The organism is Modestobacter altitudinis (assembly GCF_005930475.1).
Lineage (GTDB): Bacteria > Actinomycetota > Actinomycetes > Mycobacteriales > Geodermatophilaceae > Modestobacter > Modestobacter altitudinis.
The window spans coordinates 57,672-114,514 of record NZ_SJEW01000004.1 but is presented as its reverse complement, the minus strand read 5'-3'; the positions used below and the strand labels follow the sequence as shown (position 1 = coordinate 114,514).

53 protein-coding genes and 1 riboswitch (2 of these 54 cut by a window edge) are annotated in these 56,843 nt (G+C 74.2%); of the genes, 32 read left to right on the top strand and 21 right to left on the bottom strand.

What is annotated here, in order from left to right; all coding sequences use genetic code 11:
- The 3 genes from FHL79_RS03030 to FHL79_RS03020 all read right to left on the bottom strand — a co-directional run.
- Positions 1-146, bottom strand: partial view of a hypothetical protein gene (locus FHL79_RS03030; protein WP_138757146.1) — the 5' portion only. 634 nt of this gene lie to the left of the window's left edge; 146 of the gene's 780 nt are visible here — the first part of the coding sequence; it begins with the start codon at positions 144-146; its stop codon lies off the left edge, out of view.
- A gap of 70 nt (positions 147-216) precedes the next feature.
- A complete protein-coding gene (locus FHL79_RS03025) occupies positions 217-1,296 on the bottom strand; it encodes an inositol-3-phosphate synthase (RefSeq protein WP_138757145.1) in 1,080 nt (359 codons plus the stop codon).
- 50 nt (positions 1,297-1,346) lie between these two features.
- Positions 1,347-1,961, bottom strand: a complete 615-nt coding sequence (locus FHL79_RS03020; RefSeq protein ID WP_138757144.1) for a PadR family transcriptional regulator — start codon at positions 1,959-1,961, stop codon at positions 1,347-1,349.
- A gap of 168 nt (positions 1,962-2,129) precedes the next feature.
- Between FHL79_RS03020 and FHL79_RS03015 the strand changes: the two genes are divergently transcribed.
- The 3 genes from FHL79_RS03015 (at position 2,130) to FHL79_RS03005 (ending at position 6,693) form a co-directional block, all read left to right on the top strand.
- The gene (locus FHL79_RS03015) at positions 2,130-2,543 is read left to right on the top strand and encodes a DUF5318 family protein (protein WP_218938299.1); all 414 of its coding nucleotides are present in this window, start codon (positions 2,130-2,132) and stop codon (positions 2,541-2,543) included.
- A 436-nt stretch (positions 2,544-2,979) separates the two neighbouring features.
- Positions 2,980-5,124 carry a transglycosylase domain-containing protein gene (locus FHL79_RS03010; protein ID WP_246080282.1) on the top strand — a complete coding sequence of 715 codons (2,145 nt, stop codon included), beginning with the start codon at positions 2,980-2,982 and terminating at the stop codon, positions 5,122-5,124.
- A 24-nt stretch (positions 5,125-5,148) separates the two neighbouring features.
- A complete protein-coding gene (locus FHL79_RS03005; protein WP_246080280.1) occupies positions 5,149-6,693 on the top strand; it encodes a glycosyltransferase family 87 protein in 1,545 nt (514 codons plus the stop codon).
- Here FHL79_RS03005 and FHL79_RS03000 read toward each other — a convergent pair.
- Positions 6,648-7,463 (bottom strand): deoxyribonuclease IV, encoded by an 816-nt coding sequence (locus tag FHL79_RS03000; protein WP_138757142.1) that lies wholly within the window; start codon positions 7,461-7,463, stop codon positions 6,648-6,650. The genes FHL79_RS03005 and FHL79_RS03000 overlap by 46 nt on opposite strands.
- 155 nt (positions 7,464-7,618) lie before the next feature.
- Between FHL79_RS03000 and rpsF the strand changes: the two genes are divergently transcribed.
- From rpsF to FHL79_RS02965, 8 genes are all read left to right on the top strand, one after another.
- Positions 7,619-7,906 (top strand): 30S ribosomal protein S6, encoded by a 288-nt coding sequence (gene rpsF / locus FHL79_RS02995; protein WP_014743491.1) that lies wholly within the window; start codon positions 7,619-7,621, stop codon positions 7,904-7,906.
- A gap of 2 nt (positions 7,907-7,908) precedes the next feature.
- A complete protein-coding gene (locus tag FHL79_RS02990) occupies positions 7,909-8,406 on the top strand; it encodes a single-stranded DNA-binding protein (RefSeq protein WP_138757141.1) in 498 nt (165 codons plus the stop codon).
- Positions 8,407-8,427: 21 nt separating this feature from the next.
- Complete coding sequence (gene rpsR / locus FHL79_RS02985) at positions 8,428-8,664, top strand: 30S ribosomal protein S18 (RefSeq protein WP_014743489.1); 237 nt, start codon at positions 8,428-8,430, stop codon at positions 8,662-8,664.
- A gap of 2 nt (positions 8,665-8,666) precedes the next feature.
- On the top strand, positions 8,667-9,122 hold the full coding sequence (gene rplI / locus FHL79_RS02980) for a 50S ribosomal protein L9 (RefSeq protein WP_138757140.1): 456 nt from the start codon (positions 8,667-8,669) through the stop codon (positions 9,120-9,122).
- Positions 9,123-9,534: 412 nt separating this feature from the next.
- On the top strand, positions 9,535-12,141 hold the full coding sequence (gene dnaB, locus FHL79_RS02975) for a replicative DNA helicase (RefSeq protein ID WP_138757139.1): 2,607 nt from the start codon (positions 9,535-9,537) through the stop codon (positions 12,139-12,141).
- Between the two features lies 1 nt (position 12,142).
- On the top strand, positions 12,143-12,319 hold the full coding sequence (locus tag FHL79_RS26575) for a DUF7715 family protein (RefSeq protein WP_439331120.1): 177 nt from the start codon (positions 12,143-12,145) through the stop codon (positions 12,317-12,319).
- Positions 12,320-12,418: 99 nt separating this feature from the next.
- Complete coding sequence (locus tag FHL79_RS02970; protein ID WP_138757138.1) at positions 12,419-13,039, top strand: hypothetical protein; 621 nt, start codon at positions 12,419-12,421, stop codon at positions 13,037-13,039.
- 79 nt (positions 13,040-13,118) lie between these two features.
- A complete protein-coding gene (locus FHL79_RS02965) occupies positions 13,119-14,003 on the top strand; it encodes a GmrSD restriction endonuclease domain-containing protein (RefSeq protein ID WP_138757137.1) in 885 nt (294 codons plus the stop codon).
- A 1-nt stretch (position 14,004) separates the two neighbouring features.
- Here the strand turns inward: FHL79_RS02965 and FHL79_RS02960 are convergent, their stop codons facing one another.
- Positions 14,005-14,463, bottom strand: coding sequence for a cupin domain-containing protein (locus FHL79_RS02960; protein ID WP_138757136.1), 459 nt, complete (start codon positions 14,461-14,463; stop codon positions 14,005-14,007).
- Positions 14,464-14,544: 81 nt separating this feature from the next.
- Here FHL79_RS02960 and FHL79_RS02955 point away from each other — a divergent pair, with 81 nt between their 5' ends.
- Positions 14,545-16,467, top strand: a complete 1,923-nt coding sequence (locus tag FHL79_RS02955) for an Ig-like domain-containing protein (RefSeq protein ID WP_138757135.1) — start codon at positions 14,545-14,547, stop codon at positions 16,465-16,467.
- Here the strand turns inward: FHL79_RS02955 and FHL79_RS02950 are convergent.
- Positions 16,436-17,062: a class I SAM-dependent methyltransferase gene (locus FHL79_RS02950; RefSeq protein WP_171057979.1), complete on the bottom strand. Its 627-nt coding sequence runs from the start codon at positions 17,060-17,062 to the stop codon at positions 16,436-16,438. The two genes, FHL79_RS02955 and FHL79_RS02950, sit on opposite strands and share 32 nt — an antisense overlap.
- Positions 17,063-17,093: 31 nt before the next feature.
- Between FHL79_RS02950 and FHL79_RS02945 the strand changes: the two genes are divergently transcribed.
- Positions 17,094-18,449 (top strand): DNA polymerase IV, encoded by a 1,356-nt coding sequence (locus FHL79_RS02945; protein WP_138757133.1) that lies wholly within the window; start codon positions 17,094-17,096, stop codon positions 18,447-18,449.
- Positions 18,450-18,499: 50 nt separating this feature from the next.
- On the top strand, positions 18,500-19,441 hold the full coding sequence (locus FHL79_RS02940; protein WP_138757132.1) for a tetratricopeptide repeat protein: 942 nt from the start codon (positions 18,500-18,502) through the stop codon (positions 19,439-19,441).
- Between the two features lie 11 nt (positions 19,442-19,452).
- On the opposite strand, the gene thiD is transcribed toward FHL79_RS02940, so the two are convergent.
- The 3 genes from thiD to thiM all read right to left on the bottom strand — a co-directional run bounded on the left by thiD (position 19,453) and on the right by thiM (position 21,721).
- Positions 19,453-20,283 carry a bifunctional hydroxymethylpyrimidine kinase/phosphomethylpyrimidine kinase gene (gene thiD / locus FHL79_RS02935; protein WP_138757131.1) on the bottom strand — a complete coding sequence of 277 codons (831 nt, stop codon included), beginning with the start codon at positions 20,281-20,283 and terminating at the stop codon, positions 19,453-19,455.
- Positions 20,280-20,933 (bottom strand): thiamine phosphate synthase, encoded by a 654-nt coding sequence (gene thiE / locus FHL79_RS02930; protein ID WP_138757130.1) that lies wholly within the window; start codon positions 20,931-20,933, stop codon positions 20,280-20,282. The genes thiD and thiE overlap by 4 nt, the downstream gene beginning before the upstream one ends.
- Complete coding sequence (gene thiM / locus FHL79_RS02925; RefSeq protein ID WP_138757129.1) at positions 20,933-21,721, bottom strand: hydroxyethylthiazole kinase; 789 nt, start codon at positions 21,719-21,721, stop codon at positions 20,933-20,935. Before thiM ends, thiE begins: the two co-directional genes overlap by 1 nt.
- A riboswitch (TPP riboswitch) is annotated at positions 21,715-21,808 on the bottom strand. Its footprint overlaps the gene before it by 7 nt.
- A 136-nt stretch (positions 21,809-21,944) precedes the next feature.
- Here thiM and FHL79_RS24915 point away from each other — a divergent pair.
- The 4 genes from FHL79_RS24915 to FHL79_RS02905 are packed head-to-tail and all read left to right on the top strand — an operon-like array spanning position 21,945 to position 25,846.
- Positions 21,945-22,487 (top strand): NfeD C-terminal domain-containing protein, encoded by a 543-nt coding sequence (locus tag FHL79_RS24915; RefSeq protein ID WP_171057978.1) that lies wholly within the window; start codon positions 21,945-21,947, stop codon positions 22,485-22,487.
- Entirely contained in the window at positions 22,484-24,028 is a 1,545-nt protein-coding gene (locus tag FHL79_RS02915; RefSeq protein ID WP_138757128.1) for a flotillin family protein, read from the top strand. The genes FHL79_RS24915 and FHL79_RS02915 overlap by 4 nt, the downstream gene beginning before the upstream one ends.
- Positions 24,029-24,066: 38 nt before the next feature.
- On the top strand, positions 24,067-25,341 hold the full coding sequence (locus FHL79_RS02910) for an HNH endonuclease signature motif containing protein (protein ID WP_138757127.1): 1,275 nt from the start codon (positions 24,067-24,069) through the stop codon (positions 25,339-25,341).
- A gap of 58 nt (positions 25,342-25,399) precedes the next feature.
- Positions 25,400-25,846 (top strand): GNAT family N-acetyltransferase, encoded by a 447-nt coding sequence (locus FHL79_RS02905; protein WP_138757126.1) that lies wholly within the window; start codon positions 25,400-25,402, stop codon positions 25,844-25,846.
- A 73-nt stretch (positions 25,847-25,919) separates the two neighbouring features.
- Here the strand turns inward: FHL79_RS02905 and FHL79_RS02900 are convergent, their stop codons facing one another.
- Positions 25,920-27,710 (bottom strand): DEAD/DEAH box helicase family protein, encoded by a 1,791-nt coding sequence (locus tag FHL79_RS02900; RefSeq protein ID WP_138757125.1) that lies wholly within the window; start codon positions 27,708-27,710, stop codon positions 25,920-25,922.
- Positions 27,711-27,818: 108 nt separating this feature from the next.
- On the opposite strand from FHL79_RS02900, the gene FHL79_RS02895 reads away from it, so the two are divergent.
- Genes FHL79_RS02895 through FHL79_RS02875 form a run of 5 tightly spaced genes read left to right on the top strand, consistent with a single transcriptional unit; the run spans position 27,819 to position 32,091 of the window.
- On the top strand, positions 27,819-28,664 hold the full coding sequence (locus FHL79_RS02895; protein ID WP_138757124.1) for an alpha/beta fold hydrolase: 846 nt from the start codon (positions 27,819-27,821) through the stop codon (positions 28,662-28,664).
- Complete coding sequence (bluB, locus tag FHL79_RS02890) at positions 28,661-30,385, top strand: 5,6-dimethylbenzimidazole synthase (protein WP_138757123.1); 1,725 nt, start codon at positions 28,661-28,663, stop codon at positions 30,383-30,385. Before FHL79_RS02895 ends, bluB begins: the two co-directional genes overlap by 4 nt.
- A gap of 60 nt (positions 30,386-30,445) precedes the next feature.
- Positions 30,446-30,793 carry a DUF4190 domain-containing protein gene (locus FHL79_RS02885; protein ID WP_138757122.1) on the top strand — a complete coding sequence of 116 codons (348 nt, stop codon included), beginning with the start codon at positions 30,446-30,448 and terminating at the stop codon, positions 30,791-30,793.
- 28 nt (positions 30,794-30,821) lie between these two features.
- A complete protein-coding gene (locus FHL79_RS02880) occupies positions 30,822-31,685 on the top strand; it encodes an AraC family transcriptional regulator (protein ID WP_138757121.1) in 864 nt (287 codons plus the stop codon).
- Positions 31,672-32,091: a VOC family protein gene (locus FHL79_RS02875; RefSeq protein WP_138757120.1), complete on the top strand. Its 420-nt coding sequence runs from the start codon at positions 31,672-31,674 to the stop codon at positions 32,089-32,091. Before FHL79_RS02880 ends, FHL79_RS02875 begins: the two co-directional genes overlap by 14 nt.
- A 1-nt stretch (position 32,092) precedes the next feature.
- Here the strand turns inward: FHL79_RS02875 and FHL79_RS02870 are convergent, their stop codons facing one another.
- Positions 32,093-35,353 (bottom strand): DEAD/DEAH box helicase, encoded by a 3,261-nt coding sequence (locus FHL79_RS02870; protein ID WP_138757119.1) that lies wholly within the window; start codon positions 35,351-35,353, stop codon positions 32,093-32,095.
- 76 nt (positions 35,354-35,429) lie between these two features.
- Between FHL79_RS02870 and pgm the strand changes: the two genes are divergently transcribed.
- Positions 35,430-37,064 (top strand): phosphoglucomutase (alpha-D-glucose-1,6-bisphosphate-dependent), encoded by a 1,635-nt coding sequence (gene pgm / locus FHL79_RS02865; protein WP_138757118.1) that lies wholly within the window; start codon positions 35,430-35,432, stop codon positions 37,062-37,064.
- Positions 37,065-37,070: 6 nt separating this feature from the next.
- Here pgm and FHL79_RS02860 read toward each other — a convergent pair whose 3' ends face one another.
- The 6 genes from FHL79_RS02860 to FHL79_RS02835 all read right to left on the bottom strand — a co-directional run bounded on the left by FHL79_RS02860 (position 37,071) and on the right by FHL79_RS02835 (position 42,730).
- Positions 37,071-37,637, bottom strand: coding sequence for an HAAS signaling domain-containing protein (locus tag FHL79_RS02860; protein WP_138757117.1), 567 nt, complete (start codon positions 37,635-37,637; stop codon positions 37,071-37,073).
- 10 nt (positions 37,638-37,647) lie between these two features.
- Entirely contained in the window at positions 37,648-37,992 is a 345-nt protein-coding gene (locus FHL79_RS02855; protein WP_138757116.1) for a PadR family transcriptional regulator, read from the bottom strand.
- 74 nt (positions 37,993-38,066) lie between these two features.
- Positions 38,067-39,584: a glycerol kinase GlpK gene (gene glpK / locus FHL79_RS02850; protein WP_138757115.1), complete on the bottom strand. Its 1,518-nt coding sequence runs from the start codon at positions 39,582-39,584 to the stop codon at positions 38,067-38,069.
- Positions 39,585-39,609: 25 nt separating this feature from the next.
- Positions 39,610-40,347 carry an MIP/aquaporin family protein gene (locus tag FHL79_RS02845; protein WP_246080278.1) on the bottom strand — a complete coding sequence of 246 codons (738 nt, stop codon included), beginning with the start codon at positions 40,345-40,347 and terminating at the stop codon, positions 39,610-39,612.
- A 156-nt stretch (positions 40,348-40,503) separates the two neighbouring features.
- Complete coding sequence (gene glpK, locus FHL79_RS02840; RefSeq protein ID WP_138757114.1) at positions 40,504-42,006, bottom strand: glycerol kinase GlpK; 1,503 nt, start codon at positions 42,004-42,006, stop codon at positions 40,504-40,506.
- Positions 41,999-42,730 carry an IclR family transcriptional regulator gene (locus FHL79_RS02835; protein WP_171057976.1) on the bottom strand — a complete coding sequence of 244 codons (732 nt, stop codon included), beginning with the start codon at positions 42,728-42,730 and terminating at the stop codon, positions 41,999-42,001. The genes glpK (FHL79_RS02840) and FHL79_RS02835 overlap by 8 nt, the downstream gene beginning before the upstream one ends.
- A 153-nt stretch (positions 42,731-42,883) precedes the next feature.
- On the opposite strand from FHL79_RS02835, the gene FHL79_RS02830 reads away from it, so the two are divergent.
- From FHL79_RS02830 to FHL79_RS02815, 4 genes are read left to right on the top strand one after another with little or no spacing between them, the layout of a single operon-like run.
- The gene (locus FHL79_RS02830; RefSeq protein ID WP_138757112.1) at positions 42,884-44,614 is read left to right on the top strand and encodes a glycerol-3-phosphate dehydrogenase/oxidase; all 1,731 of its coding nucleotides are present in this window, start codon (positions 42,884-42,886) and stop codon (positions 44,612-44,614) included.
- A gap of 1 nt (position 44,615) precedes the next feature.
- Positions 44,616-45,689 carry a M20 family metallopeptidase gene (locus FHL79_RS02825; RefSeq protein ID WP_138757111.1) on the top strand — a complete coding sequence of 358 codons (1,074 nt, stop codon included), beginning with the start codon at positions 44,616-44,618 and terminating at the stop codon, positions 45,687-45,689.
- 37 nt (positions 45,690-45,726) lie between these two features.
- Positions 45,727-46,671: a hydroxymethylglutaryl-CoA lyase gene (locus tag FHL79_RS02820; RefSeq protein WP_138757110.1), complete on the top strand. Its 945-nt coding sequence runs from the start codon at positions 45,727-45,729 to the stop codon at positions 46,669-46,671.
- On the top strand, positions 46,668-47,180 hold the full coding sequence (locus FHL79_RS02815; protein WP_246080276.1) for a flavin reductase family protein: 513 nt from the start codon (positions 46,668-46,670) through the stop codon (positions 47,178-47,180). Before FHL79_RS02820 ends, FHL79_RS02815 begins: the two co-directional genes overlap by 4 nt.
- On the opposite strand, the gene FHL79_RS02810 is transcribed toward FHL79_RS02815, so the two are convergent.
- Entirely contained in the window at positions 47,177-49,507 is a 2,331-nt protein-coding gene (locus tag FHL79_RS02810) for a SpoIIE family protein phosphatase (RefSeq protein WP_138757109.1), read from the bottom strand. The genes FHL79_RS02815 and FHL79_RS02810 overlap by 4 nt on opposite strands.
- Positions 49,508-49,634: 127 nt before the next feature.
- On the opposite strand from FHL79_RS02810, the gene FHL79_RS24910 reads away from it, so the two are divergent.
- The gene (locus FHL79_RS24910; protein WP_171057975.1) at positions 49,635-50,453 is read left to right on the top strand and encodes a hypothetical protein; all 819 of its coding nucleotides are present in this window, start codon (positions 49,635-49,637) and stop codon (positions 50,451-50,453) included.
- On the opposite strand, the gene FHL79_RS02800 is transcribed toward FHL79_RS24910, so the two are convergent.
- From FHL79_RS02800 to FHL79_RS02790, 3 genes are read right to left on the bottom strand one after another with little or no spacing between them, the layout of a single operon-like run.
- Positions 50,450-50,860 (bottom strand): hypothetical protein, encoded by a 411-nt coding sequence (locus FHL79_RS02800; protein ID WP_138757108.1) that lies wholly within the window; start codon positions 50,858-50,860, stop codon positions 50,450-50,452. The two genes, FHL79_RS24910 and FHL79_RS02800, sit on opposite strands and share 4 nt — an antisense overlap.
- On the bottom strand, positions 50,853-51,218 hold the full coding sequence (locus tag FHL79_RS02795) for a hypothetical protein (RefSeq protein ID WP_138757107.1): 366 nt from the start codon (positions 51,216-51,218) through the stop codon (positions 50,853-50,855). Before FHL79_RS02795 ends, FHL79_RS02800 begins: the two co-directional genes overlap by 8 nt.
- A 22-nt stretch (positions 51,219-51,240) precedes the next feature.
- A complete protein-coding gene (locus FHL79_RS02790; protein WP_138757106.1) occupies positions 51,241-52,233 on the bottom strand; it encodes an aldo/keto reductase in 993 nt (330 codons plus the stop codon).
- A gap of 137 nt (positions 52,234-52,370) precedes the next feature.
- On the opposite strand from FHL79_RS02790, the gene FHL79_RS02785 reads away from it, so the two are divergent.
- The 3 genes from FHL79_RS02785 to FHL79_RS02775 form a co-directional block, all read left to right on the top strand.
- Positions 52,371-53,762 carry an alpha,alpha-trehalose-phosphate synthase (UDP-forming) gene (locus tag FHL79_RS02785; RefSeq protein ID WP_281283848.1) on the top strand — a complete coding sequence of 464 codons (1,392 nt, stop codon included), beginning with the start codon at positions 52,371-52,373 and terminating at the stop codon, positions 53,760-53,762.
- Positions 53,763-53,764: 2 nt separating this feature from the next.
- On the top strand, positions 53,765-54,511 hold the full coding sequence (gene otsB / locus FHL79_RS02780; RefSeq protein ID WP_138757104.1) for a trehalose-phosphatase: 747 nt from the start codon (positions 53,765-53,767) through the stop codon (positions 54,509-54,511).
- Positions 54,512-54,803: 292 nt separating this feature from the next.
- Positions 54,804-56,843 carry the 5' portion of a chemotaxis protein CheA gene (locus tag FHL79_RS02775; protein ID WP_138757103.1) on the top strand. 456 nt of this gene lie beyond the right edge of the window, so 2,040 of the gene's 2,496 nt are visible here — the first part of the coding sequence; the start codon lies at positions 54,804-54,806; its stop codon lies off the right edge, out of view.

Genomic DNA, 56,843 nt, shown 5'->3' with positions numbered 1-56,843 from the left:
ACGTCGGCCTCCGCGGCGGTGACCGGGTCGCCGGCGGCCCGGTCGGGCGCCTCGTCCTCGCTGCAACCGGTCAGCACCGCGACGAGCGCCGCGACGGCCGCCAGCACGACCAGCCGGACCGGACCGGGACGACGGGGAGAGCGCATGGCGGCCAGCCTAGGAGGAACAGCTGAGGGGCCTGGACCGATGCGGTCCAGGCCCCTCAGTGGTCCGCGATCAGCGCTCGATGTCGCCGCGGATGAAGGCCTCGACGGCGTCGCGGGCCTCGCTGTCGTCGTACTGCACCGGCGGGCTCTTCATGAAGTACGAGGACGCCGACAGGATCGGGCCGCCGATGCCGCGGTCCTTGGCGATCTTGGCCGCGCGGACGGCGTCGATGATGATGCCGGCCGAGTTCGGGGAGTCCCAGACCTCGAGCTTGTACTCCAGGCTCAGCGGGACGTCGCCGAACGCGCGGCCCTCGAGGCGGACGTAGGCCCACTTGCGGTCCGACAGCCACGGCACGTGGTCCGACGGGCCGATGTGCACGTTGTCCTTGCCCATGTCCCGGTCGACCTGGCTGGTCACCGACTGGGTCTTGGAGATCTTCTTGGACTCCAGGCGCTCGCGCTCGAGCATGTTCTTGAAGTCCATGTTGCCGCCCACGTTGAGCTGCATGGTGCGGTCCAGCTGCACGCCGCGGTCCTCGAACAGCTTGGCGAGGACGCGGTGGGTGATCGTGGCGCCGACCTGGCTCTTGATGTCGTCGCCGACGATCGGCACGCCGGCGTCGGTGAACTTCTGAGCCCACGCGGGGGTGCCGGCGATGAAGACCGGGAGGGCGTTGACGAAGGCCACCTGGGCGTCGATCGCGGCCTGAGCGTAGAACTCCGCCGCCTGCTGCGAACCGACCGGGAGGTAGCAGACCAGCACGTCGGCGCCGGACTCGCGCAGCGCGGTGACCATGTCCACCGGTTGCTCGTCGGACTCCTCGACGATCTCCCGGTAGTACTTGCCCAGCCCGTCCAGGGTGGTGCCGCGCTGGACGGTCACGCCCAGCGGCGGGACGTCGGAGATCTTGATGGTGTTGTTCTCGCTGGCGAAGACGGCCTCGGAGAGGTCGCGGCCGACCTTCTTGGCGTCGACGTCGAACGCGGCCACGAACTCCACGTCGGAGACGTGGTAGTCGCCGAACCGGACGTGCATGAGGCCCGGGACCGACGCGGACTCGTCCGCGTTGCGGTAGTACTCGACCCCCTGGACGAGCGAGGCGGCGCAGTTGCCGACGCCGACGATGGCGACCTTGACCGATGCCATGGACTGTCTCCCTCCGACGGGCCCTCCCGGGCCCGGACTGTGTGTGCCGATCACGTGCTGGTGGTGCTGGGTGGTGCCGTCTCGGGTGGTTGCTCGCGGGCGGCCTCGGCCCGGGCGTCGTCCTTCTCGCTGTCGATCAGCTCGGTGAGCCAGCGGACCTCGCGGTCGACGGAGTCCAGGCCGTGCCGCTGCAGCTCGAGGGTGTAGCGGTCGAGCTTCTCCTGGGTGCGCCGCAGCGAGTCCATGAGCCGGTCGCGCTGCCGCTCGACGGTGCGCCGCCGGCCCTCGAGGATCCGCAGCCGGACGTCGGCCGCGGTGTGCCGGAAGAACGCGAGGTGGACGCCGAAGCGCCCCTCGTCGTCGTAGGCCTCCGGGCCGGTGGAGCTGACCAGCTCGGCGAAGCGCTCCTTGCCCTCGGCGGTGATCGCATAGACGACCTTCCCGCGGCGTCCGGTCAGCGCCGGGGCGTCGGCCGGCAGCAGGGAGCGCGGGGTGGGGTCGTCGCTGGCGATCAGCCCGGCGGCCTGCATCCGCTTGAGCGCCGGGTAGAGCGACCCGTAGGAGATCGACCGGAGGCCACCGAGGACGGCGGCGAGCTCCTTGCGCAGCTCGTAGCCGTGCATGGGCGCCTGCTGAAGCAGCCCCAGGATGGCGAACTCGAGCACGGCGCCACCTCCTGGTCCCCCGGACGTCACCGGATCGATGTATCGGTACGATACATCCGGGCGCAACAGTGCCCGCACCGGGGGCGAGCAGCTCACGCTGGCCCCACGAGTCCCATGTCGACATCCGGAGAGGGTCCCCAGCAGGGCTCCGTTGCGTACATTGGCGCCGTGCCCGGACGACGGTCGGTGGTGGACTACGCGCTGCAGAGGCGCGCGCTGCTGGCCGAGGTGCACGCCGGACGGACCGGTCTGTTCGAGGTCTGCGACGCGAGCCCGTACCTGTCCCGGGCGGCGAGGTACCACGGTGAGGCGACCGACTCCCCGTGCCCGATCTGCCGCCGTGACCGGCTGACCCTGGTCAGCTACGTCTACGGCGACGGGCTCGGGCCGGTGTCCGGGCAGGCGAAGACCGGGCGCGAACTGGCCCGGATGGACGCCGCGCAGGACGAGTTCTCCGTGTACACGGTCGAGGTGTGCCGCGGTTGCGGCTGGAACCACCTCGTCACCTCCTACGTCCTGGGGGCCGAACCGGTCCCGGGACGCGCACCACGCAGGACCCGCCGCCGGGCGGCGACCGAGTAGTCGCTGCTGGCCGTGCACCGCCGCCCGCTCACCGCGGCACACAGCTGAAGACGTCACCCTGGGGCCACCGGCCTGCGACCACGTCGCGGCCCGGTCTCCCACGACTGCAGGAAGGGGCCACCGCGTGCCTCCCCACGACCAGACCGCCCGCGTCGGCTCCGCCGGCTCGGGTCGCCGCCCACCGCAGGCCCGCAGCGCCGGGTCCGGGAGCAGCGGGGCCGGCGCCGCACGCCGGCCGGCGTCCGGAGGTCGGCCCCGCACCTCGTCCCCGGTCCGCTCGAGCGGCAGCGGCGGCGGCGGTGGCCGTCCCCCGGCGAAGCCGCCCACGGGCGGCAGCCGGCCCGGCGGCAGCGGCCGGGGTCGCCCGCCGGGCGGCGGGAAGAGGAAGCGCACCGGGAAGCAGCGGCGGCGTCGCTGGCTGAAGGTCCTGGTCGGGATGTTCCTGAGCATGCTGGTGCTGCTCGGCGTCTTCGTCGGCGTGGTCTACGCCTCGACCGACGTGCCGACGCCGGAGTCGGTGACCAACCAGCAGACGACGATCGTCTACTACTCCGACGGCGTCACCGAGATGGCCCGGCTGGGCAGCGAGAACCGCATCGAGGTCGGTCTGGACCAGGTCTCCGAGCCCGCGCGGAACGCGATCCTGGCGGCGGAGAACCGGAACTTCTACAACGACCCGGGCATCTCGTTCACCGGCATCGTCCGGGCGGCCTGGAACAACCTCACCGGCGGCTCGACCCAGGGTGGCTCGACGATCACCCAGCAGTACGTGAAGAACGCGTTCCTGAGCTCGGACCAGACGTTCAGCCGCAAGTTCAAGGAGCTCTTCCTCTCCATCAAGCTGGACAACGAGTACTCCAAGGACGAGATCCTGGAGAACTACCTGAACACCATCTACTTCGGCCGCGGCGCCTACGGCATCGAGGCGGCAGCGGAGACCTACTTCGGCGTCAAGGCCGCCGACCTCACCGCCGAGCAGGGCGCCGTCCTCGCCGTCCTGGTGCGCAGCCCGAACTACTACGACCCCGAGTCCAACCCCGAGGAGGCGCAGGACCGCTGGGGCAAGGTGCTGGACGCCATGGTCGAGCAGACCTGGTTCGACTCCTCCGCCCGGGCGGCCGCGCAGTACCCGGTCGTGCTCCCGGACGACGGCGCCGGCCTGGGCATCCCCTCGGGCCCGGAGGGGCTCATCGTCGACCAGGTGCTGGCCGAGCTGGAGGGCTCGTCCTACGGCTACACCGACGTGGAGACGCAGGGGCTCCGGGTGACGACCACGGTCGACAAGCGCTACCAGGACGCCGCGGTCGCCTCGGTCAACGACGTCATGGAGGGCGAGGACGTCGGGCTGCTGCGCGAGGCGCTCGTCTCGGTCGACCCGCGGACCGGCGGCGTGCTGGCCTACTACGGCAACTCGGCGCGCACCAGCGAGGACCCGAACGCCGACACGACCGACTACGCCCAGGCCTACAAGCAGCCGGGATCGTCGTTCAAGCCCTACGCGCTGGCCACGGCGCTCCAGCAGGGGATCAGCGTCGAGGCCCGCCGGGACGGCAGCTCGCCGCAGACCTTCAAGGACCGCACCAAGCCGGTGGTCAACTCCGGCAACGCCCAGTGCGGGGCGTGCACCCTGCGGGAGGCGATCACCCGGTCGCTGAACACCACCTTCTACGGCCTGGCCTACGAGGTCGGACCGGCTGAGGTGGCCGAGACGGCCCGGGCGGCGATGGGGATCGGCGACCAGTGGCCCGACAGCACCTCGGTGCCGGCGGCGCTGCGCGGCAAGACGTCGCTGGCCAGCCCGGAGAACGGGCAGACCGGTGGTGCGATCGGGATCGGTGAGTACGAGGTGCGGCCGATCGACCAGGCCGTCGGCTTCGCCACCCTCGCCGCCGGTGGCGTCCACCACCAGCGGCACTTCGTGGCCCAGGTCGCCGACGGCGCGGGTGCGGTGCTCAAGACGGTCGACGGCAGCGAGACCGCCGACCAGGTGATCCCGGCCGACGTCGCCAACGACACCACCTACGCGCTGGAGGGCGTCGCCGCCTACTCCAAGCGCCCGCTGGACGGCAACCGGCCGGTGGCCAGCAAGACCGGCACGCAGGGGCTGAACGCCACCGACAACTCCGACGCCTGGATGGTCGGGTACACCCCCTCGATCTCCACCGCGGTGTGGATGGGCAGCCAGGGTCTCGCGCCCATCACCAACGTGCAGGGGAACATCATCTACGGCTCGGGCCTGCCGGGGCAGATCTGGCAGGAGTTCATGGACACCGTCCTCGACGGCACCCCCGAGGAGCCGCTGCCCACCAAGGCGATCATCAAGGGCGACACCGGCAAGGGCGTCGCAGTGCAGACCACCCGGGCACCGGCGGCCACCACCACGGCCCGGGCGCCGGCGACCTCGAGCCAGGCACCGCGGCAGACGTCGACCTCGACGCCGTCCTACAGCCGTCCGACGCCGACCACGACGACCCCGACGCAGGAGACCCAGCAGCCCGAGGAGACGGACACCACGACGCCGACGGTGGACCCCGGGCCGGCCACGTCGGGCGTGCCGATACCGACGTCGTCGAACCGGTGAGCTGCCGGCAGGCAGACTGACCAGGTGAGCGGAACACCGACGGGCCCGTCCGTCCCGGCCGACCAGCCGGGGGGCGGGCCCGAGGTGTCCGTGCCGCCGCAGGTGGCCGCACCGCCGTGGCCGGACCGCGTCGTCCCGACCTGGACCGACCCGGTCGCCGTCCAGGCCAGTGAGGCCGTGGGCGGCCCGTGGGGCCGGCACGCGGTCACCGGCCGGGCGCTGTTCTGGACGCCGCTGCGGGTCTGCCTGCTGTTCACCGTGCTCGTGCTGAGCATCGCCTGGGCCAAGCAGGCGCCGTGCGCGAACGGCGACTGGAGCGGGTCCAAGCAGTACACGCACCTCTGCTACAACGACGCCGTCCCGCTGTTCGGCATCCACGGCCTGTCCACCGGCGAGGTGCCCTACCTGGACTCCGCCGTGGAGTACCCGGTGCTCAGCGGCGGGCTGATGCAGCTGGCGGCGGTGATCGCCCGCGGCTACGACGGGCTGGCCGCCGGGGGCGGGCTGCTGCCGGAGTCGGTGCCGGTGCAGACCTACTACGTCGTCACCTGCCTGCTGCTGTCGCTGCTGGCGCTGCTCGTCACCCGCGGCGTGCTCGGGCTGAGCGGCCGCCGGCCGTGGGACGCCGCCATGATCGGCCTGTCCCCGGTGCTGCTCTTCTACGCCTTCACCAACTGGGACCTGCTCGCGGTCGCGCTGACCACGCTGGGCATGTGGGCCTGGGCGCGGCAGCGGCCGGTGGTCGCCGGGGTGCTCCTCGGGCTGGGGATCGCGGCGAAGCTCTACCCGGTGCTGGTCATCGGCGTGCTGCTGGTGCTGTGCCTGCGCGCCGGCCGGCTCCGGCCGTGGCTGACGACGGCGGTCGCCGCGGGGGTGGCCTGGCTGGCGGTCGACCTGCCGATCGCCGTCCTCGCGCCGGGGAAGTGGGCCCGCTTCTTCGAGCTGAACGGCACCCGCCCGGCGAACCCGGAGAGCATCTGGGCCATCGCGCTGCACTGGTTCCCGGGCTTCCTGGACGGGCCGCTGGCCGAGGGCGAGAGCCCCACGGTGCTCAACGCGACCGTCGCCGTCCTGCTGGTGCTGTGCGCGGCCGGGGTCGCCTGGCTGGCGCTGGCGGCGCCACTGCGCCCGCGACTGCCGCAGCTGGCGTTCCTGCTGGTCGCCGCGTTCCTGCTGGTGAACAAGGTCTACAGCCCGCAGTACGCGCTGTGGCTGCTCCCGCTGGCGGTGCTGGCGCGACCGCGGTGGCGCTCGCTGCTGCTGTGGCAGGCGACCGAGGCGCTGGTGTGGACGCTGACGATGCTCTACTACCTGGGCGCGGACGACCGGGGGGTGGACGTCGAGTGGTTCTACCTCGCCGTCGGCCTGCGGGACGTCGCCCTGCTGCTGCTGATGGCGCTGGTCGTGCGCGAGGTCTGGCACCCCGACACCGACCTGGTGCGCCGCAGCTGGCCCGGCACCGACGACCCCGCCGGTGGTGTCCTGGACGGAGCCCCCGATGTGTGGACCCTGCGGCGCAGGGTTCAGCCGGCGAGGGCCTCGCGCAGCAGCGTGATCTCCTCGGCGTGACCGGCCGCGTCGCCGGGGGTCTCCAGCACGACCGGGGCGCCGGCCGCGCGGGCGACGCCGAGCAGCAGCTCCAGCGGGATCTCCCCCGCGCCCAGCGGGGCGTGCCGGTCCCGGCCTGAGCCGGCGGGGTCACGGCTGTTGTTGAGGTGCACCAGGTCGATCCGCCCGGTGATCGCCCGGACGTCGTCCACCACCCGGGTCAGGTCCCAGCCGGCGCACCAGGCGTGGCAGGTGTCGAGCACGAAGCCGGCACCGAACTCGCCGACGGCCTCCCAGAGCCGGGCGACCGCGTCGAGTTCGCGGGCCATCGCGCCGTCCCCGCCGGCGGTGTTCTCGATGAGCACCGGGAGGCCGAAGCCGCCGTCCTCGGCCTGCCGGGCGAAGGTCTTGCGCCAGTTGTCGACGCCGGTGGCCGGGTCGTCCTTGCCCAGCACGTGCCCGCCGTGCACCACCATGCCCCGCGCGCCGACGGCGGCGGAGGCGGCCGCGTGCTGGCCGAGCAGCTTGCGGCTGGGTATGCGGATCCGGTTGTTGGTGGAGGCCACGTTGAGCACGTAGGGCGCGTGCACGAAGACGGCGACGTCGGAGGCGAGCAGCGCCTCGGCGTCCGGGCGGGGCTTCGGTGCCTTCCAGCCCTGCGGGTCGGCCAGGAACACCTGGACGGCGTCGGCGTCCATCTCCGCGGCCCGGGCCAGCGGACCGCCCGCGTCGAGCTCGTTGTCCTCGGTCAAGCCCGGTCCGACGTGCACGCCGATCAGCTGGTCAGCCACCCGCGCGACCCTACCCACCGCCGCTGGTAGCCTCGGGGGTGCGTGTCCCGTCCGACCCCGCTCCCGCGGGTCGTCGCCGGGGCGTGCGACGCGTGTACGACCCTCCTGCTGCAGATGTACTGCGGCCGCCGAGACCAGAGGAGGTGGGGTTCTCCGTGCGTCACTACGAACTGATGATCATCCTCGATCCCGAGCTCGAGGAGCGGACCATCGCTCCCAGCCTGGACCGTTTCCTGACCGTCGTCACCAACTCCGGTGGCACCGTCAAGACCGAGATCTGGGGCCGCCGCCGGCTGTCCTACGAGATCAAGAAGAACGTCGAGGGCATCTACGCCATCGTCGACATCAGCGCCGAGCCCGCCGCGGTGGCCGAGCTGGACCGTCAGCTCAACCTCAACGAGTCGGTCCTGCGCACCAAGCTGATGCGGCCCGAGGCGCACTGACCATGGCCGGCGAGACCGTCATCACCGTCATCGGCAACCTGACGGCCGACCCGGAGCTGCGGTTCACGCCGTCCGGCGCCGCCGTCGCCAACTTCACCGTGGCCTCGACGCCCCGCACCTTCGACCGTCAGTCGCAGGAGTGGAAGGACGGCGAGGCACTGTTCCTCCGGTGCAACGTGTGGCGTCAGGCGGCGGAGAACGTCGCTGAGTCGCTCACCCGCGGGTCGCGGGTCATCGTCTCCGGTCGCCTCAAGCAGCGTTCCTTCGACACGAAGGAAGGCGAGAAGCGCACCGTCATCGAGCTCGAGGTCGACGAGATCGGCCCCTCGCTCCGCTACGCCACGGCCAAGGTCACCCGCGCTGCCCGCAGCGAGGGTGGCGGCGGCGGCGGTGGGTTCGGCGGCGGCAACGGCGGTGGCGGCGGTGGCGGCTTCTCCGGTGGCGGTGCCAGCGACCCCTGGTCGACCCCGCCGGCGTCCTCCGACGAACCCCCTTTCTGATACCTGTTACTGGAGATCCCGGTGCCCAAGCCCCCCATCCGCAAGGTCAAGAAGAAGGTCTGCCAGTTCTGCAAGGACAAGGCGACCTACATCGACTACAAGGACACGACCCTGCTGCGGAAGTTCATCTCCGACCGCGGCAAGATCCGTGCCCGCCGCGTCAGCGGCAACTGCAGCCAGCACCAGCGTGACGTCGCCGTGGCCGTGAAGAACAGCCGCGAGATGGCACTGCTGCCCTACACCTCGACGGCGCGCTGATCATGAGTGCATCGAAGCTGATCCTGACCCAGGAGGTCACCGGCCTCGGTTCCGCCGGGGACACCGTCGAGGTGAAGGGCGGGTACGCCCGCAACTACCTCCTGCCCCGCGGGCTGGCCATCGTGGCCACCCGGGGTGCCGAGAAGCAGGTCACCGCCCTGCGCCGGGCCCGTGCGGCCCGCGACGTGCGCTCCCTCGAGGAGGCGCAGTCGATCGCCGCCCGCCTGTCCGGTCTCACCGTGACGCTGCCCGCCCGCTCGGGTGACGGTGGCCGCCTCTTCGGGCGGATCACCACCGCCGACGTCGCCGCTGCGGTCACCGCCGCCGGCGGCCCGGAGCTCGACCGTCGCCGGATCGAGCTGCCCAGCAGCATCAAGAGCGTCGGCACCCACACCGTCACGGTGCGGGTCCACCCGGAGGTCTCCGTCCCGGTCACCCTGGACGTCGTCGCCGGCTGAACCACAGCAGGTCCCCACGAGGGGCGTCGGACTCCGGTCCGGCGCCCCTCGTGGCGTTGCGTGACGCGTGTGACCTGCGGGGACTGCGCGACACGCCCGGGCGTGCGGATCGTCGACGACGGGCCGACTTTCTCCTGTCCACACCCTGGGACTGGCCTGATCGCAGGTGACGGGCGGGTGGCGGCGACACGACGGGCGTGCGTCCCCCGCCGTCTCCACACGGTGACCCGCTCTGTCCACCGACTTGTCCACAAGTTGTGCAGATCGGCGTGCACAGCGGTGTTGGACGGACCCCCTCCCCGGTTCCTACCGTCATCCCCAGCCACCGCCGGGCGCGAACTGTCAGCGCCCGGTGGTAGCTGTTGTGCGAACAGTTGTTCGAACTGTGCGCGAAGAGCAAGGGGACATCAGCGTGGCGGTCGTCGACGACATCAGCAGGCCGAGGGCCGCAGCTCCGGAGTACGACCGGCAGCCCCCTCAGGACGTCGCTGCCGAGCAGTCCGTCCTCGGCGGCATGCTGATGAGCAAGGACGCCATCGCCGACGTGGTGGAGGTCCTGGCCGGTCCCGACTTCTACCGGCCGGCGCACCAGGTGGTCTTCGACGTCATCCTCGACCTCTACGGGCGCGGCGAGCCCGCCGACGCGATCACCGTCGCCGCCGAGCTGAACCGCACCGACCAGCTGTCCAAGATGGGCGGCGCGGTCTACCTGCACACGCTGATCGCCTCCACACCCACCGCGGCGAACGCCGGCTACTACGCCGCGATCGTCGCTGAGCAGGCCGTGCTGCGGCGGCTGGTCGAGGCCGGCACCCGGGTGGTCCAGCTCGGCTACGGCGCCGCGGGCGGCAAGGGCGACGTCGACGACATCGTCGACCGGGCCCAGCAGGAGATCTACGACGTCACCGAGAAGCGGATGAGCGAGGACTACTCCCGCCTCGCCGACGTCCTGCAGCCCACCATGGACGAGCTGGACGCGATCGCCTCCCGCGGCGGCACCGCCCGCGGCGTCCCGACCGGCATCCGCGACCTCGACGAGCTCACCAACGGCCTGCAGTCCGGTCAGATGGTCGTCATCGCGGCGCGCCCTGGCGTGGGCAAGGCGTTGGCGCTCGACACCCCGGTGGCCACGCCGTCGGGCTGGACGACGATGGGCGAGGTCGTGGTCGGCGACCAGGTCATCGGCGCCGACGGCCGGCCCACCACCGTGGTCGCCGCGACCGAGGTGATGACCGGCCGGCCCTGCTACGAGGTGCACTTCTCCGACGGCTCGGTGATCGTCGCCGACGCCCAGCACCAGTGGCTCACCGACACCCGGGCCAGCCGCCGCGCCGCCCAGGAGGCGCGGGTGCGTGGTGGGGCTCCCCGGGTCACCGCCGCCGTGCACACCACAAAGGAGCTGGCCCGGACGGTCCGCTGCGAGACCGCGGACGCCCGGCTCAACCACTCGGTCACCAACGCCGCCCCGCTCGACCTCCCGGACGCGACGCTGCCGCTGCCGCCGTACGCGCTGGGTGTCTGGCTCGGCGACGGCACGTCCGCCACCGCCTACTTCACCAGCGCCGACCCGGAGATCGCGGCCTACATCGAGGCCGAGGGCCTGGTCGTGGAGCACACGTCGGCCGAGCTCCGCTACGTGCTGCGGCTGCCCGCCCGGGAGTCGGTCACCGCCCGGCCCTGCCCGATGTGCGGCGAGCTCTTCGTGCCGCAGACCTCGCAGGTGCAGACCTGCGGCAGGACGTGCGGTGCGAAGCTCCGCGCCGCCGGCGGGATCGGCCGCAGCGCCACGTGCCCCGACTGCGGTGGGCCCTCCGCCGGCCTGGCGCAGTGCGCCACCTGCCGGGCCGACCACGGCACCGTCACCGGCCTGCTGCGCTCGCTCGGCGTGCTCGGTGACAAGCACATCCCCACCAGCTACCTGCGCGCCTCGGTCGTCCAGCGGCGGGCGCTGCTGGCCGGCCTGCTCGACACCGACGGCACGGTGGCGCCCAACGGCGTCGTGCAGTTCGCCGTCACCAACCAGCGGCTCGCCGAGGACGTCCGCGAGCTGATCGCCGGCCTGGGCCACCGCGTGCGGATGAGCCGCAAGCGGGTGCCCGGCCGCAGCGAGGCGTCCTCGACCTGCTTCACCCTGACCTTCAGCACCGACGACGAGGTCTTCCGGCTCGAGCGCAAGAAGCTGCTGCACAAGGAGCGCGGTGCCCGCACGTTCACCGCGCGGGGAGTCCGCTTCGTCACCCAGGTCCGGCCCATCGCCAGCGTGCCGGTGCGGTGCATCCAGGTCGAGGCCGCGGACCACCTCTTCCTCGCCGGTCGCAGCTTCATCCCGACCCACAACTCGACGCTCGGCCTGGACATCGCACGATCCGCGTCCGTGAGGCACCACATGCCGGCGGCGATCTTCTCGCTCGAGATGAGCAAGCACGAGATCACCATGCGTCTGCTGTCGGCCGAGGCGAAGGTGCCGCTGCACCACATGCGCGCCGGCTCGCTGTCGGACGAGGACTGGTCCAAGCTGGCCCGCCGGATGGGCGAGATCGCCGACGCCCCGCTCTACATCGACGACTCACCGAACATGACGATGATGGAGATCCGGGCCAAGGCGCGGCGGCTCAAGCAGCGCAACGACCTCAAGCTGATCGTCATCGACTACCTCCAGCTGATGACCTCGGGCAAGAAGGTCGAGAGCCGCCAGCAGGAGGTCTCGGAGTTCTCCCGTGCGCTGAAGCTGCTGGCCAAGGAACTGGAACTGCCTGTCATCGCGATGAGTCAGCTGAATCGCGGTTCAGAACAACGGCAGGACAAGAAGCCGATGCTCTCCGACCTCCGCGAATCGGGCTCGATCGAACAGGACGCGGACATGGTGATGATGATCCACCGCGAGGACATGTACGAGAAGGAATCGCCTCGCGCAGGTGAGGCCGACATCATGTTGGTGAAGCACCGTAATGGTCCGACTGCCAATGTGACGGTCGCTTTCCAGGGCCACTACTCACGTTTCGTGGACATGGCGAGCTGATCTGTCACACCCCGGTACCGCCAGCGAAGGGGAGTTCGTCTTCCTGGAGGACGTCTGCCGGGTCGACCGGCAGGACCCGGACGGTGGGTGCGGCTGCGGTCGGGCGTTCGCCGGCATGAACTCTCACCGAGCGACGACGGCGATCGTCCGGGACGTCCGCCTCCGCGCCCGGGCTTGACGCCCCGCGGCGTCGCCTGATCGGGCGACACGGCTCAAGGACGGCCTGCGGGCGACCGACGGATACGAGACCGCACTGTTCCTACCTGGGAGTCGCCTCGTGCCCGCTCTGTTCTCCGCTCTGCTCAGCAAGGCCGTCTCCGCCGGCGTCACGGCCAAGGTGGCCGCAGTCGCCACGGCCGTCGTCGTGGCCGGTGGTGGCGCGGCCGTCACGGCCGCAGCGGCCGAGTCGGCGCCGCAGACCCCTGAGGTCGTCGAGTCCACCGAGGTGGAGGCCACCCCCACCGAGCCGGCGCCCACCGAGGAGCCGGTCGAGGTCCCGGCCCCGGTCGAGACCGAGGAGCCCGTCGAGGTCCCGGTCACGAAGCCTGTCGAGGCCCCCGTCGAGCAGTCGGTCGAGGAGCCCGTCGAGGCGCCCGGCGAGCAGCCCACCGAGGAGCGGGTCGAGGTCCCGGTCCGGGTCCCGGTCGAGGAGACCCCGCCGGTCACCGAGGAGCCTGCGGCCGAGAACCACGGCGACGCCGTCTCCGAGGTCGCGCACCGGCGCTTCGAGACCGGCCGGGAGCACGGCGAGGCCGTCTCCGCGGCCGCTCACCAGCACAGCGACTCCGAGACCGAGACCGAGACCGAGACCGAGACCGAGGACGGCGACGACTCCGGCTCGCACGGCAACGGTCACAGCAACGGCGGCTCGGGCAAGGGCAACTCCGGCAAGGGCTGAGCGACACGTCCGGTGAGGTCCCCGGGGAGGGGCGGTCCCGCGCCTAGCGTCGGGGCACCGACGTCCCCGGGGGCTCCACGTGAAACACCGCTTCGCTGCACTGGCCGTGCTGGCCGTGCTCGGCACCGCGGCCTGCGAGCCCGGCCAGCTGGGCACCACCACGCCCGCCGACGCCCCGGCCGACGCCGTCTCGGAGGCCGCGCAGCAGGCAGAGACCAGCGCACCGGCCGACGGGCAGACCGCAGCCGACGTGCTCGCCACCCTGGCGGTCAAGGGCCGGGCGCCGAAGACCGGGTACGACCGCGACCAGTTCGGCCCGCAGTGGGCCGACGTCGACCGCAACGGCTGCGACACCCGCAACGACGTCCTCGCCCGTGACCTGACCGGCGAGGCCTTCAGGTCCGGCACCCGCGACTGCGTCGTCGTCAGCGGCACCCTGGCCGACCCCTACACCGGGCAGACCATCGCCTTCGTCAAGGGCGACGGAAGCAGCGTCGACATCGACCACGTGGTCGCGCTCAGCGACGCGTGGCAGACCGGTGCTGACCGCTGGGACGAGGCCCGGCGCACCGCGCTGGCCAACGACCCGCTCAACCTGCTCGCCGTCGACTACTCCGCCAACCGGCAGAAGGGCGACGGCGACGCGGCCACCTGGCTGCCCCCCGAGCGCGGCTACCGCTGCGCCTACGTGGCGCGTCAGGTGGCGGTGAAGGCCAGCTACGGGCTCTGGGTCACCGAGGCCGAGCACGACGCGATCGCCGGCGTCCTCGACGGCTGCCCCGGTGAGCGCGTCCCGACTCCGGTGGCCGCGACCCCCGCCGACGTCCCCGCGGGAACGCCGGCCCCGGCCGGCTACGCCGACTGCGCCGCCGCGAGGACCGCCGGCGCCGCACCACTGCACCGCGGCGACCCCGGGTGGTCCGACAGCATGGACGGCGACGGGGACGGCGTCGCCTGCGAGTGATTCAATCGCGCAGGTTCAGCTGGTCGTGGTGCAGGGCGAAGGCGTCGATCTCCTCGGTGCTCGGGGTCCGGTCGCCGGCGTGCAGCTCGAGCAGACCCCGGAAGTAGTGCTCCCTCGGGATCCCCGGGGTGAAGAGGATCAGGAACCGCGCCCCGACGTCCGGACCGGCCGCCCGGAAGGCGTGCACCCCGGACCGCGGCACGTACACCAGGTCACCCACGCCCGCCGTCGTCCACTGGTCCCCGGACAGCACGGCGAGCGACCCCTCCAGGACGACGAAGGACTCGCTGAACGTCCGGTGCAGGTGCGGGCCCGGTCCGCCGCCGCCCGGCGACATGGTGACCTCGAACAAGCCGAAGTCACCGCGGGTCTGGGCGCCGGTGGCGACGAACCGGGTACGCCCGGCGATGGGCTGGTCGTCGCGCCGGGAGAGGGTCGCCGGGTCGGGCAGGTAGGTCATGGCGCACCCTCCCACCCTGGGTGCGAGTTGTGAGCCGGGTCACCCCGGGCTAGACAGATGGCCCCGATCACTGGAGATCCCGTGACGCCACTGTCCTGGCGACGGTCGACCGCTGCCCTGGTGGGCACGCTCGCCCTCACCACCGGCTTCGCCGCCGGCGCACCCTCGGCCCTCGCCCACCCGGGCCCGGGCCCCGGTCCCGGCAAGGCCGTCCCGCTCTCCGTCTTCCCCAGCGACGACCTCACCGTCGCCGACCCCGGCCAGCTGACCGGCCGCCGGGTCGCGCTGCCGGCCACCGACTGCGGTGCCCCGGTGAGCTGCGGCCTGGTCCAGGAGCTCGACCAGCTCGACGGCTTCGACCTCGACCCGCGCATCGCGGTGCAGTTCAGCGGTCCGGTGGACCCGGCCGCGGCAGCCGCGCGGATCACCGTCACAGCGGCGCACGGCGGTTGGCGCACCGGCGTGGACCGGGTCGTGTGGGACCCGGCCACGAACACGCTCTACGCCCACCCGGCCGAGCAGCTCGCCCCTGCCACCACCTACCGGCTGCGGGTGCAGGGCGGCCCGGTCGACAAGACCGCCCACGAGCGGTTCACCACGATGAGCGCCACCGACGGGCTGCTCGACCTCCGGCGCCAGCTCGACAGCGGCAGCGCCTTCGCCGCGGCCGGCATCACCGCACCAGGCCTGCAGGTCGAGGGCAGCTTCCCGGCCACGGGCACCACGGTGACCTGGACCCAGGACCAGGGCGCGACCGACGTGACGGCGCCCGTGGTGGTGCCCCAGGCCGCCACCGGCGGCACCCTGGTCCTCGGGTCCTACCTGGCCCCGACCTGGCTGCAGCCTGACGTCACGATCGACCAGACGCCGACCCGGGACGCCGGCCCGGCGCCGGTGGGCCAGCAGCGGCTGCCGTTCGTCGCGGTGCTGCCCCCCGGCACGCCGCCCCCCGGTGGCTGGCCGGTGGCCGTCTTCGGGCACGGCTTCACCACCAACGACACCAACGTCCTGCTGGCCGCGGTCGCCAACAGCCAGCAGGGCATCGCGACCATCGGCACCAACGTCGTCGGCCACGGGTACGGCCCCGGCAGCTCGTACACGGTCACCAGCGGCGGCACGACCACCACGCTGTCCTCCCACGGCCGCGGGGTCGACCAGGACGGCAACGGGCAGATCACCAGCACCGAGGGCTCCTCCGCCACCGGCGCCGCCGCGGCCCAGTCCTCCCGGGACGCCCTGCGGCAGACCGCGGCGGACCTCATGACGCTGATCCGCTCGGTCGGTGGCACCGACGTCGACGCCGACGGGACGCCGGACCTCTCCGGGGACGACGTCACCTACTTCGGCCAGAGCTTCGGCGGCATCTACGGCACCATGCTCACCGGCGCCGACCCGGCGGTCACCCGGTCGGTGCTGAACGTCCCCGGCGGGCCGATCACCGAGATCTCCCGGCTGTCGCCGTCCTTCCGGCCGCTCACCACCGCGGCGCTGCAGGCGGCCGGTCTGCTGAACAGCACCGACCCGACCCGCAACCTGTTCCAGGAGCAGCTGCCGCTGCGCGGCGAGGGGCCGGTGACGGTCACCGTGCCGGGCGCCGTGGCCATCCAGGAGTACCTGGCCCGCGCGACGTGGCTGGCCCGCCCGGGCAGCCCGGAGACGTTCGCCCCGCTGATCGAGCCGGAGCGGACGCTGATCCAGGTCGCCTTCGGGGACCAGACGGTGCCCAACCCGACGGCCTACACGATCATCGCCGCCGGGGACCTGGAGTCGCGGACCAGCCTCTACCGCAACGACCGGACGGCGAACGCCGCGAACAACCCGCACTCGTTCCTGCTGGCCCTGCTGCTCCCGGCGGCGGCCCAGGGGCAGGCGCAGGTGGCGGCGTTCCTCGGCCGGGGCGAGGTCATCGACCCCGACGGCGCCGGCGCGGTGTGGGAGGTGCCGATCAGCGACCCGGCGGTGCTCCTGCCGCTCAACTCCCCCCAGCCGGCGCTCCGACCCTGACCAGCAGCGCGACCAGGAAGTCGGCGTCCGGGGCGTACGGGCGCAGGTCCCACGTGGACAGCAGGACGTCGGGCTCCAGCCCGGCGGCCCGGGCGTCGTCCAGGAACTCCTCGAACGGGTAGCCGCGGCCGGCACCGAAGCCGATGGCCGCCCGCCCACCCGGGGCGAGGTGCGTGCGCAGCCGGCGCAGCACCTCGCCGCGGGTGGACGGCGCCAGGAACGTCATGACGTTGCCCGCGCAGACGATCGCGTCGAACGGCTCGGGCACCCCGGCAGCGGGCAGGTCCAGCTCGGCCAGGTCACCGACGATCCACCGCGGCCCGGGGTGGTCGGCCTCCGCCGCGGCGATGAGCACCGGGTCGCCGTCCACGCCGACCACGGTGTGCCCGGCGCCGGCGAGCCAGCCGCCGACCCGGCCCGGCCCGCACCCGGCGTCCAGCACCCGGGAGCCGCGCGGCAGCATCGCGTCGACCAGCCGGGCCTCACCGGCCAGGTCCATGCCCTGCGCCGCCAGCCTCCGGAAGCGCTCCACGTAGGCGGCCGAGTGGCCGGGGTCCTCGGTGCTCATCCGCGCCCAGGCGCTCTGCTCGACCACCCGCTCATCATCGCGCGGCATCATCGGGGGCGTGCGTCGGGAGCCCAGCATCATGCACCTCGACCTCGACGCCTTCTTCGCCGCCGTGGAGCAGCGCGACAAGCCCTCGCTGCGCGGCCGGCCGGTCGTCGTCGGTGGCACCGGCGGGCGCGGCGTCGTCGCCACCGCCTCCTACGAGGCGCGGGCGTACGGGGCGCGCAGTGCGATGCCCACGGCCGAGGCGCGGCGGATCTGCCCGCCCGGCACCGCCTTCCTCGGCGGCCGGTTCGCCGCCTACCGGCGCACCTCGGACGTCGTGATGGCCCTGCTGCGGGAGCTCTCCCCGCTGGTCGAGCCGGTGTCCATCGACGAGGCCTACGTCGACCTGGCCGCCGGCGGCCACGACCTGTCGGTGCCGGGCGTCACCGCGCTGGCCCGCGACCTCAAGGCCCGGATCGCGGTGGCCACCGGCGGGGTCACCGGCTCGGTCGGGATCGGCACGTCCAAGTCGCTGGCGAAGATCGGCTCGGAGCTGGACAAGCCGGACGGGCTGACCGTCGTCCCGGCCGGGAGCGAGCTGGACGTGCTGCACCCGCTGCCGGTGCGCAGCCTCGGCGGGGTGGGCCCGGCCACCGCGGAGCGGCTCGCGCAGGTCAAGGTGAGGACCATCGGCGACCTGCACCGGCTGTCGCTGGTCGACCTCACCACCCTGGTCGGCCTGGCGCACGGCACCGGCCTGTACCGGCTGGCCCGCGCCGACGACGACCGTGCGGTCATCACCGACCGGGAGGCGAAGTCGGTCAGCGCGGAGGAGACCTTCGCCCGCGACCTCACCGACCCGGCCCGGCTGTCCGCCGAGATCGACGCGCTCGCCGGCCGGGTGGGAGTGCGGCTGCAGCGCTCCGGGACGTCGGGCCGCACCGTGACCCTCAAGGTCCGCCGCTACGACTTCACCACCCTCACCCGCTCGCTCACCCTCCCCCAGCCGGTGGACGACGCCCGGCAGATCGCCGAGGTGGCCCGCCGGCTGCTGGCTGCGGTGGACCGCAGCGGCGGACTCCGCCTGCTCGGCGTCGGCGTCTCCGGCCTGTCCCCCTACGCGCAGGGCGACCTGTTCGCCGAGGCCCTCGGCGAGGTGACCGGTGAGTCCACCGAGGTGACCGGGGAGCCCGAGCCGCTGCCGACCGATCCCGCGCCCGGCCCGGCCGTCGTGGCCTGGCACCCGGGGCAGGACGTCGTCCACACCGACCTCGGCGCGGGTTGGGTGTGGGGCAGCGGGCTGAACCGGGTCACCGTCCGGTTCGAGGGCCCGCGGACGGCGCCCGGCCCGGTGCGCACGCTGCGTGCCGACGACCCGGACCTGCAGCCGGCCGACCCGCCGGACTGGACCACCCCTGACGGGGGGTGACCCCCCTCAGGGCGTGGGCGGACGCCGCCGGGCACGGCAGACTCCCCGCTGTGCCCGCACCCGACGACGACGCCCTGGACGTCGACGCCCTCATCGACCGTGGGTGCGAGCTCGCCGACCTGGGCGACCACGAGCAGGCGCTGGGGTTCTTCCGCCTCGCCGCCGTGCACGGTGACCCCGTCGCCCTGTTCGACCTGGGCAACAGCCTGACCGCGCTGGGTCGCGAGGACGAGGCCGTCGTCGCCTACGAGCGGGCCGCCGCCGGCGGTGAGGACGACGCCTGGCTCAACTTGGCGCACGTGCTGGCCCAGCTCGGCCGCTGGGCCGACGCCGAGCGCGCCGCCCGGTCCGCCCTGGACGCCGGGGACACCAAGGCCTGGACGGTGCTCGGCGACGCGCTGGAGGCCCAGGGCCGCACGGTCGAGGCGCTGCGCACGCTGCGGTCGGCCGCCGAGCGGGGCGACGCGCGGGCGGCGCTGGCGCTCGCCCACCGCCTGCTGGACGCCGGCCGGCAGCTCGAGGCCTGGCACTGGGCGCAGGCCTCCGCCGACGCCGGCGACGTCGTGGCGGCGGCGACCCTGGCCGCCTGGCGCTGGGACGAGACGCGGGACCCCGCGCTGGAGCCGCAGCTGCGCGCCGGCGCCCACGTCCACGAGGACGCCCGGACCGGCCTGGCCGCCCTGCTGCGCGCCACCGACCGGGTCGAGGATGCCCGCGCGGTGCTCGAGGAGGGTGCACTGCTCGGCGAGCTGGCCAGCTGGCTGCCGCTGGGCAACCTCTACCGCGACGAGCTCGGTGACGACGTCGCCGCGGCGGCCGCCTACCGCGCCGGCATCGAGGGCGGTGACCTGCACTCCCACCACAACCTCGGCGTGCTGCTGCTGGACGCCGGCGACGTCGACGGCGCCATCGAGCACTTCTCCATCGCCGCCGCGGGCGGTGACGACCTGGCCGCCCGGGTGCTGCGCGAGGTCCTCGCCGAGGACGACTGAGCCGAGGACGACTAGCTCGGCCACCAGCCCGCGAAGTGGTGCACCGGGCCGTGCCCGGACCCGATCCCGAGGGACTCCCCCTCGACCAGCGCGGCCTGCAGGAAGTCGCGGGCACCCTCGACCAACGGCGCCCAGTCGGTCGGCTCCTCCGGCGCGGCCGGCCGGGTGCGGGCGACCAGCGCCGCGATCGCCGAGGCGAGCGTGCAGCCGGTGCCGTGGGTGGCGGTCGTCGGCACCCGGGGCCGCCGGCTCTCGACCACCCCGGCGGCGGTTCCCAGCACGTCGGTGCTCGCAGCACCCCCCAGGTGCCCGCCCTTGAGCAGCACCGCCCCCGGGCCGAGCGCGAGCAGCGCCGTCGCCTGCTGCGCCAGCTCGTCGACCGTCGTCGCCGGGGCCACGTCGAGCAGCGCGGCCGCCTCCGGCACGTTGGGCGTGAGCAGGTCGGTGACCGGCAGCAGGACGCTGCGGACGGCGTCCACCGCGTCGGCGGAGATGAGCCGGTCGCCGCTGGTGGCGACCATCACCGGGTCGCACACCACCGGGCCGGCCGGCCGGTCGGCGAGCACCGCGGCGACCTCGTGGACCACCTCCGCGGTGCCGAGCATGCCCAGCTTGGTGGCGTGCACCGTCACGTCGGCGAGCAGGGTGCGCAGCTGCTCCCCGACGAACGGCGCCGGGACGGCGTGCACCCCGGTCACACCGCGGGTGTTCTGCGCGGTCAGCGCGGTGAGCACCGCCGTCCCGTAGACGCCCAGCGCGCTGAAGGTCTTCAGGTCGGCCTGGACCCCCGCTCCGCCGCTGGGGTCGCTGCCGGCCACGGTCAGCGCGACGGCGGCGGTCACGAGGGCACCAGCTCCGCGCGCAACCGGCGCGCCGCGGCGCCCGGGTCGGCGGCCGCGCAGACGTCGGAGACGACGCAGATCCCGTCGACCCCGGTGGCGGCGACCGCGGCGGCGTTCGTGGCGTGCACCCCGCCGATCGCCACCGACGTCAGGCCGGCGGCGCGCGCCCGGTCGGCCAGCGCGCGGGTGCCCTCCAGCCCCAGCGCCGTCCCGGCGTCGGGCTTGGTCGGCGTCGCCCACACCGGGCTGAGCCCGACCAGGTCGACGGTGCCGGTCGGCAGGGCCAGGACGGCGTCCAGGTCGGCGGCCGACCCGACCGAGACCCCGACCAGCGCGTCCGGTCCGAGCAGTCCGCGCACCTCGCCGGCGGGCAGGTCGTCCTGGCCGACGTGCACCCCGTCGGCCCCGGTGAGCAGGGCGACGTCCACCGCGTCGTTGACGACCAGCCGCACCTGCGGGGTCGGCGCGAGGACCTGCTGCACCGCGCGGGTCAGCGCCAGCAGGTCACGCCGGCTCGCCGTCTTGTCCCGCACCTGGACGGCGGTCACCCCACCGGCCACGGCGGCGGCCACCACCGCGGGCACCGACCGCGGCGCGCACAGCGCGGTGTCGGTGACCAGGTAGAGCGTCGGGTCGAACGGGCGGTGCATCAGCTCAACGAGGCGCGGAGCAGCGCGTCGCCGTCCACGGCGTCCAGCGCGTCGAGCCACCGGACGGCGAACGTGCCCGGCCCGTCGGCGACCCGTGCCGCGGCCTCGGCCGCCAGCGCGACGTGGGCGTGCGCGGCGACCGTGCCGACCAGCACGTCGCCGGCCGCGGCGAGGTAGGCGGCGGTGACCGCCCCGAGGGCGCAGCCGGCGCCGGTCGTGCGGGTCAGCAGCGGGGAGCCGCCGCCGACCCGGACGACGCGCGCTCCGTCGGTGATGACGTCGACCGGGCCGCTGACCGCGACTACCCCACCGGTGCGCCGGGCCAGCTCACCGGCGGCCTCCAGCGCGTCCTCGGGGGTGGCGGTGCTGTCCACGCCGCGGCCGCCCTTGCCGGCACCGGCCAGCGCCAGCACCTCGGAGGCGTTGCCGCGGACGACGGCGGGCCGCAGCTCCACCAGGTCGGCGGCGAGCTCGGTGCGGAAGGTGAGCCCACCGACGGCGACCGGGTCCAGCACCCACGGCGTCCCGACCTCGGACGCCGTCCGGGCGGCGATCCGCATCGCCTCGGCGGTGCGCTGGTGGACGGTGCCCACGTTGACCAGCACCGCGGACGCGACGGCGGCGAACTCACCGGCCTCCGCGGGCTCGTCGACCATCGCCGGCGCCGCGCCGACCGCCAGCAGCGCGTTGGCGGTGATGGTCTGCACGACCGTGTTGGTGAGGCAGTGCACGAGGGGTGCGGAGTCGCGCAGCGCCGTGGTGGCAGCGCGCAGAGAGGTGGCGTCCATCGCCGGGACATCCCTTCGCCAGTGTCAGCTGGAGCAGGTTCGACGGGTGTGATCTCAGTCCCGGGTGGGACACCCCGTGTCGCTGTCCGACGCTAGCACCGGTCCCTCGCCCGACCCCGGCTCACCCGGCCGGGGCAGCCGTCGGGCGGCGATCCGGAACGGCTCTTGATCATCAGCCGTCTGACCTGCGACTCTGTGCCTCCGCCAGTCCTGGGGAGGTGTTGTGGACCCGATCGCGGTGGCCTTCCTCGCGATCGGCGCGGCCGGCCTCCTCGCGCTCCTGCTCGCCCTGGTCGTGGGCGAGCTGGGCGAGTTCGGGCACGGCGACGCCGACGGGCCGTTCTCGCTGCCGGCGATCGCCGCGTTCGTCGGCGGCATCGGCTTCGGCGGTGCTGCGGTCACCGCACTGGTGCCCGACCTGCCGGGCGTCGTCACCGTGCTCCTCGCCGTCCTCGGGGGTCTGCTCGTCGCCCTGCCGCTCGCGGCCGGTGCGATCCGGCTGTCCGCCGCGCTGCGGGACATGCCGACCGAACCGACGCTCACCAGCAGCCGGCTGATCGGTGCCCAGGGCGTCGTCGTCTCCGGCGTCCCCGCCGGCGGCCTGGGCGAGGTCCGGCTCAGCGTCGCCGGTCAGCAGCTGAAGTACCACGCGCGCAGCGAGGTCCCGCTGCCCGCCGGCACCCCCGTCTACGTCGTCGACACCCCGACCGACACCTCGGTGGAGGTCGTCTCCACCGCTCCTGATCCCGGAGGAACCACCCCATGACGCTGCTCTACGCGATCGGCGGCATCGCCGTCCTGGTCGTCCTGCTGGTCCTCCTGGTGCTGTCCCGGATCAAGGTCGCCGGCCCCAACCAGGCCTTCCTGGTGACCGGCCGGCAGGGACGCTCGGTCACCGGCACGGACGGCGCGGTCAGCCGGGACATGTCGGGCCAGAAGGTGGTCATGGGCGCCAGCGTCTTCGTGCTGCCCGTGGTGCAGAAGCTGCACTCGATCGACCTGTCCAGCCGGCGGATCCCGGTGGCCATCCGCGGCGCGGTGTCCAAGCAGGGCGTCAAGTGCGACCTCGAGGGCGTGGCCATCGTCAAGGTCGGCGGCAACGAGCAGTCGATCCGCGCGGCCGCGCAGCGGTTCCTCGCCCAGCAGGGCGGCATCGACACCTTCACCTCGGAGGTGCTGGCCGGCGCGCTCCGCTCGATCGTCGGTCGGCTGACCATCGAGGAGATCATCCGGGACCGGGCCGCGTTCGCCTCGGCGGTGGCGGAGGAGGCGGAGTCCTCGCTCACCGGGCAGGGGCTCGTGCTGGACACCTTCCAGCTGCAGGACATCCAGGCCGAGGGCACCTACCTGGCCGACCTCGGCCGGCCCGAGGCCGCCCGGGTGCTGAAGGAGGCCTCGATCGCCGAGGCGCGCGCCCGGCAGGCCGCGCAGCAGGAGCAGCTGCTGGCCGACGAGGCGATCGCGGTGTCCCAGCGGCAGCTGGCGCTGAAGAAGGCCGAGATCGCGGCGGAGACCGATGCCGCGACCGCGCGCGCCGCGGCGGCCGGGCCGCTGGCGCAGGCCGCGCAGGACCAGGAGGTGCTCGCCGCGCAGGAGAAGGTCGCGGCACGGACGGCGACGCTCACCCAGGCGCAGCTGGACACCAAGGTCCGCCGGCCGGCCGACGCCGAGCGGTACCGGGTCGAGCAGGAGGCCGAGGGGCGCAAGAACTCGGCGATCCTGACGGCGGAGGCGCAGCGCCAGGCGACCATCGCCGCGGCCCAGGCCGCCGCCGAGCAGGCGCGGCTGTCCGGTGAGGGCGAGCGGGCCCGGCGGTCCGCGCTGGCCGAGGCGGAGGCCGTCGAGGGTGCCAAGCGCGGTGAGGCCGAGAAGCTCCGCCGGCAGGCGATCGCCGACGCCGTCGAGCGGGAGGGCGCGGCAGAGGCCGCGGCGATCCTCGCCCGGGGCCAGGCCGAGGCCGCCGCGATGGACGCCCGGTCCACCGCGTTCGCCACCTACGGCGATGCCGCGATCCTGGAGATGCTGGTCAAGGTGCTGCCCGAGGTGGTCTCCGCTGCGTCGGCACCGCTGGCCGGGGTGGACAAGATGACCGTCATCTCCGCCGACGGGGCGGGCTCGCTGGGACGTTCGGTGGCCGCCAACGTAGCGCAGGGTCTGCAGCTGTCCGGTGACCTGACCGGGCTGGACGTCGGCGCGCTGCTCAAGCGGCTCGGCAGCGGGGCCGCCGGACTCGGCGACACCCCTTCTCCCGTCACCCGGGTGCCGCTGGACGGCAACGGCAACGGCGTGCAGCCCGCGGGTCGCTGACCTGCGGTTCTGTCATACCTCCCGCCTAGCGTCGGTGCATGGCGGCGATGACGGTGGCGGGGCAGGAGCAGCGGTCGATCGAGGAGCTGGCCGGGGAGATCCGGTCGGGGGCGGTGCGGCTGGCGGCCGCGACCGCCGCGTGGTTGCAGCTGGTGGCGGAGTTCGACGCCCGGGAGGGCTGGGGCGGGGTCGGGATCCAGTCGTGCGCGCACTGGCTGGCCTGGCAGTGCGGGCTGGGCCCGGGGGCGGCGCGGGAGCACGTGCGGGTCGCGCGGGCGCTGAGGAGGTTGCCGCTGACGGCGGCAGCGTTCGAGCAGGGCCGGTTGTCCTGGTCGAAGGTCCGGGAGATCACCCGGGTTGCCGACGCCGCCACCGAGCCCGCGCTGGTGGAGCTGGCCGGGCACGTGACGGCGTCGCAGCTGGCCCGGGTGGTGCGCGGTTGGCGGCGGTCGGATGACGTGGATGCCGGCACGGTCGCGGAGAAGCGGTCGTTCCAGTGGCACTGGGACACCGACGGGATGCTGGTGCTGCAGGTGCGGATGGACGGCGAGGCCGGGGCGGCGCTGCTGGCGAACGTGGAGTCGCGGGCCGAGCGGGACGCCCGCCGGGAACGCGCCGCGGCCAAGAAGGACGCTGCGCGGGCCGATGCGGAGGGAGACGGCTGCGCGGAGGACCCGGTGGCGTTCCCGCGGAAACGGATGAGCGTGCGGCGGTGCCGGGCGCTGGCCGAGCTCGCCGCGGAGGCGGTCGACCTCGGTCGGCGGGCCGGTGACCCGCCGCGCCGTGAGGTGGTGGTGCACGTGGACGCCGACGTGCTGGCGCGGGACGCGGCGGCGGGGCGGGCGTACCTGGAGGGCGGCCCGGCGCTGGGGCGGCGCCGCCGGTTGGCCAGCACGGCCCAGCGGCGGGCGTTGCTGGCCCGCGACGGTGGCTGCGCCCGGCCGGGGTGCGAGGAGAGCCGGATCGAGCGGTTGCACGCCCATCACCTCACGCCGTGGCGGCTGGGCGGGCGCACCGACGTGTCGGCGATGGTGCTGCTGTGCGACGTCGACCACGGGCTGGTGCACGACGAGGGGCTGGTCATGGTCCGCCGCGGTGGGGAGCTGGTGGTGCGCGACCGGGCGGGCCGGCGGATCTGGGGCCCGGCCGACCCCGCCTTCGGCGCCGGCCTGCCCGCCGGTCCGCTGCTGACCCTGGTGCCCGAGGACGGCCTGCCCGACGCCTGGCCGGACACCGGTGAGCGGATGGACCTGCACCACGTCGTCTGGGCCCTGCTCGCCCACCGCGACCACCTCCGCCGACGAGCCGCCTGAGCCCGGCCGCGCGAGCCCGGTCGGCGTTCCCGCGGGAACGTCTTGCGACGATCGACCCGTGACCGATGCACCTGCGCTGCGCGAGGCCCGGTTCGCCGAGCTGACCCCGGCCGAGCTCTACGGCATCCTGCGGCTGCGGGTCGACGTCTTCGTCGTCGAGCAGACCTGCCCCTACCCCGAGCTCGACGGCCGGGACGCCGAGCCGGGCACGGTGCACCTCTGGTACGCCGACGACGAGGGGACGACGCTGGCCACCATCCGGGTGCTGGAGAACGGCGAGGACCGGGCCATCGGCCGGGTGGCCACCGCCGTGGGCGCGCGGGGTCGCGGCCTGTCCGCCGAGCTCATCCGGCGCGGGATCGAGCTGTGCGAGGGCCGCACCGTCGACATCGGGGCACAGGCCTACCTCGAGACCTGGTACGAGCGCTTCGGCTTCGTGCGGTCCGGGCCGGACTACCTGGAGGACGGCATCCCGCACCTGCCCATGCGGCTGCGAGTGCTCTGAGTTCCGGCTGCTCTCGGCCCTGTCCGGAGGCTCGCCACGAGCGTGCGAGTGGTGAGAGGGACAGGGTCCTTCGCTAGTCCCCGGTCAGTGACGTCGCCGGCAGCCAGTCGGCGTCGAGCAGCTCGGCGATCTCCTGCAGCGCCGCGGTGTCGCCACCGGCCGTCGAGCCGGTGACCGCGAGCCGTTCCACCATCACCCGGGCGACGTCCTCCTCCACGGTGTCCTCGGCGAACGCGACCCGCCACGGGGAGACCTGGTGGTCCCGGTGGGTGCGGCCGGTGACCTGGCGCGCGGCGATGCCGGAGAACCGCGGCTGGTGGAACAGCCCCACCCGCGGCGTGGTGGACGCGGTGAGCCCACCTGGCAGCAGCTCGCCGGCGTGCAGGCTGATCGAGGCGGTCACGGTGAAGACGCAGACCGGCGCCTCGCCGGTCTGGAAGCGCAACCGCTCCGCCTCGACGTCGAAGCGGTCCCGCCCGTAGATGCCGGCCACCGCGATGCCACCGTCGAGCAGCGCCTCGCGGATCGGGTCGGCCGCGGTCTCCACGAACTCCACCGACACCGCCACCTGCCGGTCCGCCTCGACCTGCGCCTTCACCCAGTCGACGGTCGCCGCCGCGCGGATCAGCCCGGCCTTCTGCCGGAACCGGAGCAGGGCCGCCCGACCGCGGGCGGACTGGCGGCCGCGGCGGGCCAGCTGCATCTCCGCACGGAACTCCGACCACTCCGCCTCGTACTGCGCGCGCTCGGCCGGGGTCAGCGCGACCGGCGTCCCGGTCACGCTGACCGGTCCCCACGGTGCCGGTCGGTGCAGCGTCGCCGGTGGGTCGGTGTCGGCCAGCCAGCAACGGAGCAAGGCCAGGTCGGCCCGGCGTTCGTCGGCGTCCTCGGTCCAGGTCCAGCCGTAGCGGCCACGTTCCACGTGGAACCCGTGGACGGCGAGCCGGTGCGGGAGGTCCGCCCAGTCCTTCAGCGGCTCACCGTGGACGGCGGCGAAGTGCGGCGCGAGGTAGGGCAGCTCCAGCGGCGTGTGCGCGGGGGTCGCCGTCGCGAGCAGCACGAACGGGACGTCCTTCGCCCGGCCCGCGCCGGAGACCGACTTCCAGTGCTTCCACCGCTGCGTCGTGGTGTGCCGGACCATGTGCGCCTCGTCGGCCACCACCACGTCGAAGCGCACCCCGGTCGCCTTGGTCAGCCCGGCGACCTTGCCCAGCCGGTCCCAGGTGGTGACGCACCAGCGCAGGCTCTGCCCTCCGTCCGCGGCGCCCCCGAACGCGGCGATCGACCGCGCCCAGTGCGGCACCGTGATCGCCGCCGGGCGGTCGGCGACCACCAGCACGGCACGCACCTCACGCTGCTCCGCGATCTGCTGCACGGCCAGGACGGCGGTGCCGGTCTTGCCGACGCCCGGGTCGTCACCGAGCAGGAACATCCGACCGCCTGCGGCCGCGTGCCGGGCGATCGCAGCGGCACCGGTGACCTGCTCCGGCCGCGGGGTCATCGGACGGGCCGGCGGCACCGGCCGCGGCTCGGCGTTGAGCTGGTCCTCGACGAAGCGCTCGAGGGAGTACGGCGGCGGGTCGTACGGTGTCAGCGCCGCCGGCAGCGAGGCGCCGACGTACACGTGAGCGGACAGGCCGGCGTGCCAGCTCGCCCCCGGCGCCGGGGCGCGGAACGGGACGGCGAGCACCCACACCCGCTCCCCCGGCCGGGGCGTGGGCAGGTCACCAGCGGCGGGCTTGGCGGCAGCGGGTCCAGCAGCCGCCGGACGGGTCCGCGGTGCCTTGCGGGCAGCCGGCTTCCGAGTGGTCGTCGTGCCGGTCGAATGGGACGAGCTGGTGGGGCGCCGGCGGCGTCCGGGCACGGAGGTCTCCTGCGGGTCGACGGCCTGACCCGCAGGACGCTAACCGCGACCACCGACCATCCCGGGGAGCGACATCACCGGGTCGCCGCCGTCTGGTGGGATGGCGCCATGACCTCTCCCGTCCGGCTGGCGGCCCGCACGCTCGGCGACACCGGGCCGCGGGTCGTCTTCGTGCACGGCCTGTTCGGCCAGGGCCGGAACTGGACGACGATCGCGCGAGCCCTGGCCGAGGACGGGCACCGGGTCACCCTCCTCGACCTGCCCAACCACGGGCACTCGCCGTGGACCGACCGGGTCGACTACGGCGACATGGCCGAGGCCCTCGCCGCCGAGCTCGACCTGCTCGGCGAGCCGGTGACCCTGGTCGGGCACTCGATGGGCGGCAAGGTGTCCATGCAGCTGGCGCTGCGCCGGCCCGAGCTGCTGCGCGCCCTCGTCGTCGTCGACATCGCGCCCACCGACTACCCGGAGAGCGGCGGGCGCACCGACGACCCCGACGAGGAGGCCTCCCCCTTCGCCGCGTTCATCGCCGCGATGCAGGCGATGGACCTGGACCGGCTGGAGAACCGGGAGCAGGCCGACGCGGCGCTGCGGGCCGCCGTCCCCAGCACGATGGTCCGGTCGTTCCTGCTGCAGAGCCTGGTGCGGGACGGGGTGGGGGCCGGCAACGGGTGGCGGTGGCGGCTGAACCTGGAGACCCTCGCCCGCGACCTGGGTGAACTGCGCCGCTTCCCCGAGCCTCCGCCGGGCGCGACGTTCGAGGGCCCGGTGCTCTGGATCGCCGGGGCGAACTCGACCTACGTGCTCGAGGAGGACCGGCCGAGGATGGACCAGCTCTTCCCGCACGTGCGCCTGGTCCGGGTCAAGAACGCCGGGCACTGGGTGCACTCGGAGCAGCCGGAGGTCTTCCTGGAGACGGTCCGCCGGTTCCTCGCGCAGGTGGAGCGCGGATGACCTGGCCGCGGCCGGTGCCGCTGATCGGCGACGACACCGCGGCCTCCGAGCGCGCCGCCGACCCCGCGGGCTGGGCGCTGCCGGCCGCCGACCGGGACGGGCTCTACCGGGCGATCGGCGCTCGCCGCGACGTCCGCCGCTACCGCCCGGACCCGGTGCCGGACGACGTCCTGACCCGGGTGCTCGGCGCCGCGCACCAGGCGCCCTCCGTCGGGCACAGCCAGCCGTGGCGGTTCGTCGTCGTCCGGGACGCCGACCTGCGCGACCGGGCCGCGGTGCTGACCGACCGGGAGCGGCTGCGCCAGGCCGCCCAGTTGGAGCCGGAGGCCGGGGCGCGGTTGCTGGACCTGCAGCTGGAGGGGGTCCGGGAGGCGCCGCTGGGCGTCGTCGTCTGCTGTGACCGGCGGACGCCGGCCGCCGGTGTGCTCGGTCGCGCCACCTTCCCCGACGCCGACCTGTGGAGCTGTGCCGCGGCGATCCAGAACCTCTGGCTCGCCGCCCGCGCCGAGGGGCTCGGCCTGGGCTGGGTGACGCTGTTCCGGCCCGACGAGCTCGCCGGCCTGCTCGGGCTGCCCGACGGTGTGGTGACCCTCGGCTGGCTCTGCCTGGGCTGGCCCGACGAGCGGCCCCCGGCCCCCGGGCTGGAGCGGGCCGCCTGGTCGCGGCGGCTGCCGCTGGCCGACGTCGTCCTCGCCGACCGGTGGCCGGACGGGTCCGACCCGGCCCCACCTGCGTCCCGGCTCCGCGCGCCCGCGCCGGCGGAGGTGGTGGGCGCCCGGGACGCCGCCGACCGGCTGCTCACCCCGCCGGGCTCCCTCGGCCTGCTCGACCGCGCGGTCGACCGCGCCGTCGCGCAGGGCCGGGCCGACCTGACCGGTGGGGTGCTGCTGCTCATCGCCGCCGACCACCCGGTCACCGCCGCCGGGGTGTCCGCCTATCCGGCATCGACCACCCGGGACGTCGTCACCGCCGCCGTCGCCGGCCTGGCCCTGGGGACGACGGCGGCGCGCTGCGCCGGGCTGGACGTCGTCGTCGTCGACGCCGGGGTCGACGGCGGACCGGTGCCCGGCGCGGTACCGGCCCGGCCGGTCGACCAGCGCGGCGACCTCGTCACCGGCCCGGCGATGACCGCCGGGGACGTCGGGCGGCTGCTGGCGCGGGGGCGGGAGCTCGGCGTCGAGCACGGCCCCCGCGGGCTGGTCGCGCTGGGCGAGGTCGGCGTCGGCAACACCACGGTGGCCGCCGCGCTGGCGTGCGCGCTGCTCTCCGTGGAACCGGGCGTCGTCACCGGTCTGGGGGCGGGTGCCGACGCGGCGATGGTGCAGCGCAAGCGGGACGTCGTCGCGGCGGCGCTGGCGCGGACGGGCACCGGCCTGGACCCGCTGCGGGCCCTCGCCGAGCTGGGTGGCCCCGAGCTCGCGGTGCTGGCCGGCGTGGTGCTGGGCGCGGCGGAGGCCCGGGCGGTGGTCGTCGTCGACGGGTTCGCAGCCTCGGTCGCCGCCCTGGTCGCGGTGCTGGTGGAACCGGCCGCGCAGTCCTCGCTGGTCGCCGGGCAGCGCAGCCGCGAGCGGGGGCACGACGTCGTCCTGGCGGCGCTGGGCTGCGAGCCGCTGCTGGACCTCCGGCTGCGCGCCGGGGAGGGGGTCGGTGCGGTGCTCGCCACCGGGCTGCTGCTGCAGGGTCTGGCCGTGCGCCGGGGCGCGGCGCGGGTCGACCGCTGACTCACCCGTCGGAGGTGTCGCGGCTGGGCACCGCGGCACCGGGCTCCTACAGTTCGCCGGGTGACGCAGGACAGCAGCCACCAGTTCAACGGCCCGGCAGGGCAGGTCCCCCCGCCCTACGGGCAGCCCTACGGCCAGCAGCCGTACCCGCCGCAGCCGTACGGGTACGGGTACCCGCCGCCGCGGCGCACCAACGGGCTGGCCATCGCCTCCATGGTGCTCGGGATCGTCTGGCTCTACTGGATCGGCAGCGTCCTGGCGCTGGTCTTCGGCTACATCGCGCGCAAGCAGATCCGCGAGCGCGGTGAGTCCGGCGACGGCATGGCCATCGCCGGCATCGTGCTGGGCTGGGTCGGGGTGGGCGTCATCGTCCTGGTCGCGGTGATCGGCATCGCCGCCAACGCCTGAGCGACGCTGCGGGCACAGCGTGACCCCCGTGCGCACCGAGTGGGTCGACCACCGCGTGCACCCCGCGCTGCGCCCGTTCGTCGCCACCGCGGTGGGCTACCGGCAGGAGGGGCTGGCGCCCGGGCTGCACCGCGGGCTGCCCTCGCCGTTCCTGACCTTCGTGCTCACCCTGGACGAGCCGCTGGTGCTGCTCGCCCACCCCGACCCGGCCCAGGCACCCGGCCGCTACGACGGGCTGGTCGGCGGGCTGCACACCCGGCCTGCGCTGATCGAGCACCCGGGCCGGCAGGCCGGGTTGCAGCTGTCGCTGACGCCGGCGGGCGCCCGCGCGCTGCTCGGCGTCCCCGCCGGGGCGCTGGCGTCGCTGGACGCCCCGGTGGACGACGTGCTCGGCGCGCCCGGCCGCGAGCTCGTCGACCGGGTGCGGTCGGCGCCGGACTGGCGCACCCGGTTCGCCGCGGTCGAGCAGGTGCTGCTGCGCTCCGCCCGGCTCGACAGCGGGCCCGCGCCCGAGGTGGCCGAGGCGTGGCGGCTGACCACCGCGGCCGGCGGGCGGCTGCGGGTGGCGGAGGTGGCCACCCGGGTCGGCTGGTCCGACCGGCACCTGCAGAACCGGTTCCGCGCCGAGACCGGCCTGTCCCCCAAGGAGGCCGCCCGGGTGGTCCGCTTCGACCGGGCACGGCGCGTCCTCGCCGTCCGAGCCGGCCACGGCGGCGCGACGGACCTGGCCGGGCTCGCCGCCGACTCCGGCTTCGCCGACCAGGCGCACCTGACCCGGGAGTGGCGGGCGCTCGCCGGACTGCCGCCGACCGGCTGGCTCGCCGCCGAGTTCGGATACGTCCAAGACGGGACGGCGGACCGGGAGCAGGCTGCTGCCCATGACGACTCCTGACGCGCCACCCCCCACCGTCTGGCCCACGCTGCGCGCCCACGATGCGCGTGGCCTCATCCGCTTCCTGGTCGACGCGTTCGGCTTCGAGGAGGTCGTCACCTACGGCGACCAGCCCGACGGGAGCGGGGACGTCGTCGTGCACGCCCAGCTCGCCTGGCCGCTGGGCGGCGGGGTGATGCTCGGCTCCGTGCGGGAGGACGGCACCTGGACCGTGCCACCGGGGAGCACCGGCTGCTACGTGGTGACCGACGACCCCGACGGGCTGCACGACCGCGCGGTCGCCGCCGGCGCCGAGGTGTTCCAACCGCTGCACGACACCGACCACGGCTCGCGGGACTTCGCCGTCCGGGACCCGGAGGGCAACCTGTGGAGCTTCGGGACCTACCGCGGCGAACCGCGCCGCTGACTCAGCCGAAGAGGCCGCGGACGTCCTCGGCGGTGAGCGAGCCGGAGGCGAGGGCGCCGTCGTCCACGACGCGGGAGAACAGCGCCTGCTTGCGGGCCTTGAGCTCCATCACCTTCTCCTCGATGGTGCCGACCGCCACCAGCCGGTAGACGATCACCGTCTTGTCCTGCCCGATCCGGTGCGCCCGGTCGACCGCCTGGGCCTCGCTCGCCGGGTTCCACCACGGGTCGAGCACGAAGACGTAGTCGGCCTCGGTGAGCGTCAGCCCGAAACCGCCGGCCTTGAGGCTGATCAGGAAGACCGGCGCAGTGCCGGTCCGGAACTCCTCGATCCGGGCGTCGCGGTCGCGGGTCTGCCCGTCGAGGTAGACCCAGCCGATGCGCTCGGCCTCCAGCCGGTCGCGGATGCCGCGCAGGAAGCGGGTGAACTGGCTGAACACCAGCACCCGGTGGCCCTCGGCGACGACCTCGCGCAGCTGCTCGAGGAACGCGTCGGCCTTGCTGGACCGGACGTCGGCGTAGGTGGGGTCGACCAGGGCCGGGTCCAGGCTCAGCTGCCGGAGCAGGGTCAGCGACCGGAAGATCGTCATCCGGTTCTTCTGCATGTCCTCGACCAGGCCGAGGACCTTGCTCCGCTCCCGCTGCAGGTGGGTCTGGTACAGCTTCTCATGCCGCGGGTTGAGCACCACCTCGAGCACCTGCTCCTGCTTGGGCGGCAGGTCGGCGGCGACCATCTCCTTGGTCCGGCGGCGCACCAGCGGGCGGATCCGCCGGCGCAGCACGGCCAGCCGCTCGACGTCCCCGTCGCGCTCGATCGGCGTCCGGTACTGCTCGGTGAACCGCTGCGGGTCGGGGAAGAGCCCGGGCGCGACGATCGACAGCAGTGCCCACAGGTCCATCACGCTGTTCTCCAGCGGCGTGCCGGTCAGCGCCAGCTTGAACGGCGCCTCCAGCCGGCGGGCGCACTGATAGGTGCGGGCCCGGTGGTTCTTCACGAACTGGGCCTCGTCGAGCACCAGCCCGCGCCAGGGCAGCCCGGTCCAGGCCTCGGCGTCGATCCGGAACAGCGCGTAGGAGGTGACGACGACGTGCGCGCCGGCCACCCGGTGCGCCAGCGACGTGCCGCGCTTCCGCTCGGTCTCCTCCACGGCCACCACCCGCAGCCCCGGCGCGAAGCGGGCCGCCTCCCGGGCCCAGGTGGACACGACGCTGGTCGGCGCCACCACCAGCACCGGCGCCTGGTCGAGCTCCCCGGCCTCGTGCGCCCGGCACAGCAGGGCGAGGGTCTGCAGCGTCTTGCCCAGCCCCATGTCGTCGGCGAGCACCCCGCCCAGCCGGTGGTCCCAGAGGAAGCTCAGCCAGCCGTAGCCCTCGTGCTGGTAGGGCCGCAGCTGCGCGGCCAGCCCGGAGGGCACCGGCGGGGGCTCGGCGTGCTCGGCGTCGATCAGCCCGCGCACCTCGCGGGTCCAGCGCTCGCTCTGCGCCTCGACGACACCGAGGCCCATCAGCTGCTCCCACAGCGCGGCCTGGAAGCGGCTGACCTTGACCCCGTCGCCCGGGACGTCCTGCAGCGCCCGGGCCTCCTCGATGAGCAGTCGCAGCTGCTCGAACTCCGGCCGCTGCAGGGAGAACCAGGTGCCGCTCAGCAGCACCAACCGGGTCCGGCCGGCGGCGAGTGCGGAGAAGAGGGTGGCGAAGGGCACGTGCTGGCCGTCCATGGTCACGGTGACCCCGAGGTCGAACCAGTCGGACTCCCCGCTGTCCCGGGCGGTGAAGCTGATCTGCGGTGCCGAGTGGGTCTGCCGGTAGTCGGTCGGGGTCCCCTCGACGGTGACGTCGACGCCGTCGTCGGCGCGCAGGGCCGGGAGCACCTCGGTGGTGAACTCCAGCGCCTCCATGCCGGTCAGCTCCACGGTGGCGGCCAGCCGGCGCTCCGGCGTCCAGAGCTCGGCGAGCCCGCCGACCGGGCCGGGCAGCGCCTCCACCAGCAGCTGCTCGGCGGTCAGGTCACGCCCGGACCCAGGGTGGTCCGGGGCGTCCGGGGCGTAGGACCGGTCCGGGCCGTAGTCGACCGACCAGCTCACGCAGACCCCGCCGTCGCCGGGGTAGCGGACGGCCACGGCCAGCCGGGGCGGCAGGACGTCGGGCAGCTCCACCGAGCCGTCCCCGGAGATCACCGGCACCGCCTGCCGCAGCCCCGGGTACCAGTCGCGGCGGAACCGCTCGACGTCGTCCTCCGGGATGCCGATCGACCCGCCGCGCGCGACCAGGCCGGCCAGCGCCGGCGGCACCGGCTGGTCGAGGCGGGCGAGCACCAGCGCAGGCCCGGTGTCGGCGGGCCCGTCGACGGTCACCCCGTGCGGGGGCGTGCCGAGGAAGGACAGCCGCGCGGGGTCGACCGCGCGGCCGTCGACCCGGAGCACGGCGGACAGCTCGGTGCGGTCGCCGTCGCGCCGGAGGTCGACCGCGACGTCGGCGTCGGCGGCGGCGAGCACCACCGGCCGCGGCGGGCGGTCCGCCGTCACCAGCGGCACCCCGTCGGCGACCGCCTCGGCGAGCAGCCGCCACAGGCCCGGCCCGAACTCGTGCAGGTACACGTCGACCGGGGCGTAGGAGTAGTACTGGTTGCGGGCCGCCTGGTGGGTGGCGTGCAGCGCGCGCATCGCGGCCAGGTGCGCCGGGTCCCAGCCCGCGCGGCTGTTGTCGTACTGCAGCTGCCGCCAGGAGACCCCGCTGCGCACCCACTGGCCGCGCCGGCCCGGGACGACCGGCCGCAGCCGCACCAGCCGCTGCCGGACCCCGGGGGCACCGACCGAGCTGCGCCCCCGGCCGGGCTCAGGGTCGACCAGCTCGAACTGCAGCCCGACCGGCACCGTGCTGCGCGGCGCCCGCTCGGCGGCCGCGGCGACGAGCTCCTCGAGCTCGGCCTCCCAGCTGCGGTCCTGCGGCGGGCCGCCGGGGGAGGACGCGATGGCCGGCCGCAGCGACAGCAGGATCGCCACGGCGTGCTTGCAGTCGTCACCCACCGGGCAGGTGCACGCACCGGCCCAGCCCACCCGGCCGCCGTCGGTGCGCACGACCGTCGTCCGGTAGGGCGCCTCCGCACCGCCCTGGACCAGCCCGGTCAGCCGGCGGGCGTCGTCGGCGAGCCGGACGTCGAGGACGCCGCGGGAGACGTAGGGCCGGGCCCGGTCGAGCACGTCGGGCCCGACGGCGGCGGTCAACGCCGTGTCGGTGACCATCTCCCGCCAGTCCCCGAGCACCGGCCCAGGCTACGGGCGGGCACCGACAGGGACACCCAGGTCGCGGGACGACGCGGCGACGGGCCAAGATCGGGGCATGAGCTCTGACCGCGCCGGACAGCCCGCCCGGCCCAGCGACCTGGTCGACGTCCCGCACCTGCTCACCGCCTACTACACGGTGCAGCCGGACCCGGCCGACGTCACCCAGCAGGTCGTCTTCGGCACCTCGGGCCACCGCGGCTCCTCGTTGGACGGCGCCTTCAACGAGGCGCACATCCTGGCCACCACCCAGGCGATCTGCGAGTACCGCGCCGGCCAGGGGTACGACGGACCGCTGTTCGTCGGCCGCGACACCCACGGCCTGTCCGAGCCGGCCTGGGCCAGCGCGCTGGAGGTGCTCGCGGCCAACGACGTCACCGTGCTGGTCGACTCCGCGGACGGCTACACCCCCACCCCGGCGGTCAGCCACGCGATCCTCGCCGCGAACCGGGGGAAGACGAGCGGGCTGGCCGACGGCATCGTCGTCACCCCCTCGCACAACCCGCCCCGCGACGGCGGCTTCAAGTACAACCCGCCCTCCGGCGGCCCGGCCGACACCGACGCCACCGGGTGGATCGCCCGGCGGGCCAACGAGCTGCTCGCCGCCGACCTCGACGGGGTACGCCGGATCCCGTTCGCCCGGGCCCGCGCCGCGGCGCAGGGCTACGACTTCCTCGGCTCCTACGTCGACGACCTGCCCGCCGTGCTGGACCTGGACGCCGTCCGCGAGGCGGGCATCCGGATCGGCGCGGACCCGCTCGGCGGCGCCAGCGTCGGCTACTGGGGCGAGATCGCCGACCGGCACCGGCTGGAGCTGACCGTGGTGAACCCGCTGGTCGACCCCACCTGGCGGTTCATGACGCTGGACTGGGACGGCAAGATCCGGATGGACTGCTCCTCCCCGTCGGCGATGGCCTCGCTGATCGGCCGTAAGGACGAGTTCCAGATCGCCACGGGCAACGACGCCGACGCCGACCGGCACGGCATCGTCACCCCCGACGGCGGGCTGATGAACCCCAACCACTTCCTCGCCGTGGCGATCTCCTACCTGTTCAGCCACCGGCCGGAGTGGGCCGCGGACACCGCGGTCGGCAAGACCCTGGTCTCCAGCTCGCTCATCGACCGGGTCGTCGCCGACCTGGGCCGGCGGCTGGTCGAGGTGCCGGTCGGCTTCAAGTGGTTCGTGCCCGGGCTGCTCGACGGGTCGGTCGGGTTCGGGGGCGAGGAGTCGGCCGGGGCGTCGTTCCTCCGCCGCGACGGCAGCGTCTGGACCACGGACAAGGACGGCATCCTGCTCGCCCTGCTGGCCAGCGAGGTCCAGGCGGTCACCGGGTCCTCGCCGTCCCAGCTGCACGCGGAGATGACCGCCCGGTTCGGGGAGTCCGCCTACGCCCGGATCGACGCGGCCGCGACCCGTGAGGAGAAGGCGGCGCTGGGCAGGCTGTCGCCCGAGGCGGTCACCGCCACCGAGCTCGCCGGGGAGCCGATCACCGCCAAGCTGACCCGGGCGGCAGGGAACGACGCCGCGATCGGCGGGCTGAAGGTCACCACCGAGAACGCCTGGTTCGCCGCCCGGCCGTCGGGCACCGAGGACGTCTACAAGGTCTACGCGGAGTCCTTCCGCGGCCCGGAGCACCTCGCCCAGGTGCAGGAGGAGGCCAAGGCGGTGGTCTCCGCCGCTCTCAGCGCGTGACGGGCGTCAGCGGCTCAGCAGGCCGCCGACCGCCATCCCGATGAGGGCCAGCACCGGGAGAGCGGCCAGCAGGACCACCTGGCGCCGACCGAAGGGGACCATGTCCACGCCGTTCCGCGGGTCGATCACCGGGTCGGCGTCCGGGTCGTGCCGGGCGCTGACGACCAGGCGTGCGGTGCAGGCCCCGAGCACCAGCGCGGCGCCGAGGCAGACCAGCCAGGTCGGCAGGCCGGCGGTGGTCGCGGCGCCCGCCCCCAGGGACCACAGCCCGTCGGCCAGCGAGAAACCGGCGACGCCGATCAGCACGGCCAGCAGCAGGTCCCGCCAGCGCAGCCCCTGACGCAGCGCGGCCCAACCGCGTACGGGGGTGACGCCCAGTGCCTGGGCGACCTGGTCGGCGTACTCCCTGGGCGTACCGAATGCCTCGCGCGGGGGTTCGCCGGTCTCGGCGACGTGGCTCTGCACCTCGGCGAGCACCTCCCCGATCCGCGCGCCGGGCACCTGGAGCAGGCGCAGCCGCAGCAGCAGGTCGTCGCACCAGGCCTGGTCGGTGCTGTTCAGCAGGGTTCCCACGACGGGCTCCTCAGGACGGGACGACGGGGCGGGACAGCAGGCCGGCGGCCCGCTCGGTGAAGACGTGCCACTGCTCGGCGCGCTCGCGCAGCGCTTGCGCCCCGGTGGGGGTGAGGGAGAAGAACTTCCGGCCCGGGCCGCCGTTCCCGGCCGCCCAGGACGACGTGACCAGCCCGTCGGTCTCCAGCCGGGTCAGGATCGGGTAGAGCGTGCCGCCCTTGACCGACCCCAGGCCGGCGTCCGCCAGCCGGCCGGCGATCGCGTAGCCGTACGTCGGACCGTCGGCGACCACCCGCAGGACGCACAACGACAGCACGCCGCGCATCCACTCGCCAGGCCACCGTTCGTCCACCACGCGGTAGACAGTACGGCTGACTAGTCAGGCTGGCAAGCTAGATGCGCGGCGTGCAGCGCGGAGGGGATCTCCGATCAGCTGACGTCCTCGTCGACCCAGTCGAGGCTCTTGGTGACCGCCTTCTGCCAGTTGCGGTAGTAGCGCTCACGCTCGTCGTCGGCCATGGCCGGCTCCCAGCGCTTGTCCTCGGCCCACTTCGCGGTGAGCTCGTCGAGGTCGGACCAGAAGCCGACGGCGAGCCCGGCCGCGTAGGCCGCCCCCAGCGCCGTCGTCTCGGCGATCTTCGGCCGGATCACCGGGACGTTCAGGATGTCCGCCTGGAACTGCATGAGGAGCTCGTTGCCGACCATCCCGCCGTCCACCCGGAGCTCGGTGAGGTCCACGCCGGAGTCGGCGTTCATCGCGTCGAGCACCTCGCGGGTCTGGTACGCGGTCGCCTCCAGGACGGCGCGGGCCAGGTGACCGCGGTTGACGAAGCGGGTCAGCCCCACGACGGCGCCCCGGGCGTCGGACCGCCAGTGCGGTGCGAACAGCCCGGAGAAGGCCGGCACGAAGTAGGAACCGCCGTTGTCGTCGACCTCGCGGGCCAGGGTCTCGATCTCCGGCGCGCTGTCGATCATCTTGAGGTTGTCCCGGACCCACTGCACCAGCGAGCCGGTGACCGCGATCGAGCCCTCCAGCGCGTACACCGGCTTGGCGTCGCCCAGCTGGTAGCACAGCGTCGTGAGCAGGCCGTTCTTCGACGGGACGGCCTCCTCACCGGTGTTGAGCAGCATGAAGTTGCCGGTGCCGTAGGTGTTCTTGGCCATGCCCTTGGTGAAGCAGACCTGGCCGAAGGTGGCCGCCTGCTGGTCACCCAGCGAGCCGGCGATCGGCACCCCGGCCAGGAAGCCCGCTGCCCGGCCCTTGCCGTAGACCTCGGAGTTGGACCGGATCTCCGGGAGCATGGACATCGGGATGCCCATCTCCTCGGCGATCGCCGGGTCCCAGGCCAGCGTGCGGTAGTCCATCAGCATCGTGCGCGAGGCGTTGGAGACGTCGGTGAGGTGCAGGCCGCCGTCCGTGCCGCCCGTCATGTTCCAGATCAGCCAGGAGTCGATCGTGCCCATCAGCAGGTCCCCGCGCTCGGCGGCCTCCCGGGCGCCGTCGACGTTGTCCAGGATCCAGCGGACCTTCGGCCCGGCGAAGTAGGTGGCCAGCGGCAGCCCGACCTTGTCCTTGTAGCGGTCGGCGCCGCCGCCCAGGGCACCGAGCTGCTCGACGATCGCCGCGGTGCGGGTGTCCTGCCAGACGATCGCGTTGTAGACCGGCTGACCGCTGTTCTTGTCCCACACCACGGTGGTCTCGCGCTGGTTGGTGATGCCGACGGCGACGATGTCGCCGGTGCCGACGTTGCTGCGCGCGAGGGCCTGGCCCACCACCTCCCGGGTGTTGCGCCAGATCTCCATCGGGTCGTGCTCGACCCAGCCGGCCCGCGGGAAGATCTGCTCGTGCTCCTTCTGCCCGACGGAGACGACCGCCCCGTCGTGGTCGAAGATCATGCAGCGGGTGCTCGTGGTGCCCTGGTCGATGGCTGCGACGTACTGCGTCATTGCAGGTTCCTCTCGGTAGGGGTGGTCAGAGCGAGACGTGCGACAGCAGGCCGGCGAGGACGGCCCCGATGATCGGGCCGACGACCGGCACCCAGGCGTAGCCCCAGTTGTTGTCGCCCTTGCCGCGGATCGGCAGGACGGCGTGGGCGATGCGCGGGCCCAGGTCGCGGGCGGGGTTGATGGCGTAGCCGGTGGGGCCACCGAGCGAGGCGCCGATGCCGACGACGAGCAGCGCCACGGCGAGCGGGCCCACCTCGGTCGGGGTGTCCCCGAACCGCAGGATGATGTAGACCAGCACGAACGTGCCGATGACCTCGGTCATCACGTTGTCGGCCGTGCTCTTGATCGCCGGACCGGTGGAGAACGTGCCCAGCTGGGTGCCGGCGGCCTCGGGGTCGTTGTAGTGGGCGCGGTAGGCCAGGAAGGCGAGCACCGCGCCGAGGAAGGCGCCGACGAACTCGCCGGCGAAGTAGACCAGCGTGCTGGCGAGGGTGACGTCGATCCCGGGGCCGTACTCGTCGGCGCCGCTGACCAGCAGGCCGACGGTGACCGCGGGGTTCAGGTGCGCGCCCGAGGACGCACCGGCGTAGACACCGGCGAAGACCGCCAGCCCCCAGCCGAAGATGATGACGATCCAGCCGCCGGCGTTGCCGAAGGTCTTCGGCAACGCGACGTTGGCGACGACGCCGACGCCGAGCAGGATGAGCACGGCGGTGCCGAGCACTTCGCTGCCGAAGACGGTCCAGAGACTCGTGGTGTCCACGTGTGGCTCCTCCAGGTGGGTCCGCTGCGGTGCGGACCGGTCAGGGGGCCGGCAGACCGCTGTGGTGGCGGTCACGACCCGGCCCTTCGGAGCGGACCGTAGAGATCATCGTGTGAGCGGGACAACAGCCGCTGTCCGACATCGTCGGACAGCCGGTCAGGGGGCTCCCCAGGCGATGCTCAGCTGGACCGCCCGCTCCCAGGTCGGGTACTCGGCGGTGAGCGCCTGCGCCCGGGCCGGCGACGGCGTCCACTGCGCGGCCCGGTGCCAGTTGCGCCGCAGCGCCTCGATGTCCGACCAGACCCCGACCGCGAGCCCTGCGGCGTAGGCGGCGCCGAGCGAGACGGTCTCCCCCACCATCGGCCGCACCACCGGGGTGTCCAGCGCGTCGGCGACGAACTGCATGAGCAGGTTGTTGGTGGTCATCCCGCCGTCCACCCGCAGCGCGGGCAGCGACAGACCGGAGTCGGCGGCCATCGCCTGCACGACGTCGCGGGTCTGCCAGCCGGTCGCCTCCAGCACCGCCCGGGCCAGGTGGCCCTTGGTGACGTAGGAGGTGAGCCCCGCGACCAGCCCGCGGGCCTCGCCGCGCCAGTGCGGCGCCAGCAGCCCGGAGAACGCCGGGACGACGTAGCAGCCGCCGTTGTCGGACACGGTCCGGGCGAGGGTCTCCACCTCCGGCGCCGACCCGATCAGCCCCAGCCCGTCCCGCAGCCACTGCACCAGCGCCCCGGCGACGGCGACCGAGCCCTCCAGCGCGTAGTGCACCGGTTCCCCGGCCAGCTGGTACGCGACCGTGCTGATCGACCCCGACCGGGTCCGGACGAGCTCGGTGCCGGTGTTCTGCAGCAGGAAGCTGCCGGTGCCGTAGGTGCACTTGGCCTCGCCGGGAGCGAAGCAGGCCTGGCCGAACAGCGCCGCCTGCTGGTCGCCGAGCGCCCCGGCGATCGGCAGCGCGGGCGAGAGCGCCGTCGCGACCCCCAGGACGCCGACCGAGGGCCGGATCTCCGGGAGCATCGCGGCCGGGATGCCGAAGAAGGCCAGCAGGTCCTCGTCCCACCGGCAGGCGCGCACGTCCATCAGCAGGGTGCGGCTGGCGTTGGTGACGTCGGTGACGTGCACCCCGCCGTCCGGGCCGCCGGTGAGGTTCCAGATCAGCCAGGTCTCCATGGTGCCGAACAGCAGCTCGCCGCGTTCGGCACGCTCCCGGGCCCGGGGCACGTGGTCGAGGATCCAGCGCAGCCGCGGACCGGCGAAGTAGCCGGCGATCGCCATGCCGCTGCGCTCGGCGACCTGCCCGGCGTCCGGACGGGCGGCCAGCTCGCTGACCAGCTCGTCGGTGCGGGTGTCCTGCCAGACCAGCGCCCGGGTGACCGGGCGACCGGTGGCCCGCTCCCAGACGACGGTCGTCTCCCGCTGGTTGGCGATGCCCAGCGCCACGACGTCGCCCCGGCCGGAGACGTCGGCCAGCACCTGGGCGCAGGTGCGCTGGGTGTTCGCCCAGATCTCCATCGGGTCGTGCTCGACCCAGCCCGGGCGCGGGAAGTGCTGGCGGTGCTCACGCTGGCGGACGGCCACCATCCGGCCGCCCCGGTCGAAGACCAGCGAGCGGGTCGACGTGGTGCCCTGGTCGACGGCGAGCACGTACCGGTCAGCCACTGCCGTGCCCCAGCTCGCGGGACACCGCGAGCGCGGCGTCGGTGACCATGGCCAGCAGCGGGCTGCGAGGCAGCCCGCGGGCGTCGAACAGGGAGCTGCGCGGTCCGCCGACCCCCAGCGCGGCCACGACCAGACCGCCGGCGCCGCGGACCGGCGCGGCCAGCCCGCCCAACCCGGCCTCGTACTCGCCCTGCTCGGTCGCCCAGCCGCGGACGCGCACCTCGGCCAGCTCGGCGGCCGTCACCGCGGCGGCCCCCGCTGCCGGACGGTGGCCGGTGTGCGGGTGGCTGTGCGCGCGCAGCACCTTGCCCAGGGCGGTGGTGGGCGGCAGCACGGTGCCCACCTCGAGGACCTGGGCGGAGTCGTCGGGCCGGAACACGTGGTGCACGACGACGACGTCCTCGCCGGTCAGCGCGGCCAACCGCACCGCGTGGCCGCTGCGGGCCGCCAGCGCGTCGGCCCAGTTCGACGCCCGGGCGCGCAGCTCGTTGACGTCGAGGTGGGTGCCCAGCCGCAGCAGCCGGGTGCCCAGCGCGTAACGGCCGGTGGCCGGGTCCTGCTCGACGAACCCGACCAGCAGCAGGGTGCGCAGCAGGCTGTGCGTCGTGGTCTTCGCCAGGCCCACGGCCTCGGAGATGTCGGTGACCCCGAGGGTGCCGCCGGACCCGGCGACCACCTGCAGGATCGCGGCCGCACGTTCGATGGACTGCACGCTGCCCGGCACGGCGCCCGACGGTAGGCCATCGGACGGCCCCGTGGCGGTGTCCGCGCTGTGCGACATCGTCGGACAGCGCACCTCGTCGCCGGTGCGCCCCCCGACCTACCGTGGAGCCAGAGGCCACATCGACGTGCGCCGGCCGGCGCTAGGAGAGTCCGCATGACCGCAGTACGCCCGCTCGGACCCGACCAGCGCGCCCAGGCATGGGCCGACCTCGCTGCCGGTGAGTTCGAGGTCCTCGTCGTCGGCGGTGGGGTGACCGGTGCCGGGGTGGCGCTCGACGCGGCCACCCGCGGCCTGCGCACCGCCCTGGTGGAGGCCCGCGACTTCGCCAGCGGCACCTCCTCCCGCTCGTCCAAGCTCTTCCACGGCGGGCTGCGCTACCTGGAGCAGTTCGACTTCGGGCTGGTCCGGGAGGCGCTGCACGAGCGCGACCTCTCGGTGAACCGGATCGCGCCGCACCTGGTCAAGCCGGTGCCCTTCCTCTACCCGCTGACCCACCACGTGTGGGAGCGGCCCTACGTGACCGCAGGTCTGGCGCTCTACGACGGGCTGGCCCGGCTGGGCGCCCTCGCCGAGCCGATGCCCGGTCAGAAGCACCTCACCCGCACCGGGGCCAGGCGGCTGTTCCCGGCGCTGAAGGAGGACGCGCTGGTCGGCGCCGTCCGCTACTACGACGCCCAGGCCGACGACGCCCGGCACACCCTCACCGTGGCGTTGACCGCGGCCGCCTACGGCGCGACCGTGCTCAACTCCGCCGAGGTCGTCTCCTTCACCCACGCCGGTGGCCGCGTGGTCGGTGCCCGGGTCCGCGACGTGGAGACCGGGAGCGAGGTCGACGTCCGCAGCGAGGTCGTGGTCAACGCGACCGGGGTGTGGACCGACGACGTGCAGACGCTGGTGGGCGGCCGTGGCCGCTTCCACGTGCGGGCGAGCAAGGGCGTGCACATCGTCGTCCCGCGGGACCGGATCAACGGCGAGACCGGCATCATCCTGCGCACCGAGAAGTCGGTGCTGTTCGTCATCCCGTGGGGCAGCCACTGGATCATCGGCACCACCGACACCGACTGGTCGCTGGACAAGGCGCACCCGGCGGCGTCCAAGGCCGACATCGACTACATCCTCGAGCACGTCAACCGGGTGCTCTCGGTGCCGATCACGCACGCGGACATCACCGGCGTCTACGCCGGGCTGCGCCCGCTGCTGTCCGGGGAGGAGGAGTCGACCAGCCAGCTCTCCCGGGAGCACGCGGTCGCGCGTCCGGTGCCCGGGGTGATCGCCGTCGCCGGCGGCAAGTACACGACCTACCGGCCGATGGCCGCCGACGCGGTGGACGCCGTCGCCGACGACGTGTCCCGTCCGGTGCCGCCCAGCGTCACCGAGAACATCCCGCTGGTCGGCGCCGAGGGCTACGCGGCGATGGTCAACTCCCTGGACGGCCTCTCCCAGCGCTGGGGCATCCCGCACTTCCGCGCCGAGCACCTGCTCAACCGGTTCGGCTCGCTCACCCCCGAGGTGCTCGCCCTGGCCCAGGACGCCCCGGAGCTGCTGCTGCCGGTGCCCGGCGCCGAGGAGTACCTGATGGTCGAGATGGTGTGGGGCGCCGCGCACGAGGGGGCGCTGCACCTCGACGACCTGCTCGCCCGCCGCACCCGGATCTCGATCGAGACCCCGCACCGGGGTGTCGAGTCGGCCGAGCCGGTGGCCCGGGCGGTCGCGGGGGTGCTGGGCTGGGACGCCGAGCGGATCGCCAACGAGGTGGACAGCTACCGGGCCCGGGTGGAGGCCGAGCGGCGGTCGCAGGAGGCCGCCGACGACCTGGAGGCCGACGCCGCGCGGGTCGCCGCACCCGACACCCGCGCCGTCGCCGTGGGCCGCGCCCTGCACTGAGGTGGACGTCGTCGGGCTGGTCCGGGAACTGGTCGGGCGACCGACCGTCTCCGGGGACGCCGCGGCCCAGCGCGGGGTGCTGGGCACGGTCACCGACGTGCTCACCGCGGCGGCACCGCACCTGCAGGTGCAGGAGGGCGCCGACCGGGAGCAGCCCTGGACGCTGCTGACCTCGGCCACCGACCCGGTCCGGCCGCGGCTGCTGGTGGCCTGCCACGTCGACACGGTGCCCGCTGCCGACCCGGCCGGCTGGCAGCGGGACCCGTTCGGCGCCGAGGAGGAGGACGGCCGGATCTGGGGCCGCGGCGGCTCGGACATGAAGGCCGGTCTGGTGGCCGCCGCGGCGGCGGTCGCCGGCGCCGACCCCTCGGTGCCGGTCGCGCTGCTGCTGACCAGTGACGAGGAGATCGGCTCCCGCGGCGCGGCGGCGGCGGCCGGTGCGGTGGCCGACCTGGCGGTCGGGGCGGTCGTCGTCCCGGAGGCGACCGGCAACCGGGTCGTGCTCGGGCACCGCGGCGCGCTCTGGGTGGCGGTCCGGACGGCGGGCGCCGCCGCGCACGGCAGCACCCCCCAGCGCGGGCACAACGCGCTGCTGGACCTGGTCGCCGTGCTGGGCCGCGCGGGCGGGGAGCTGCCGCTGTCGTCCGAGCCGTTCCTGGGCGCGGAGACCTGGAACCCCGGCGTGCTGCGCAGCGGCACCGTGCCCAACGTCGTCCCGGACCGGGCCGAGGCCGTCATCGACCAGCGGACCGTCGGGGACGGCAGCGCCCTGCTCGCCTGGTGGCGCGCGCAGCCGGAGGTCAGCGGGGTCGAGGTGCTCGTCGACCTGCCGCCGGTCCGGACCCCGCCGGACGACCCGTGGGTGGCCGGGCTCCCCGCGCCGGTCGAGCCCTCCCCCGCCACCTACTTCACCGACGCCTCGGTGCTGGGGGCGGTCACCGGTCCCGCGCCGGTCGTCGTCTGGGGCCCGGGGACGCCCGCGGTCATGCACGCCACCGACGAGTACGTGGAGGTCGCCGAGGTCGAGCAGGCCGTCCGCGCGCTCAGCACCGTGCTCGGCTCCTGGCCGGTCTGATCGGGGTTCCACGTGGAACCGGGGGCATGATGCGGGGATGAACGACTTCGATCTGGTGCTGCCGACGGCGGTCGACGTCCGCGAGGTGGGCATGCGGGACGGCCTGCAGCTCGAGGAACCGCTGCCGCTGGCCGCCAAGCTGCAGATGCTGGAGGCGCTGGTCGCCACCGGGGTGCGGCGGATCGAGGTGACCTCGTTCGTCTCGCCCAAGGCCGTGCCCGCGCTGGCCGACGCCGACCAGCTGGCCGCCGAGCTGCACCGGTTCGACGGCGTGCACTTCTCCGCGCTGGTCGCCAACCCGCGGGGGGCGGTCCGCGCGGTCGACGCCGGCCTGACCTCCCTGGAGTACGTCGTCTCGGCGTCGGACTCGCACAGCCGGGCCAACGCGGGCCGCTCGACCGCCGCCGCGGTGGCCGCGGTGGGCGAGATCGCCGAGCTGGCGCACGGCGCCGGCGGCGGGCTGGAGGTCATCGTGGCCACCGCCTGGGACTGCCCCTTCGACGGCCGCACCCCGATCGCCCGCACCGTCGACGTCGCCCGTGCCGCGGTCACCGCCGGCGCCGACCAGCTCTGCCTGGGCGACACGATCGGCACCACCACCCCGGTGCGGGTGGTCCGGCTGCTCGACGCCGTCCGCCGGGCCGCCCCCGGCACCCCGCTGGGCGCCCACTTCCACGACACCCGCGGCACCGGTCAGGCCAACGCGCTGGCCGCCCTGCAGGCCGGGGTCACCCAGCTCGACGCGTCGGTCGGCGGGCTCGGCGGCTGCCCGTTCGCCCCAGGGGCCAGCGGCAACATCGCCACCGAGGAGCTCGTCTACTGGCTCGACGACGCCGAGGTGTCCACCGGCATCGACCTGGACGCCCTGCTGACCGCCGCGGCGGTCACCGAGCGCGCCGTGCGCCACGAGCTGCCCAGCTCGCTGCACCGCGCCGGTGGCCGGAACGTCCCCCGGGGCGCCGTGGTGGGATCGACCGCGTGAGCGCAGGAGCCCACGTCCCCCCGGCCGTGGTCGACCCCCGGGTCATGCGCGACGTGCTGGGCCACTTCGTCTCCGGCCTCACCGTGGTGACCGCGATGGGCGCCGACGGGCCGGTCGGCTTCACCTGCCAGTCGTTCAGCTCGCTGTCGCTGGACCCGCCGCTGGTGGCCTTCGCCCCCGCGCGCACCTCGTCCACCTGGCCCCGGCTGCGCGACGCCGGCCGGTTCTGCGTGAACGTCCTCGCCGAGGAGCAGAGCGGGTTGTCCCGCCAGTTCGCCCGCAGCGGCACCGACAAGTACGCCGGGGTCAGCTGGGCGCCGAGCCCGTACGGCTCCCCCGTGCTGGACGGCGTCGTCGCCTGGATCGACAGCGAGCTGTGGGCCGAGTACGACGGCGGTGACCACACGATCGTCGTCGCCCGGGTGCTCGACCTCGGCGCGGACGCCTCCCGCAGCCCGCTGCTGTTCCACCGCGGTGCCTACGGCCTCCAGCAGAAGGGCGGCCTCTAGTCGAAGCGGAGCGCGAGCACCGCGACGTCGTCCCGGCGGTCGGGGTGCGGGCCCACCGCGTGCCGGCACAGGTCGGCCGGGGTCGCGTCGACCGGTGCGTCGGCCAGCCGGGCCGCCAGCGCGGCGATCCCCTGGTCGAGGTCCTCGCCCGGGCGCTCGATCAGCCCGTCGGTGTAGGCGATCAGGGTCGAGCCGGCCGGCACCTCGAGGACCAGGGACTCCCGCTGGTGGGTGGCGTCCACGCCGATGAGCAGCCCGGTCACCTCGTGCACCACCTGCACCGAGCCGTCGAGCCCGCGGAGGACGACCGGCGGGTGCCCGGCGTTGGCCAGCTCCAGCCGCCACGGCTCGCCGGCGGCGGTGGGGCGCTCGGCCCGGGCGTAGACCATCGTGGCCATCGGCGCGACGTGCAGCCCCTGCACCAGCCGGTCGACCCGGCCGAGGACCTCGCCCGGGTCGGTGTCGGGGGCGTCCCAGGCGCAGGCCCGCAGCAGCCCGCGCAGGTGCCCCATCGCCGCGGCGGCGGTGACGTCGTGCCCGACGACGTCCCCGACCGCGATGCCGACGGCGCCGTCGGGCAGGTGCAGCAGGTCGTAGAAGTCGCCGCCGACCTCGGCCGCGGTGGAGGCGCTGAGGTAGGCCGCCGCCGCCGTCACACCCGGGATGGTGGGCAGGTCGGGCAGCAGTGAGCGCTGCAGCGTCTCGGCGACGGTGTGCTCCTGCTGGTAGAGCCGCACGTTGTCCATCGCCATCGCGGCACGGCGGGACAGGTCGCGGGCCAGGTCGACGTCCTCGCGGCTGAACGTCCGGTCCTCGCTGGTCGCCACCAGCACCAGCGCGCCCAGCATCCGGCGCCGGGCGACCAGCGGGAGGCTCATCACCGAGCTGCCGCCGAGCCGGCGGAACAGCGCGGCGGTCTCCGGCAGCGGGAAGACCCGGTCGACCCACTCCGGGGTGACGCGGTCGACGAGCACCGACTCGCTGGTGCGGAGCGACCGGCGGGTGGGTGAGCTCTCCGGGAGGTTGCCGAGGTGCAGCGCGGCCAGCTGGGCCAGCTCGGCCCGGAAGCCCTCCCGGTGCCGGTGGGCGGTCTCCTGCACCGCGCCGTGCTCGTCGACCAGGGTGAGGAAGACCCAGTCGGCCAGCAGCGGCACGCACAGCGACGCCAGCCGGTCGGTCAGGTCCGCCATGTCCAGGGTCGCGCTGAGCGTGCTGGTCGCCTCGGCCATGAGCGCGAGCCGGCTCTGCGCGAGCTCGGCCTCCACCCGGGCGGCGTCGGCGGCGGCGTGCGCCTCCTCGGCGTCCCGGCGGGCGGCCCGCTCGGCGGCGAAGGCGACCCGGCGGTCGTCCTCCACCCGGACCCGCTCGGTGACGTCGCTCTGCACGCCCACGAAGCTGACCAGCTCGCCCTCGCCGTCGAAGACCGGCGTGATCGACAGCTGGTTCCAGAACGCCGAGCCGTCCTTGCGGTAGTTGAGCAGCGTGGTGGTGATCGGCCGCTGCTCCCGCAGCGCCTCGCGGACCTCGTCGACGACCGCGCGATCGGTCGCCGGCCCCTGCAGGAAGCGGCAGTTCCGGCCGACGCTCTCCTCGTAGCCGTACCCGCTGATCCGGCTGAAGGACGGGTTGACCCAGACCAGCGGGTTGTCCTCCTGGCGCGGGTCGGTGATGGTGAACGCGATGTCGGTGGCGACGACGGCACGCGCGCGGAGCGCCTGCAGCACGGCCTCGGGGTCCTCGGATCTCGCGGGCTCGTCGATCTGCAGGAACACCACCAGGGAGAGCCGCTGCTCGCTGTCGGTCTCGGACAGCGGGAAGCCGGTCACCCACAGCACCTGGTCGGAGCCCGACACCGCGCCGGCGGCCCGCTGCTCGTCGGAACTGCGCTGCGGGGAGAGCCGGACCGCCTCACCGACGACCGGCCGCCCCTCGGCCACCAGCGACAGCGGGCTGGAGGTGCTGGCGAGCGGGGCGGAGCCCAGGTCGGTGAGCCCGGCCGACGCTCCCCAGGTGTCCACCGGCACCGGGAGCCGGACGTTGCCGGCCAGCTCGATCGCGGCCTTGTTGGCGTAGACGACGTCCCCGGCGGTCTGGTCGATCACCAGCACCGCGACCGGGACGTCGGACAGGACGTCGGGCAGCGCGGCCTGCGCCGCCCGCGTCGTGTCGGTACCGGAGACGGCCACCTCGGCGGCACCGACGATGTTCGCCTGGCGCTGGACCGATGACGGCGCGGAGTCGACCACCACGAGGCTCTCGGCGAGCGCGGAGGTGGCCTCTGGCGGGACGGCGCCGGCGGGCGCCCCTGGGTGTCGCTGGAACGGCACGCGGTGATCTTACCGATGGGTTCGGTTGCGCACCATCGACAGGGGACGGGCTGGTCGGCCCTGCGTAGCGTCGTCGGCGGCACCGCGGGGTAGGGACCGGGCCGCACACCACGAGAGAGGACGCGTCATGGGACTCCTGAGCCGGCTCTTCGGCCGGGACCGCGGACAGGGCTCGCCCTACGGTCCCGGCTCCACCGACCCCTACGCCGAGCAGGGCTACGGCTACGCCCAGCAGCCCCAGCAGCAGCCGCAGCGGCCGGCGTCGCGGGGGCAGAGCGAGGACGAGCGCGCGATCGAGCGGTACCGCTACCTGCTGCGCACCGCTCCTCCGGACCAGGTGGAGGCCGCGCACGCGGAGGCCTTCGGCAAGCTCACCCCCGAGCAGCGCCGGCAGGTGCTCGACCAGCTGTCCGCGGCGGTGCCGGCCGGTGAGCGGCCGCGCGGCGACGACCCGCGGAGCCTTGCCCGGGCCGCCACCCGGGCGGAGTTCCGCCAGCCCGGGTTCCTCGAGCGCACCTTCAGCGGCGGCGGTGGCGGGTACGGCGGGGGCTACGGCCGGAGCGGTTACGGCGGCGGTGGCTACGGCGGCGGTCACGGCGGCGGCATGGGCGGCATGGGCGGTGGCATGGGGATGGGCAGCATGATCGGCGGCAGCCTGCTCGGCACCGTCGCCGGCGTGGTCGTCGGCTCGGCGGTGGCCGACGCGCTGTTCGACACCGGCCTCGGCGACGGCGGCCTGTTCGGCGGCGGTGACGAGGAGGCCTACGCCGACGGCTACCAGGACGGCGAGCAGGCCGACGACGGCGGCGGCGACGGTGGTGGTGGCGACGGTGGTGACGCCGGCGGGGACTACGACGCGGGCGGCTCCGACGGCGGTGGCTTCGACGGCGGTGGCTTCGACGGCGGTGGCTTCGACGGCGGCGGGGACTTCGGCGGCGAGTTCTAGTCAGCCCTGCCGGCGGCCTCCTCGGCCTGGTGTCGCAGCCACAGCAGGCCGAGGACCGGCAGGACCAGCGGGATGAACCCGTAGCCCCGGCCGTAGCCGGACCACACGGTGTCGTCGGGGAAGGCCGCCGGGTCCACCAGCGACAGGGTGCCCACGACCAGCACCCCGAGCAGCTCCACCGAGCAGGCGGCCACCGCGGTCCGCCGACCGCCCTGGCCGCCCCGGGCCAGCCCGACCGCGGCGGCGACGTAGACGACCGCGGCCAGGGCGGACAGCAGGTAGGCCAGCGGTGCCTCGTCGAACTGGACCGCCAGCTGGACGGCGGCCCGGGCACCGGCGGCGAGCGCGAACACCGCGTAGACGGCGACCAGCACCCGCCCCGGCCCCTGCGCGGGGCCCTCAGCCACGGGTGACCTCCCACAGGTCGAGGAGACGCCAGACCATCACCGCGACGGCCAGCGCGGCCACCCCGAGCACGGTCCCCGCCCAGCGGGTCGGCTCGGTGCGGGCCCACAGCAGGCCCGCGACCGGCAGCAGCACGACGCTGACCAGGTAGGCGAGGAACGTGGCCAGCTCGACCGGCCGCTGACCGCCGACCAGCGCGGCGGTGGCCACGACCGCCTGCACGACGAGCAGCAGCTCCAGCAGCGCGGTCGTGGCCAGGTGCGCCGTGCCGATCCGCCGGCGCAGCGCGGTGCTCAGCCCTCCCAGGGCGGCGAGGGCGACGGCGACGACGCTGATCGCGACGACCAGCGGGGTGCTCACCCTGGCGAGGGTAGTGAGCCGGTCAGCGGTGCACGGAGGACATGTCCGGGTAGCGGTCGCCGACGGCGGCACCGGCCGGCGCGGCCTCGTCCAGCGCGCGCACGTCGTCGTCGGTCAGCTCGACGTCGGCGGCGCCGGCGTTCTCCTCCAGGTAGCCGACCCGCTTGGTCCCCGGGATCGGCACCACCGTGGGGTTGCCCGCCCGGCCCGACTGCGCCATGACCCAGGCCAGCGCCAGCTGGGTGGCGGTCACGCCCTTGCCCTCGGCGAGCTCCCGCACCCGGTCGACCAGCTCGAGGTTCTTCGCGAACGCCTCGCCCTGGAAGCGCGGGTTGTGCCGGCGGAAGTCGTCGGCGTCGAGGTCGTCGACGCTGCGGATCTGGCCGGACAGGAAGCCGCGGCCGATCGGGGAGTAGGCGACGAACCCGATCCCGAGCTCGGCGCAGGTGGCCAGCACCCCGTCGTCCTCGGGGTCCCGGGTCCACAGCGAGTACTCGGTCTGCACCGCGGTGACCGGCTGGACGGCGTCCGCCCGGCGGATCGTCTCCGGCGCGGCCTCGGAGATGCCGGCGTGCCGGATCTTCCCGGCGTCCACCAGCTCCTTGAGCGCGCCCCAGGTGTCCTCGATCGGCACGCTCGGGTCGACCCGGTGCTGGTAGTACAGGTCGATGACGTCGACACCCAGCCGCTGCAGCGAGGCGTCGCAGGCCCGGTGCACGTACTCCGGGGTGCCGTTGATGCGCACGAACGAGCCGTCCTCGCCGCGCTCGTTGCCGAACTTGGTGGCCAGCACCACCTCGTCCCGCCGGCCGGCGATCGCCGTGCCCACCAGCCGCTCGTTGGTGAACGGGCCGTACATGTCGGCGGTGTCGAGGAAGGTGACGCCGAGGTCGAGGGCGCGGGCGATGGTGCGCTCGGCCTCGGCCTGGTCGCCGGTGCCGTAGAACTCGCTCATCCCCATGCAGCCCAGGCCTTGGGCTGCGACGGTCAGGTCGCGGAGCTGTCGGATCTGCATGCCCGCTCCCCTGCCCGTTCCTCCCCGGGAGCAACCAGCGGAACCGCTCCGGCTGCGCGAGGGACCGGCGTCGTCCCCTAGGGTCGGGGGGCACGCACGGGCTGCTCAGCAGCACCGATGAGGACCGGAGGTCGCAGGTGGGGGCGGACAGCCCGGTGGTCGTGGTCGCCAACCGGCTCCCGGTGGACCAGGTGACCGAGCCCGACGGCACGACCCGGTACCAGCGCAGCCCCGGGGGCCTGGTCACCGCGCTCGAGCCCTTCGTCGCCGGCCGCGGTGGGGCCTGGGTCGGCTGGTCCGGCGCCGCGGGGGACGCCCCCGAGCCCTTCGAGTCCGGCGGGATGCACCTCGTGCCGGTGCCGCTGTCGGAGGAGGAGGTCGACCGCTACTACGAGGGCTTCTCCAACGCCTCGCTGTGGCCGCTCTACCACGACGTCGTCGAGAAGCCGGAGTACCACCGCACCTGGTGGGACACCTACGTGCAGGTCAACAAGCGGTTCGCCGACCGCGCTGCCGAGGTGGCCGCCGAGGGCGCGATCGTCTGGGTGCACGACTACCAGCTGCAGCTGGTGCCCGCGATGCTCCGGCAGCGCCGACCCGACCTCACCATCGGCTTCTTCCTGCACATCCCCTTCCCGCCCTACGAGCTGTTCACCCAGCTCCCCTGGCGCTCGGCGATCATCGAGGGGCTGCTCGGCGCGGACCTCATCGGCTTCCAGCAGCCCGCCGGGGCGACCAACTTCGTCAACCTGGCCCGCCGGCTGCACGACCTGCCGGCCAAGGGCAGCACGGTCAGCTACGACGGCCGCACGGTGACCGCCAAGGCCTTCCCGATCTCCATCGACGTCGCCGCCTTCGACGAGCTCGCCAGCTCCCCCGAGGTGCTGGCCCGGGCGGCGGAGATCCGCGAGGAGCTCGGGCAGCCGGAGAAGATCGTGCTCGGGGTGGACCGGCTGGACTACACCAAGGGCATCACCGTCCGGCTCGAGGCCTTCCAGGAGCTCCTGGAGGACGGCGCGATCGAGGCGCCGGCGACGACCTTCGTGCAGGTGGCCACGCCCAGCCGGGAGCGGGTGGAGCACTACGTCACGATGCGCGAGACGATCGAGCAGCAGGTGGGCCACATCAACGGCCTGTACGGCTCGATCGCCGGGTCGGCGGTGCGCTACTTCAACCAGTCGATGCCCCGCGAGGAGCTCGCCGCCATGTACCGGGCGGCCGACGTCATGCTGGTCACCCCCTACCGCGACGGCATGAACCTGGTCGCCAAGGAGTACGTCGCGGCCCGCGGCGACCTCGGCGGCGTGCTGGTGCTCAGCGAGTTCGCCGGCGCGGCCGCCGAGCTCAAGCAGGCGCTGCTGGTCAACCCGCACGACATCGACGGGGTGAAGAAGCAGCTGGTGCGGGCTTTGCGGATGGACCCGGCCGAGGGGGCCAAGCGGATGCGCGCGATGCGCCGGCACGTCGCCCGGCACGACCTGGACCACTGGGCCAACTCGTTCTTCGAGTCGCTCGAGGCCCGGGCCTGACCGTGCTCGACGCGGAGCTCGGCGCGGCGCTGGACGAGCTGTCCCGGCGGCGACCGCTGCTGCTGGCCAGCGACTACGACGGCGTGCTGGCCCGGCTCCGGGACGACCCGTCGGCGGCGGTGCCCGAACCCGGCATCGCTGAGCTGCTCGGCCGGCTCGCCGCGGTCGAGGGCGTCACCGTCGCGCTGGTCAGCGGGCGCGGGGTCGAGGACCTCCAGCGCACCAGCGGGCTGACCGGACCGTTCCGCTGGGTCGGCAGCCACGGCGCCGAGTACGACGGGCCGCTGGCCGGTGAGCTGGCCGCCCGTCGTGACGCGCTCGCCGCGGCGCTCGCCCCGCTGGTGGACGCCGTCCCGGGAGCCCGGCTCGAGGTCAAGCCGGCCAGCGCCGCGGTGCACGTGCGCACCGTCGCCGACCGGGGCGCCGCGCAGCAGCTGCTCGCCGACGCGGCCGCCGGGCCCGGTGCGGCCCCGGAGCTGACCGCGAAGCCCGGCAAGGACGTGCTCGAGCTGGCCGTGACCGACGCCGACAAGGGCTCGGCGCTGCTCCGGCTGCGGGACGAGCTGGGTGCCGCCGGCGTCCTGTACCTCGGTGACGACGTGACCGACGAGGACGCGTTCCGCGCGCTCGGCGCCGGGGACGTGACGATCAAGGTCGGCGCAGGCGACACCGCAGCCGGGCACCGGGTCGAGGACCTCTCCGGGGTGCGTGCGGCGCTCGAGCGGCTGGCCGCCACCCTCCCCGCCTGACCGTCCCCGCCTTCCGTCGCTGACGGAACGCCGCTTCGCCCCGTCACACCCAGCGCAGCAGCCCCATCCGCGGTCACGGTCCCCGTCGGCGCTGCCGATCAGGTCGAGAGCACCGGTGGGTGCGAAGAGATGTCGACATGACCGTTCATGACCATTCTCAGCACCTCACCGATGAATTCGAAAAAGGTCGGCGCGCGCCGTTTTCCCAACTGGAACGGCGGGAGAGCGTGCCGAAGAACCACTTGCTGAGCGGGGTGAGCCCGACAGTGCGCATCAAGGGGATGAGGCAGGCGTGGAAGGTCTGGACGACATCGTCGAGGAGTTCCTCGTGGAGAGTCACGAGAACCTCGACCAGCTGGACCAGGACCTGGTGGCCCTGGAGCAGGACCCGCGGTCGCGGGAACGGCTCTCGAGCATCTTCCGGACGATCCACACCATCAAGGGCACGAGTGGGTTCCTGGCCTTCAACAAGCTGGAGGAGATCGCCCACGTCGGGGAGAACCTCCTCTCCCGGCTGCGGGACGGCGCCCTGGACCTCACGCCATCACGCACCAGTGCGCTGCTGCAGATGACCGACACCATCCGCGCCCTGCTCGCGGAGATCGAGTCCAGCGGTGGCGAGGGGTCGGTCGCCGTGGCCGGCACCGTCACCGTGCTCAGCGCCGCCCTCGAGGACGGCCCGGCCGAGTCCGCCGTCGAGGCGGCCGCCGCCGTGGTCGAGGCCGAGGCCGCCGTGGTGGAGGCCGAGGCCGTCACCGAGGCACCGGCCGAGACGCCGGCGCCCGCGCCGGTCAAGAAGCCCGTCGCCAAGAAGGCACCGGCCAAGCGGGCCTCCCGGGCGAAGGTCGCCGTCCCGGCGCCCGCCCCGGTGCCCGCGGTCGAGAACATCCCCGCGCCCACGCCGCCGGTCGCCGGGCCGGCGCCCGTCGCCGAGATCCCCCAGGAGGCCCCTGTGGCACCGGTCCCCGTCGCCCAGGCCCTGGGTGCCGAGGCGCCCACCGGGCTCGCCCCCGAGCCCGGGACGCCCGAGGCGCAGCCCAAGGGACGCGGCGTCGCCGAGAGCACCATCCGCGTCGACGTCGACCTGCTGGACAACCTGATGCTGCTCGTCGGTGAGCTGGTGCTGACCCGCAACCAGATCGTCCAGTACGTCGGCCGGCAGAACGACCAGGACCTGATCCGCGCATCGCAGCGCCTCAACCTGATCGCCAGCGAGTTGCAGGAGAGCGCGATGAAGACGCGCATGCAGCCGATCGACCACATCTGGTCCAAGCTCCCCCGCGTCGTCCGCGACCTCGGCCTGCAGTGCGGCAAGGCCGTGCGGCTGGAGATGGAGGGCAAGGACACCGAGCTGGACAAGACCCTGCTCGAGGCGGTCAAGGACCCGCTGACCCACCTGGTCCGCAACTCCGTCGACCACGGTGTCGAGGACACCGCCGGCCGCGCCGCCGCGGGCAAGCCCGCCGAGGGCGTGCTCACGCTCCGCTCGCGTCACGAGAGCGGCCAGGTCGTGGTCGAGGTCGCCGACGACGGAGCCGGCATCGACCCGGTCAAGATCGGTCGCAAAGCCGTCGAGAAGGGCCTCATCACCGCCGACGCGCTGGCCCGGATGGGCCCGCAGGACCTCCTGCAGCTGATCTTCCTGCCCGGCTTCTCCACTGCTGCCGCGGTCACCAACGTCTCCGGCCGCGGTGTCGGCATGGACGTGGTGAAGACCAACATCGAGGGCATCGGCGGCACCATCGAGGTCGAGTCGACCGTGGGTCGGGGCACCGTCATGCGGCTGCGCATCCCGCTGACGCTGGCGATCGTCCCGGCACTGACCATCGAGTGCGCCGGCGACCGCTACGCCATCCCGCAGATCAGCCTGCAGGAGCTCGTCTCCCTGGACGCCGAGAAGGCCGCCTCTGCTGTCGAGGACGTCGGCGGTGCGTCGGTCTACCGGCTGCGCGGCGAGCTGCTCCCCCTGGTCCACCTGGCCGACGTGCTCGGCCTGCCCTCCGACCGGCACGACGGGCACGTGGTCATCGCCGTCCTGAGCTCGGAGGGACGCCGCTTCGGGCTGGTGGTCGACCGGGTGATCAACACCGAGGAGATCGTGGTCAAGGCGGTGAGCGGCCAGCTCAAGCAGATCGGCCTCTACTCCGGGGCGACCGTGCTCGGCGACGGCGCCGTGGCACTCATCCTCGACGTCCAGGCGCTGGCCCGTCGGGCCCTGCGGACCGAGACCACCGACCGCCAGGAGCACCGGCTGGCGGCCGCCGCGGCGGCCGCCTCGGTCTCCGAGCGGCAGCGGATGCTGCTGGCCGCGATCGGCGGCGGCCGGCGGGTG

Excerpts from the sequence above, each read along its gene's own strand:
- FHL79_RS02910 (WP_138757127.1), top strand. The coding sequence starts at position 24,067 with ATGGCGGCGATGACGGTGGCGGGGCAGGAGCAGCGGTCGATCGAGGAG.
- pgm (WP_138757118.1), top strand. The coding sequence starts at position 35,430 with ATGAGCTCTGACCGCGCCGGACAGCCCGCCCGGCCCAGCGACCTGGTC.
- rplI (WP_138757140.1), top strand. The coding sequence starts at position 8,667 with ATGAGTGCATCGAAGCTGATCCTGACCCAGGAGGTCACCGGCCTCGGT.
- FHL79_RS02895 (WP_138757124.1), top strand. The coding sequence starts at position 27,819 with ATGACCTCTCCCGTCCGGCTGGCGGCCCGCACGCTCGGCGACACCGGG.
- FHL79_RS02990 (WP_138757141.1), top strand. The coding sequence starts at position 7,909 with ATGGCCGGCGAGACCGTCATCACCGTCATCGGCAACCTGACGGCCGAC.
- FHL79_RS24910 (WP_171057975.1), top strand. The coding sequence starts at position 49,635 with ATGGGACTCCTGAGCCGGCTCTTCGGCCGGGACCGCGGACAGGGCTCG.
- FHL79_RS02830 (WP_138757112.1), top strand. The coding sequence starts at position 42,884 with ATGACCGCAGTACGCCCGCTCGGACCCGACCAGCGCGCCCAGGCATGG.
- FHL79_RS02875 (WP_138757120.1), top strand. The coding sequence starts at position 31,672 with ATGACGACTCCTGACGCGCCACCCCCCACCGTCTGGCCCACGCTGCGC.
- glpK (WP_138757115.1), bottom strand. The coding sequence starts at position 39,584 with ATGACGCAGTACGTCGCAGCCATCGACCAGGGCACCACGAGCACCCGC.
- FHL79_RS03025 (WP_138757145.1), bottom strand. The coding sequence starts at position 1,296 with ATGGCATCGGTCAAGGTCGCCATCGTCGGCGTCGGCAACTGCGCCGCC.
- thiE (WP_138757130.1), bottom strand. The coding sequence starts at position 20,933 with ATGCACCGCCCGTTCGACCCGACGCTCTACCTGGTCACCGACACCGCG.
- FHL79_RS02820 (WP_138757110.1), top strand. The coding sequence starts at position 45,727 with ATGAACGACTTCGATCTGGTGCTGCCGACGGCGGTCGACGTCCGCGAG.
- FHL79_RS02915 (WP_138757128.1), top strand. The coding sequence starts at position 22,484 with ATGACGCTGCTCTACGCGATCGGCGGCATCGCCGTCCTGGTCGTCCTG.
- thiM (WP_138757129.1), bottom strand. The coding sequence starts at position 21,721 with ATGGACGCCACCTCTCTGCGCGCTGCCACCACGGCGCTGCGCGACTCC.
- FHL79_RS02960 (WP_138757136.1), bottom strand. The coding sequence starts at position 14,463 with ATGACCTACCTGCCCGACCCGGCGACCCTCTCCCGGCGCGACGACCAG.
- FHL79_RS02790 (WP_138757106.1), bottom strand. The coding sequence starts at position 52,233 with ATGCAGATCCGACAGCTCCGCGACCTGACCGTCGCAGCCCAAGGCCTG.
- bluB (WP_138757123.1), top strand. The coding sequence starts at position 28,661 with ATGACCTGGCCGCGGCCGGTGCCGCTGATCGGCGACGACACCGCGGCC.
- FHL79_RS03010 (WP_246080282.1), top strand. The coding sequence starts at position 2,980 with ATGTTCCTGAGCATGCTGGTGCTGCTCGGCGTCTTCGTCGGCGTGGTC.